This window comes from Jejuia pallidilutea, from assembly GCF_002973595.1.
Lineage (GTDB): Bacteria > Bacteroidota > Bacteroidia > Flavobacteriales > Flavobacteriaceae > Jejuia > Jejuia pallidilutea.
The window spans coordinates 692057-749727 of sequence record NZ_PVEO01000001.1 but is presented as its reverse complement, the minus strand read 5'-3'; the positions used below and the strand labels follow the sequence as shown (position 1 = coordinate 749727).

At 34.7% G+C, this 57671-nt stretch carries 49 protein-coding genes (2 of these 49 running past the window's edge); 22 read left to right on the top strand and 27 right to left on the bottom strand.

Annotated elements, in window-relative coordinates; all coding sequences use genetic code 11:
* From CLV33_RS03330 to CLV33_RS03320, 3 genes are all read right to left on the bottom strand, one after another.
* A protein-coding gene (locus tag CLV33_RS03330) for a succinylglutamate desuccinylase/aspartoacylase family protein (RefSeq protein ID WP_042242244.1) crosses the window boundary here: on the bottom strand, positions 1-537 show its 5' portion. Its footprint begins 435 nt before the window's first position; only the first 537 of its 972 coding nucleotides appear in the window; it begins with the start codon at positions 535-537; the stop codon falls past the left edge of the window.
* Positions 538-631: 94 nt separating this feature from the next.
* A complete protein-coding gene (gene rimK / locus CLV33_RS03325) occupies positions 632-1507 on the bottom strand; it encodes a 30S ribosomal protein S6--L-glutamate ligase (RefSeq protein ID WP_105472688.1) in 876 nt (291 codons plus the stop codon).
* On the bottom strand, positions 1485-1904 hold the full coding sequence (locus CLV33_RS03320) for an ATP-dependent zinc protease family protein (RefSeq protein WP_105472687.1): 420 nt from the start codon (positions 1902-1904) through the stop codon (positions 1485-1487). Before CLV33_RS03320 ends, rimK begins: the two co-directional genes overlap by 23 nt.
* 301 nt (positions 1905-2205) lie before the next feature.
* Here CLV33_RS03320 and uvrC point away from each other — a divergent pair, with 301 nt between their 5' ends.
* The 5 genes from uvrC (at position 2206) to hppD (ending at position 9464) form a co-directional block, all read left to right on the top strand.
* On the top strand, positions 2206-3999 hold the full coding sequence (gene uvrC / locus CLV33_RS03315; protein ID WP_105472686.1) for an excinuclease ABC subunit UvrC: 1794 nt from the start codon (positions 2206-2208) through the stop codon (positions 3997-3999).
* A complete protein-coding gene (locus CLV33_RS03310; RefSeq protein ID WP_105472685.1) occupies positions 4000-6240 on the top strand; it encodes a patatin-like phospholipase family protein in 2241 nt (746 codons plus the stop codon).
* Positions 6241-6704: 464 nt separating this feature from the next.
* Positions 6705-7862 (top strand): homogentisate 1,2-dioxygenase, encoded by a 1158-nt coding sequence (locus CLV33_RS03305; protein ID WP_105472684.1) that lies wholly within the window; start codon positions 6705-6707, stop codon positions 7860-7862.
* 38 nt (positions 7863-7900) lie between these two features.
* A complete protein-coding gene (locus CLV33_RS03300; RefSeq protein ID WP_105472683.1) occupies positions 7901-8260 on the top strand; it encodes a four helix bundle protein in 360 nt (119 codons plus the stop codon).
* A gap of 43 nt (positions 8261-8303) precedes the next feature.
* Positions 8304-9464, top strand: coding sequence for a 4-hydroxyphenylpyruvate dioxygenase (gene hppD / locus CLV33_RS03295; RefSeq protein ID WP_105472682.1), 1161 nt, complete (start codon positions 8304-8306; stop codon positions 9462-9464).
* Positions 9465-9678: 214 nt separating this feature from the next.
* Here hppD and CLV33_RS03290 read toward each other — a convergent pair whose 3' ends face one another.
* Positions 9679-10200, bottom strand: a complete 522-nt coding sequence (locus CLV33_RS03290) for a hypothetical protein (RefSeq protein ID WP_105472681.1) — start codon at positions 10198-10200, stop codon at positions 9679-9681.
* 340 nt (positions 10201-10540) lie between these two features.
* Between CLV33_RS03290 and CLV33_RS03285 the strand changes: the two genes are divergently transcribed.
* The 8 genes from CLV33_RS03285 to CLV33_RS03250 all read left to right on the top strand — a co-directional run bounded on the left by CLV33_RS03285 (position 10541) and on the right by CLV33_RS03250 (position 21745).
* Positions 10541-11323: a DUF3108 domain-containing protein gene (locus CLV33_RS03285; RefSeq protein WP_042242224.1), complete on the top strand. Its 783-nt coding sequence runs from the start codon at positions 10541-10543 to the stop codon at positions 11321-11323.
* On the top strand, positions 11323-12243 hold the full coding sequence (locus tag CLV33_RS03280; RefSeq protein ID WP_105472680.1) for a tryptophan 2,3-dioxygenase family protein: 921 nt from the start codon (positions 11323-11325) through the stop codon (positions 12241-12243). The genes CLV33_RS03285 and CLV33_RS03280 overlap by 1 nt, the downstream gene beginning before the upstream one ends.
* A complete protein-coding gene (locus tag CLV33_RS03275) occupies positions 12201-13517 on the top strand; it encodes a peptidoglycan DD-metalloendopeptidase family protein (protein WP_105472679.1) in 1317 nt (438 codons plus the stop codon). Before CLV33_RS03280 ends, CLV33_RS03275 begins: the two co-directional genes overlap by 43 nt.
* 1 nt (position 13518) lies before the next feature.
* Positions 13519-15138: a glucose-6-phosphate isomerase gene (gene pgi, locus CLV33_RS03270; RefSeq protein ID WP_105472678.1), complete on the top strand. Its 1620-nt coding sequence runs from the start codon at positions 13519-13521 to the stop codon at positions 15136-15138.
* 163 nt (positions 15139-15301) lie between these two features.
* Complete coding sequence (locus tag CLV33_RS03265; RefSeq protein ID WP_105472746.1) at positions 15302-17851, top strand: TonB-dependent receptor; 2550 nt, start codon at positions 15302-15304, stop codon at positions 17849-17851.
* A 12-nt stretch (positions 17852-17863) separates the two neighbouring features.
* The gene (locus CLV33_RS03260; protein WP_105472677.1) at positions 17864-19531 is read left to right on the top strand and encodes a hypothetical protein; all 1668 of its coding nucleotides are present in this window, start codon (positions 17864-17866) and stop codon (positions 19529-19531) included.
* A gap of 71 nt (positions 19532-19602) precedes the next feature.
* Positions 19603-21204, top strand: coding sequence for an Ig-like domain-containing protein (locus CLV33_RS03255; protein WP_105472676.1), 1602 nt, complete (start codon positions 19603-19605; stop codon positions 21202-21204).
* Positions 21205-21304: 100 nt separating this feature from the next.
* A complete protein-coding gene (locus tag CLV33_RS03250; RefSeq protein WP_105472675.1) occupies positions 21305-21745 on the top strand; it encodes a hypothetical protein in 441 nt (146 codons plus the stop codon).
* Between the two features lie 96 nt (positions 21746-21841).
* Here the strand turns inward: CLV33_RS03250 and CLV33_RS03245 are convergent, their stop codons facing one another.
* Positions 21842-22891 (bottom strand): endonuclease/exonuclease/phosphatase family protein, encoded by a 1050-nt coding sequence (locus CLV33_RS03245; protein WP_105472674.1) that lies wholly within the window; start codon positions 22889-22891, stop codon positions 21842-21844.
* 124 nt (positions 22892-23015) lie between these two features.
* Here CLV33_RS03245 and CLV33_RS03240 point away from each other — a divergent pair, with 124 nt between their 5' ends.
* The gene (locus CLV33_RS03240; RefSeq protein ID WP_105472673.1) at positions 23016-25817 is read left to right on the top strand and encodes a TonB-dependent receptor; all 2802 of its coding nucleotides are present in this window, start codon (positions 23016-23018) and stop codon (positions 25815-25817) included.
* A 175-nt stretch (positions 25818-25992) separates the two neighbouring features.
* The gene (locus CLV33_RS03235; protein ID WP_105472672.1) at positions 25993-27420 is read left to right on the top strand and encodes a DUF5689 domain-containing protein; all 1428 of its coding nucleotides are present in this window, start codon (positions 25993-25995) and stop codon (positions 27418-27420) included.
* A 446-nt stretch (positions 27421-27866) separates the two neighbouring features.
* Here CLV33_RS03235 and rlmF read toward each other — a convergent pair whose 3' ends face one another.
* On the bottom strand, positions 27867-28829 hold the full coding sequence (rlmF, locus tag CLV33_RS03225) for a 23S rRNA (adenine(1618)-N(6))-methyltransferase RlmF (protein WP_105472670.1): 963 nt from the start codon (positions 28827-28829) through the stop codon (positions 27867-27869).
* A gap of 12 nt (positions 28830-28841) precedes the next feature.
* Positions 28842-29810 carry an endonuclease/exonuclease/phosphatase family protein gene (locus tag CLV33_RS03220; RefSeq protein ID WP_105472669.1) on the bottom strand — a complete coding sequence of 323 codons (969 nt, stop codon included), beginning with the start codon at positions 29808-29810 and terminating at the stop codon, positions 28842-28844.
* Between the two features lie 62 nt (positions 29811-29872).
* On the opposite strand from CLV33_RS03220, the gene hflX reads away from it, so the two are divergent.
* Positions 29873-31084, top strand: coding sequence for a GTPase HflX (hflX, locus tag CLV33_RS03215; protein ID WP_105472668.1), 1212 nt, complete (start codon positions 29873-29875; stop codon positions 31082-31084).
* A gap of 3 nt (positions 31085-31087) precedes the next feature.
* Positions 31088-33394, top strand: a complete 2307-nt coding sequence (locus tag CLV33_RS03210) for a transglycosylase domain-containing protein (RefSeq protein ID WP_105472667.1) — start codon at positions 31088-31090, stop codon at positions 33392-33394.
* A 161-nt stretch (positions 33395-33555) separates the two neighbouring features.
* Here the strand turns inward: CLV33_RS03210 and CLV33_RS03205 are convergent, their stop codons facing one another.
* The 16 genes from CLV33_RS03205 to CLV33_RS03130 all read right to left on the bottom strand — a co-directional run bounded on the left by CLV33_RS03205 (position 33556) and on the right by CLV33_RS03130 (position 47949).
* Complete coding sequence (locus tag CLV33_RS03205) at positions 33556-34482, bottom strand: DUF3078 domain-containing protein (protein WP_042242195.1); 927 nt, start codon at positions 34480-34482, stop codon at positions 33556-33558.
* A gap of 168 nt (positions 34483-34650) precedes the next feature.
* Complete coding sequence (locus CLV33_RS03200) at positions 34651-35157, bottom strand: DUF2480 family protein (protein ID WP_105472666.1); 507 nt, start codon at positions 35155-35157, stop codon at positions 34651-34653.
* A gap of 50 nt (positions 35158-35207) precedes the next feature.
* The gene (locus CLV33_RS03195; protein ID WP_042242190.1) at positions 35208-35531 is read right to left on the bottom strand and encodes an SUF system Fe-S cluster assembly protein; all 324 of its coding nucleotides are present in this window, start codon (positions 35529-35531) and stop codon (positions 35208-35210) included.
* 66 nt (positions 35532-35597) lie between these two features.
* Positions 35598-36020 carry a SufE family protein gene (locus tag CLV33_RS03190; RefSeq protein WP_042242188.1) on the bottom strand — a complete coding sequence of 141 codons (423 nt, stop codon included), beginning with the start codon at positions 36018-36020 and terminating at the stop codon, positions 35598-35600.
* Positions 36021-36075: 55 nt separating this feature from the next.
* Positions 36076-36870, bottom strand: a complete 795-nt coding sequence (locus tag CLV33_RS03185; protein WP_105472665.1) for an META domain-containing protein — start codon at positions 36868-36870, stop codon at positions 36076-36078.
* A 46-nt stretch (positions 36871-36916) separates the two neighbouring features.
* Complete coding sequence (locus CLV33_RS03180) at positions 36917-38131, bottom strand: aminotransferase class V-fold PLP-dependent enzyme (RefSeq protein WP_105472664.1); 1215 nt, start codon at positions 38129-38131, stop codon at positions 36917-36919.
* 122 nt (positions 38132-38253) lie between these two features.
* Positions 38254-39567, bottom strand: coding sequence for a Fe-S cluster assembly protein SufD (sufD, locus tag CLV33_RS03175; protein WP_105472663.1), 1314 nt, complete (start codon positions 39565-39567; stop codon positions 38254-38256).
* An 81-nt stretch (positions 39568-39648) separates the two neighbouring features.
* Positions 39649-40401, bottom strand: a complete 753-nt coding sequence (sufC, locus tag CLV33_RS03170; RefSeq protein WP_042242179.1) for a Fe-S cluster assembly ATPase SufC — start codon at positions 40399-40401, stop codon at positions 39649-39651.
* A 74-nt stretch (positions 40402-40475) separates the two neighbouring features.
* The gene (locus CLV33_RS03165) at positions 40476-40892 is read right to left on the bottom strand and encodes a hypothetical protein (RefSeq protein WP_105472662.1); all 417 of its coding nucleotides are present in this window, start codon (positions 40890-40892) and stop codon (positions 40476-40478) included.
* Between the two features lie 59 nt (positions 40893-40951).
* The gene (sufB, locus tag CLV33_RS03160; protein WP_105472661.1) at positions 40952-42400 is read right to left on the bottom strand and encodes a Fe-S cluster assembly protein SufB; all 1449 of its coding nucleotides are present in this window, start codon (positions 42398-42400) and stop codon (positions 40952-40954) included.
* 14 nt (positions 42401-42414) lie between these two features.
* Entirely contained in the window at positions 42415-42744 is a 330-nt protein-coding gene (locus tag CLV33_RS03155; protein WP_045370917.1) for a HesB/IscA family protein, read from the bottom strand.
* Between the two features lie 272 nt (positions 42745-43016).
* Complete coding sequence (locus CLV33_RS03150) at positions 43017-43256, bottom strand: hypothetical protein (protein WP_042242172.1); 240 nt, start codon at positions 43254-43256, stop codon at positions 43017-43019.
* Between the two features lie 128 nt (positions 43257-43384).
* Positions 43385-44452: a cytochrome-c peroxidase gene (locus tag CLV33_RS03145; protein WP_211297528.1), complete on the bottom strand. Its 1068-nt coding sequence runs from the start codon at positions 44450-44452 to the stop codon at positions 43385-43387.
* A 4-nt stretch (positions 44453-44456) separates the two neighbouring features.
* A complete protein-coding gene (locus tag CLV33_RS03140) occupies positions 44457-45230 on the bottom strand; it encodes an MbnP family protein (RefSeq protein WP_105472659.1) in 774 nt (257 codons plus the stop codon).
* The gene (locus CLV33_RS03135; RefSeq protein ID WP_105472658.1) at positions 45227-46570 is read right to left on the bottom strand and encodes a hypothetical protein; all 1344 of its coding nucleotides are present in this window, start codon (positions 46568-46570) and stop codon (positions 45227-45229) included. The genes CLV33_RS03140 and CLV33_RS03135 overlap by 4 nt, the downstream gene beginning before the upstream one ends.
* A 20-nt stretch (positions 46571-46590) precedes the next feature.
* Entirely contained in the window at positions 46591-47949 is a 1359-nt protein-coding gene (locus CLV33_RS03130) for a choice-of-anchor B family protein (RefSeq protein WP_105472745.1), read from the bottom strand.
* Between the two features lie 151 nt (positions 47950-48100).
* Between CLV33_RS03130 and thiL the strand changes: the two genes are divergently transcribed.
* Positions 48101-49147 carry a thiamine-phosphate kinase gene (gene thiL / locus CLV33_RS03125; protein ID WP_105472657.1) on the top strand — a complete coding sequence of 349 codons (1047 nt, stop codon included), beginning with the start codon at positions 48101-48103 and terminating at the stop codon, positions 49145-49147.
* Here thiL and CLV33_RS03120 read toward each other — a convergent pair.
* Both CLV33_RS03120 and CLV33_RS03110 read right to left on the bottom strand, forming a co-directional pair.
* Complete coding sequence (locus CLV33_RS03120) at positions 49137-49388, bottom strand: hypothetical protein (protein ID WP_042242167.1); 252 nt, start codon at positions 49386-49388, stop codon at positions 49137-49139. The genes thiL and CLV33_RS03120 overlap by 11 nt on opposite strands.
* 417 nt (positions 49389-49805) lie before the next feature.
* Complete coding sequence (locus CLV33_RS03110; protein WP_105472655.1) at positions 49806-50579, bottom strand: alpha/beta fold hydrolase; 774 nt, start codon at positions 50577-50579, stop codon at positions 49806-49808.
* 37 nt (positions 50580-50616) lie between these two features.
* On the opposite strand from CLV33_RS03110, the gene brnQ reads away from it, so the two are divergent.
* Positions 50617-51912 (top strand): branched-chain amino acid transport system II carrier protein, encoded by a 1296-nt coding sequence (gene brnQ / locus CLV33_RS03105; RefSeq protein ID WP_105472654.1) that lies wholly within the window; start codon positions 50617-50619, stop codon positions 51910-51912.
* On the opposite strand, the gene CLV33_RS03100 is transcribed toward brnQ, so the two are convergent.
* Positions 51909-52565 carry a hypothetical protein gene (locus CLV33_RS03100; RefSeq protein ID WP_042242160.1) on the bottom strand — a complete coding sequence of 219 codons (657 nt, stop codon included), beginning with the start codon at positions 52563-52565 and terminating at the stop codon, positions 51909-51911. The two genes, brnQ and CLV33_RS03100, sit on opposite strands and share 4 nt — an antisense overlap.
* A gap of 161 nt (positions 52566-52726) precedes the next feature.
* Between CLV33_RS03100 and CLV33_RS03095 the strand changes: the two genes are divergently transcribed.
* Positions 52727-54049 carry an aspartate kinase gene (locus CLV33_RS03095; protein ID WP_105472744.1) on the top strand — a complete coding sequence of 441 codons (1323 nt, stop codon included), beginning with the start codon at positions 52727-52729 and terminating at the stop codon, positions 54047-54049.
* 133 nt (positions 54050-54182) lie between these two features.
* Here CLV33_RS03095 and CLV33_RS03090 read toward each other — a convergent pair whose 3' ends face one another.
* Positions 54183-55475, bottom strand: coding sequence for an aminopeptidase P family protein (locus tag CLV33_RS03090; protein WP_105472653.1), 1293 nt, complete (start codon positions 55473-55475; stop codon positions 54183-54185).
* Between the two features lie 116 nt (positions 55476-55591).
* Here CLV33_RS03090 and CLV33_RS03085 point away from each other — a divergent pair, with 116 nt between their 5' ends.
* Complete coding sequence (locus CLV33_RS03085) at positions 55592-57448, top strand: T9SS type A sorting domain-containing protein (RefSeq protein ID WP_105472652.1); 1857 nt, start codon at positions 55592-55594, stop codon at positions 57446-57448.
* 192 nt (positions 57449-57640) lie between these two features.
* A protein-coding gene (locus CLV33_RS03080) for a succinate dehydrogenase cytochrome b subunit (protein ID WP_105472651.1) crosses the window boundary here: on the top strand, positions 57641-57671 show its 5' end (the start). It continues 656 nt past the right edge of the window; 31 of the gene's 687 nt are visible here — the first part of the coding sequence; the start codon lies at positions 57641-57643; its stop codon lies off the right edge, out of view.

Below are 57671 nucleotides of genomic sequence, written 5' to 3'. Positions count from 1 at the left end.
GTATAGAACGAATGGCGCACCAAAAACTTCGGCAAGTTCATTTAGTTTTTTTTGCGATTTGGCATAACGTAATTGCGGTGCATTATATCTACCAGAGCCACCCGTATGAAAATCAATAATTAAATCGGCATGCGGTACCACTTCTTTTATTAATTTATTGGCAACACGACTAGCAAGAGAACCTCCTGTGCTTCCTGGGAATACACGGTTTAAATCCCTGCCATCTGGAAATTCGCGTTTTAAATTTATAAATCCAAAAATATTAATAACAGGCATACAGATAATGGTGCCACATTTGGGTTGGTTGATACCTTTGGCTATTAATTGTCTTATAATTTCAACGCCATTAACCTCGTCTCCATGAATACCCGCAGTAAACAATACGGTAGGGCCTGCCTTTTTAGAACGACTAATTATTACAGGTACATCAATAGGCGATGCGGTATGCAAATTAGCAACATCAAAATTTGCTTCTTTGGTTTCTCCTGGCTTAACCAAAGTGCCCAATATGGTTATCGGTTTTTTTTCTACTGTCATTAATTTTTACTAATTATATGTCGGTCTTTAAACATCAAATATACCAAGTTTGCATTATTTAATTTTATTGTTTTTATGGCTTGTAATTTTAATGCTAGCGCCTGTTGCGTTCTATGTAGGTAATAATACTTCTGGCAATATTTTTTCCCGTAGCACCTTCTATACCCTCTAACCCTGGAGTAGAATTTACCTCTAAAAGCAAGGGGCCTCTACTAGATTGTAACATGTCTACACCACAAACAGGTAGTTTTAAGGCGCGAGAAGCTTTCATGGCTACTTTTATTTCTGCCTCGGTAAGTTTAATAATTTCGGCAGAACCACCTCGATGTAGGTTAGATCTAAATTCCCCTTCCTTACCTTGGCGTTTCATAGCGCCTACTACATGCCCATCAACCACCAATGCTCTTAAATCGGCACCTTTAGCTTCTCCAATATACTCTTGAATTAAAGCTCTGGCTTGTAATCCATTAAACGCTTCAAGAACAGACTCTGCTGCGTTTTTTGTTTCTGCTAAAACTACGCCCAACCCCTGTGTGCCCTCTAAAAGCTTAATAATTACAGGTGTACCACCAACATGAGCTAATACTTTTTCTATATCGCGAGAATAGTTGGTAAATACGGTTTTGGGCATACCTATACCCGCTTTAGATAAACGTTGAAAACTACGCAGTTTATCGCGGGAGCGAATAATAGCATCTGATGTTACCGATGTAAATACATTCATCATTTCAAATTGCCTCACCACAGCACAACCAAAAAATGTTACCGAGGTACCAATTCTAGGTATAATAGCATCAACATAATCCAAATAGCGGTCTTTATAAAAAATGGTAGGCTTTTCTTTCTCAATAATTATATCGCATTTTAAAGGATCAATAACTTCCATATGGTGCCCGCGGCTTTCCCCTTCTTCAACAAGGCGATCGGTAGAATACAAATTAGCGTTTCTAGAAAGTATTACTATATTCATTACATTTTTGTTTAAAAGAAACGTGTTCCATATCTACATCCACCAAAAATTTATGTTTAAGGAACTGCCTGCCAATAAGCACAGGAAACCTCATATCGTCTCTAGTGCTTAAAGTTAAGTTAATTCTGTAAGACTTACCAAACACAACCACTTCACTTTTTATTTTGTACCTGTTTTCCTTGTGGCCGTTACTACTTTTTACATCGGTTCTAGAAAAGGCACTAAAAGTTATAGCTTCTCCATTAAAATCGCAATGCAGCACACCGTTTTGCTCTACAATTTTAGAGCAATGAATCGCCGAGGTATATGCCCCGGTATCTATTTTTACTGCAATATCAAATAAATTAAGTTTCGGGAAGTCTACCTTATCAACTCTCCCTATTATTTTTTTTGTCATTAATAAATTCTATAAAATTATTTTTTTTGGGCGTTACCCCTTCCCTTCGAGAACCTCAGGGCAAGTGGTCGGGCTTTTCACTTCAATCCCTAACGCATTTATTTGCCAACTTAAGTACTACATTCAAACAATTATATTACTTGCTTTGGCACTTTTAAAAAGTGGCGCAATGTAGAAAAATAATCCGTTCAAAAAACATCTATTTTTTAAAAAAAATAACAGCGGCAAAAGTGTGGTTATGTGAATAAAAAAGCATTTGTACTAAGTTTTTAGAAACATTAAAATAATTACCTTTACACTAATGGACACCCCCGATTTACAGATACAATTAAAAACCCTTCCTAGCCAACCAGGAGTTTATCAATACTATGATAAAAACGATACGCTTATATATGTAGGTAAGGCTAAAAACTTAAAGAAACGCGTTAGCTCTTACTTTACCAAAAACCACGAATACGGAAAAACGCGTGTTTTGGTTAAAAAAATAAAAAAGATAAAGCACATTGTTGTAGAAACCGAGACCGATGCACTGCTTCTTGAAAACAATCTTATAAAAAAGTACCAGCCTAAGTATAACGTAATGTTGAAGGACGATAAATCTTATCCATGGATTTGCGTAAAAAACGAACGTTTCCCCCGAGTATTTCCCACACGGCGAGTTTTTAAAGATGGCAGCGAATATTTTGGCCCATACACAAGCATGAAAACCGTGCGCACCCTTTTAGATTTAATTAAGGGTTTGTACAGTTTGCGAACCTGTAATTATAATCTTAGTGAAGATAAAATAGAGGCTGGTAAATATAAAGTATGTTTAGAATACCACTTGGGCAATTGCAAAGGCCCATGCGAGGGTTTAGAAACCGAAGACGAATATCATGCTAATATTAAAGCCATAAAAGAAATTATTAAAGGCAATTTTAAAGACTCTTTATCGCAGTTTAAAACACAAATGAAACGTTGTGCAGAAAACATGCAGTTTGAAGAAGCCCAAAAAATAAAAGAAAAAATAGAAGTTTTAGAAAATTACCAAGCAAAATCTACCGTGGTAAACCCTAAAATTAGCAATGTAGATGTGTTTTCGATAACTAGCGACGAAAGTTATGGTTATATTAATTTTTTACAATTATCCTATGGTTCAATTATTAGGTCGCATACCTTAGAAATAAAGAAGAAATTAGACGAATCTGATAAAACACTTCTAGAACTGGCCATTACCGAAATTAGGCAGCGTTTTAGTTCAAATTCAAAAGAAATATATGTACCTTTTAAGGTAGATTTGGGTGAAAATGTAAAGGTTACAATTCCAAAACTAGGCGATAAAAAACATATTCTGGATTTATCCCTTAGAAACGCAAAATATTATAGAATGGAGCGTTTTAAGCAAATGAAAATTGTAGATCCAGACAGGCATGCCAATAGAATTATGGCGCAGATGAAAGCCGATTTACGCCTTAATGAAGAGCCGCGACATATTGAGTGTTTTGATAATTCAAACATACAAGGCACAAACCCAGTAGCAGCTTGCGTGGTGTTTAAAAATGGTAAGCCTAGTAAAAAAGACTACCGCCATTTTAATATAAAAACGGTTGAGGGGCCAGACGATTTTGCATCTATGGAAGAAGTGGTATACAGGCGTTACAAACGCTTATTAGAAGAAGAAGAGCCTTTGCCCCAGCTCATTATCATTGATGGCGGAAAAGGACAGCTGTCTTCAGCATTAAAAAGTTTAGATATTTTAGGTTTGCGAGGTAAAATTGCCATCATCGGAATTGCAAAACGCTTAGAAGAATTATTTTACCCAAACGATCCAATTCCACTATATTTAGATAAAAAAAGCGAAACGCTTAAAATTATACAGCAATTGCGTAACGAAGCGCATCGTTTTGGTATAGAGCACCACAGAAATAGGAGAAGTAAAAATGCATTAAATACAGAACTAGAAACCATTGCGGGAGTTGGAGAAAAAACCGTGGTAGATCTATTAAAACACTTTAAGTCTGCAAAACGTGTGGCGCATGCAAAGTTAGACGAATTAGAAGCTGTGGTTGGTGTATCTAGAGCAGAAAAAGTTTATAATTATTATCACAAAAAGTAATTGAGAACAAAAATCTTAATATTAACCTTATTGCTTTTTGCTTTGTTTTCTACCAAAGCGCAGAACAACTTAGAAGCTACCCAAAAGCCAAAAGTTGGTTTGGTGCTAAGTGGCGGTGGTGCCAAAGGATTGGCGCATATTGGAGTTTTAAAGGTGTTAGACAGTTTAGGTGTTAAGATAGATTATGTGGCAGGTACAAGTATGGGCGCTATTGTAGGGGCGCTTTACGCCTCTGGCTATTCTGGTGAGGCTCTCGATTCTATTTTTAATAATTTAGATTTTACAAAAATTATAAACGACGATTTACCAAGAGCTTCTAAAGCATTTTACGAACGACATAATGCTGAACGTTATGCCTTAACCTTACCGTTCGATAATTTTAAGTTAAAACTACCATCGGCCTTATCTAGAGGTCAGAACACTTATAATTTATTGTCAAAATTAATGCTACACGTTAGTAATGTGCAGCAATTTAAAAATTTACCAATTCCATTTTTTTGTATTGCCACCAACGTAGAAACAGGAACACAAGTGTTGCTAGACGAAGGTAATTTGGCCCAAGCAGTTATGGCAAGTGGTGCCTTACCTACGCTTTTTCAGCCTGTAACAATTAATGGGCAAGTATTAATCGATGGCGGTGTGGTAAATAATTATCCTATTAACGAGTTGCGAAATAAAGGAATGGATGTTATTATTGGTGTAGATGTGCAAGATGGGTTGTTGAATATTAAGGAACTTACCTCGGCACCTGATGTATTAATTCAAATTAATAATTTCAGAACCATCAACGATATGAAGGTAAAAGCCAAAAAAACAGATATTTATATTAAACCAGATATCAAGAATTTTAACGTTGTATCTTTTGATGAAGGCAATAAAATTATTGCTAACGGAGAAAAAGCAGCATTAAAAAATCTGGAATCCTTACAAGAATTGCCTAAATTAAATATCTTGAAATCTAGTGTCTTACCAAATAAAATAAGAAACGACAGCTTAACCATAAGAGGTATAAAAGTTGAAGGCAACGAAAAATATTCGCGATCTTATATTTTAGGAAAGCTAAAATTAAAAGGAGGCGAAAAAGTATCTTACTCTAATTTTATAAGAGGCTTAAACAGTTTAATAGCTACTAATAATTTCGATTCGTTTTATTACGATTTAGAGCCCACAGAAGATGGTGCATACAATTTAGTTACCCAAGTTAAAGAAACCCAAACAACTACATTTTTAAAGTTAGGTGTGCATTACGACGATTTATATAAAAGTGGTTTGTTGGTTAATCTCACTAAAAAGCGATTACTGTTTGGCAACGATATAGCATCTTTAGATGTTGTTTTTGGTGATAACGTACGCTATAATTTCAATTATTTAATAGATAAAGGGTTTTATTGGAGTATAGGTTTACGTTCCAGATATAATGCGTTTAAAAAAGACGTGAATGCAGAATTACTGCTAGACGATAGTCAAATTTCAAGTACAGGGCTTAATAAAATAAATGCAGCATTACACGATCAAACTAATCAGTTTTACGTACAAACACTATTTAGAAAAGATTTTGCCCTAAGCCTTGGTGCAGAACATAAAAGGTTAAAAGTAACATCTGAAACTATTGTAAATAGAAGTAGTGAGGAGGAATTTGTTTTTGAAAGTACCGATTATTTCAGTGCCTTTGGGAACTTAAGATTAGACACATACGATAACAAATACTTTCCTAAAAAAGGTGTTTATTTTGATAGTGATTTGCATATGTATCTTTTTGCATCGCATTTTAATGAAGATTTCGAGAGTTTTTCAATAGCAAGGGCAGAAGCAGGTTACGCCTTTAGCGTATCGCCAAAGCTGTCGTTTAATTTGCAAACAGGCGGAGGCCTAAAGTTTGGAGATAAATCTACTACAACCTTAGACTTTGCATTAGGGGGTTATGGTAATAACCTTATAAATAATTTTATTCCATTTTATGGATACGACTTTTTTTCGTTAACAGGTAATAGTTATGTAAAAGCATACTTTAGTATGGATTACGAGGTGTTTAAAAAACATCATATTACCTTAGAGGGCAATTGGGCAAATATAGACGATGATATTTTTGAAACAGGAGAATGGTTTACCTTACCCAACTACAGAGGATATGCCTTAGGTTATGCGGTAGATAGTTTTATAGGACCAATACAAATTAAATATAGTTATTCACCAGAAGAAAAAAATAGCGTATGGTATTTTAACGTAGGTTTTTGGTTTTAATGTTTTTGGCGTTACCACGCTCGTTCGCTTAGGCTCTCAAAGCGCGGTCGGGCTTTCCGCTATATCTTTTTAAAAAACGCATCTTTCCGAGGAGTGTGCGACGTGGCAATCCCATACACACAAGTTCCTTATCAAATTAATACATTTAAGTTTTTAAAAAGGATGCCGCTGCAATCCCTAACGCAAACCAATCCGCCAAAATCAATACCTCTCTTTGTGTCTTTGCTAGTTTGTAAAAGTAACATCTTTTATAGTATCCCAAATTTTCACGATATTTGTGTAGTTATGAAGCTTTTATTTAAAGATTTACTACAGTTTCTTCATTACCTTATCAAGAGAAATCCTGAATAAGTAAGTATTCTTGTTATTTCTACGTTTATAGGAATAAGGTGGAATATATAAATTCACTATCTTTATTATCAATCAATTAGCCTTTTTAGGTTTAACCATTAAACTTCAAAAACATGCCAATTTATCATAAATTAGGGAGAATACCTCCTAAACGACATACACAGTTTAGAAAACCCGACGGGTCATTGTACTACGAGCAGTTATTTGGCACTATTGGTTTCGACGGAATGTCTACAAACAGCTATCACGAGCAACGACCAACACAGGTAAAAGCTATAAAAAACCAATATAATGTTGCACCAAAAATTGCAAAAGCTAATAACATAAAATCCTATCGCTTTAAAGGGTTTCAAGTAAAACCAGAAAACGATTTTTTAGAGAGTAGAAAAACAGTTTTGGTCAATAGCGACTGTGCAATAATTTTGGCAGCTCCAAAACAATCTACAAACAGTTATTTTTACAAAAATACTGATGCAGATGAATTAATTTTTATTCATAAAGGTACTGGGAAGTTAAGAACTATGCTAGGTAACCTCGATTTTAAATACGGCGATTATCTGTTAATTCCTCGTGGAATTATCTATAAAATAGATTTTGATACAGAAGATAACCGTTTGTTTATCGTGGAATCCCGAAGGCCAATTTATACGCCAAAACGTTATCGTAATTGGTTCGGACAATTATTAGAGCATGCGCCATTTTGTGAACGCGATATCCGTAGGCCAGAAGAATTGGAAACCAATAACGAGTCTGGAGAATTTCTAATTAAAGTAAAAAAACAAGACGATATTATAGAAATGGTGTACGCTTCCCATCCATTTGATGTTGTGGGTTACGATGGTTACAACTATCCGTATGCATTTTCAATTCATGATTTTGAACCTATAACGGGTCGTATTCATCAACCGCCACCAGTACATCAAACTTTTGAAACCGATGCCTTTGTGGTGTGTAGTTTTGTGCCTAGGTTGTATGATTACCATCCGCAATCCATTCCAGCGCCTTATAACCATAGTAATATTGATAGTGATGAGGTGCTGTATTATGTAGATGGTGATTTTATGAGCAGAAATGATGTTGAGGCAGGCCATATCTCATTGCATCCAGCAGGCATTCCGCACGGGCCGCATCCTGGGGCAACAGAGCGCAGTATAGGTAAAACCGAAACCGAAGAATTAGCGGTAATGGTAGATACGTTTAAACCATTAATGGTTACAGAAGAAGCTATGAAAATAGCAGATGATAGTTATCATACTTCTTGGTTGGATTAATTTAAGATAAGAGAATAAAGAAATAAGAAAAGAGATAAATGTGTGCAAAAAGAAGACACAACTACAAAAACTTAAAAATTTGGAGTTTGGGAATTGAAATTGTTGATGATGTTTATAAATTAATAGATAGTTTTCCAAAAGAAGAAAGATTTGGATTAGTTTCTCAAATCAGTAGGTGTTCAGTATCAATTCCTAGTAATATTGCTGAAGGTTGTTCTAGAACAGATAAGTCTTTTTCTCATTTTCTTGATATTTCTTTAGGCTCATCGTTTGAGCTAGAAACACAATTAATAATTGCACAAAAAAGGAATTATATAACAAAAGAACAATTAAATAAACTTGAAGATAAAATAGCAGAGTTTCAAAAAATGACTATGGGTTTTCAAAATAAGCTATAACAAGTCTCAACTCTCTTTTCTAACTTCTCTATTCTATAAAACAATGAGTAAAGACATAAAATCAGTAAACTACGGTTTAGAAAAAATATTTGAAGGGGCACAAGATTTCTTGCCACTTTTAGGAACAGACTACGTGGAGTTTTACGTGGGTAATGCCAAACAATCTGCGCATTTTTATAAAACAGCTTTCGGGTTTCAATCTCATGCTTACAGAGGTTTGGAAACTGGCGCAAAAGACTCGGTGAGTTATGTGCTAAAGCAGGACAAAATTAGATTGGTGTTAACTACACCGCTTAATAGTAAATCGCCCATTAACGACCATATTGTAAAGCACGGAGACGGTGTAAAAGTAATTGCGCTTTGGGTGGAAGATGCGCGAAAGGCTTATAAAGAAACTACGAGTAGAGGTGCAAAACCATATATGGAACCAATTGTGGAGAAGGACGAACATGGCGAGGTAGTACGCGCAGGAATTTATACCTATGGCGAAACGGTACATATGTTTGTAGAGCGTAAAAACTACAATGGTGCGTTTTTACCAGGCTTTGAAGTTTGGGAAAGTGATTATAATCCAACGCCTGTGGGCTTAAAATATATAGACCATATGGTAGGTAATGTAGGTTGGGGGCAGATGAACAAATGGGTAAAATGGTATGAAGATGTAATGGGATTCGAGAACTTTTTATCTTTTGACGACAAGCAAATCCATACTGAATATTCAGCTTTAATGAGTAAAGTGATGAGTAATGGCAACGGGCGTATTAAATTCCCGATTAATGAACCTGCCGAGGGTAAAAAGAAATCTCAAATTGAAGAATATTTAGATTTTTATGAAGGCGCAGGCGTGCAACATATTGCCGTTGCTACCGATGACGTTATTTCAACAGTATCGCAACTAAGAAGTCGAGGCGTGGAGTTTTTATCTATTCCGCCAGATGAGTATTACAAAGCAGTACCAGGGCGTTTGGAAGAATTTAGCCATGAATTACGAGAAGATATTGAAACTCTAAAACGCTTAGGCATTATGATTGATGCAGATGAAGAAGGTTATTTGCTTCAAATTTTTACTAAACCTGTTGAAGACAGACCAACGTTGTTTTTCGAAATTATTCAACGCATGGGAGCCAAAGGTTTTGGCGCAGGAAACTTTAAGGCGCTTTTTGAATCTATTGAGCGAGAACAGGCTAAACGGGGAACATTGTAGCCTTAATTTTTGTAGATAGAGCTAATTTTATTGTGTTATAAGCCACATTATTTGTCCTGCAAGGTCTTTTTGACTTTGTAGGTTTACAGCCGACTTTTAAAATGCCTACAAGGTTTTCAAAACCTTGCAGGAACTGTTTAAAACATAAAATAACGGCACGATTTACGACTAATTTTATCGTGCCGTTATTAACTAAACTAACTCAAACTAATTGTTATAAAACTCTAAATCCTATGCCTACCATTAGGAAGTTTACTTTAGAACTTACGCCTCCTGTACCATTGTAATAATCATTTAACTGAACATTGTACTTGGCTTGTGCATATATTTTTTTGGTTATATCGTAATCGCCTCCAAAACCAAGAAAGATTCCTAATGTTTGATAACCGTTAGCGACGTCTTCTAAAATAACGTTTAGTGTTGGTCCTAAAAGCACACTAAAGTCTTCAGTAGCTTGGTAACTACCAAATGCACCAAAATAAAGCGCATCGCCTTCAGCATTAAGTGCTAGAGCTATTTCGGGGTGTAAATCGATTTTTTCGGCGAGCGATATTTCACTTTGTGCGCCAAAATAAAAGCCACTGCTTTTAAAATCTAAATCGCGTTTTTCGCCATCTACCTTAAAAATAGAATTAATATTTAGGTAACCTGCGATTGCCGATAAGTTAAAATCTTGAGCAAATGTTGTTGTAGAGATTAGTAGTAAAATACAAAAGGTGAATGTGTGTCGTTTCATAAGTTTGGTTTTTAATTAATTATACTAGTACATCGCACCACTATAAAAATGTGAGCATATTTTTTTGAGAAAATGACTTTGGCGGATGAGCGCGCTAGGGATTGCAGTGGATAGCTTTTTGTCCCGCCAATGCGGGGAGCCAAAACTAGTAACGTAAAGCCCGACCCTTGTGGTAGCGCCCTAAAAAACAATCGACAAGATGTTTTCTAACACAACTATAACACTTGTAAGACGTGGGTTTTAGATAAAATTTCTATTTTTGGAATAGTAATTGTAATTTCTTAACTAAAAACAATAAAATGTAATAGTAGAAGTTACATTATAATTACCAAAAAAAAGGATGAAAAAGTTACTGCTTATAATAATAGTGTTTAGTGTTGTGCAAGCTTCGGTAGCGCAACAAGAATCGGCTTTTGGAGATGGTGAATGGTTTAAATTTAAGATGAGCTATAGCGGTTTTTTAAAAGCAGGAAACGCAACACTTACGGTTAAAGATTCTAAATTAGGAGATAAGGACGTGTACCACGTGGTTGGCAAAGGGTGGACTACGGGAATGATTAAATGGTTTTTTAAAGTGAAAGACAGGTACGAAAGCTATTTTGATAAAAACACCATAATGCCCTATAAGTTTGTACGTAATATTGATGAGGGTGGGCATACCAAGGATATTGAAATTGATTTTGACCATAAAAACCAAAAAGCCCATGTAAATAATAAAAAACATAAAACCCAAAAGGTAATTGATACTAAACCTAATATTCAGGATATGGTATCTACGTATTACTATCTTCGGAATAGTATCGATATAGATGCACTTAAAATCGGTGATGAATTTAAGGTAGATATGTTTTTTGATGAGGAAAATTATGGCTTTAAATTACAGTATTTAGGTGAAGAAACCATAGAGACTGATTTTGGCGATATTAGAGCCTTAAAATTCAGACCTTATGTAATGGCAGGACGTGTTTTTAAAGAGGAAGAAAGTTTAACACTATGGGTGTCGAAAGACAAAAATAAATTACCTTTGCGCATTAAAGCAGATTTGGCTGTTGGGTCGTTAAGAGCAGACCTCGAAGCCTTTAAGGGGTTGAAGCACCCGTTTCAAATAGTTGTTAATAATTAATGAAATTAGACTCAAACATAACCAGTGAGCTTAAAGCAAAATACGAGTCTATAGACCAAGATTTAGAGGTTCATTTAGAGGGGTTGCTTCATAGTAAGCCCATAAATTATTGGGATTACATTCAAACGGATGTATTATTAAATCTGCAAAAACCTAGAACTGATTTTCCTGATGAAATGGTGTTTATTATGTATCATCAAATTAGCGAACTGCTTTTTAAGATGATACTTACTGAGATTAAACAAGTAGCAGAAAACAATTTTGGTGTAGCAGAGTTTGCTGAAAAAATAATGCGTGTAAGTCGCTATTTTGATGTACTAACATCGTCCTTCAGTATAATGAAAGACGGCATGAGTATAGAGCAATACAATCAGTTTAGAACAGCATTAACACCTGCAAGCGGGTTTCAAAGCGCGCAATACAGAATGGTAGAGTTTGCCTCTACAGAATTAATAAACTTAATTGATAAGCGTTTTAGGGATAAAGTAAGTAAAGACATTTGTTGCAATAACGCCTTTGAACAACTCTATTGGCAAGCTGCCGGTAAAGATTATAAAACAGGTAAAAAAACATACACCTTGTCTGCCTTTGAGGAGCGCTATAAAGAAGAATTTATAAGGTTTTCTAAATATTATGAAGATAAAAACTTATGGTCTAAATACAAGGCACTACCAAAAAAAGATAGAGCACACAAGCTATTAGTTAAAGCAATGCGGCATTACGATTTTACAGTAAATGTAAAATGGGTAATGGCGCATTACAATACAGCAAATCATTATTTAAACATAGGAGGCAAAACTGCCGAGGCTACAGGAGGTAGCGAATGGGTAAAGTATATGCATCCAAAATACCAAAAAAGAATATTTTTTCCAGATTTATGGACAACACAAGAGATACAAGCGTGGGGAACAAATATTTAATACTTTTATTTTTAGGATTAATTGTTTTGGGTTGTAAAGACAATCCTAAACCCCAAATAGAGCAAGAAGAAGTTGCAATTTTAGAAGATCCAGAGCCACTAACAGAGTTTGGGTTTAAATTAGACAACTACATTGTTAAGCGAGATACTATTAGAAAAGGTGATACTTTTGGTGTGATTTTAGAACGTAACAACGTAGGTTACCCCAAGATTTTTAACATTGCAGAAAAGGCAAAAGACACCTTTGATATTGCAAGAAGTTTGCAAGTTGGAAAGCCCTATACGCTTTTATGTGAAAAAGATTCTTTAGAAACAGCAAAGTGTTTTATATATCAGCCCAATTTAGAAGATTATGTAGTTATTAATTTTCAGGACTCTATTCAGGCCTACAGGAGCACAAAACCTATTAAATACGTTGAAAAAGAAGCTACTGGCATTATAGAAGATAATATTTCTTTAACTTTAGAAGAACAAGGGCTTAGTCCGCGTTTAGCCTATAAAATGGCAGACGAAATTTTTGCATGGACTATAGATTTTAGAAGATTGCAAAAAGGCGACAGGTTTAAAGTGATTTATACCGATAAATATATTGATGATACCATATACACGGGCGTTCATAATGTAAAAGCAGCCTATTTTGAGCATAATAATGAGCCTTTTTATGCTTTTGAGTTTATGACCGATACCACTAAAGGCATTATAGATTATTTTAATGAAGAGGCAAAAAACTTAAGACGTGCTTTTCTAAAAGCACCTGTAAAATTTAGTAGAATATCGTCTCGCTACAATCTAAAACGCCGTATTGCAGTTTATGGTTACAGGGTTAGGGCGCATAGAGGCACCGATTTTGCTGCCCCAATAGGCACACCTATTATGGCTACGGCCAATGGTACAGTTACAGAGTCTAGGCGACGGGGCGGTAACGGCAATTATGTAAAAATTCGTCATAACGCTACCTACGAAACGCAGTATTTGCATATGAGTAAGCGCCTAGTAAAAGTAGGAGATTTTGTGAAACAAGGGGATATAATTGGGAAAGTTGGAATGACAGGGAATACTGGTGGTCCGCACGTGTGCTATCGTTTTTGGAAAAATGGAAAACAAGTAGACCCTTTTAAACAAAAATTACCAGAAGCTAAACCAATTTCAGATTCTTTAAAAGTAAAATACTTAGAGTTTATTCAACCTATAAAGCACCAATTAGATAATATTAATTTTAAACCTCAAATTACAGAAGAAGAACCTCAAACTGTAATTTACCAATCAAATTCATAATATGGCATTACCTAGTGTAAACCCAACCAAAACGGCATCTTGGAAAAAATTACAAGAGCATTATAAAACAGCAAAAGATTTAAAAATGAAAGATTTGTTTGCTAAGGACAGTCAGCGAGCAAATAAATTCACTATAACATGGGACGACTTTTATGTAGATGTTTCTAAAAATAGAATTACCGATGAAACCTTTAAGTACCTCCTAGAATTGGCAGAGGAGGTTAAGCTAAAGGCAGCTATTAAAAGTCAGTTTTCAGGAGACATAATAAATAAAACCGAAGGAAGAGCAGTACTGCATACAGCATTAAGAGCTCCAGAATCTGCCGTTGTAAATGTTGATGGCGAGAATGTAATACCCGAAGTATACAATGTAAAGCGCAGTATTGAAACGTTTACCAATGAAGTGATTAATGGCGACAGAAAAGGGTATACAGGAAAACCGTTTACAGATATTGTAAATATTGGTATTGGTGGTTCAGATCTAGGGCCTGCCATGGTTGTAGATGCGTTGCAATATTATAAAAATCATTTAACTACTCATTTTGTAAGCAATGTAGATGGCGACCATGTTAACGAGGTTATTAAAAAACTAAATCCAGAAACCACCCTTTTTGTAATAGTTTCAAAAACATTTACTACACAAGAAACCATATCAAACGCCAATACTATAAAGTCTTGGTTTTTAGAATCGGCATCACAAGAAGATATAGCAAAGCATTTTGTGGCAGTATCTACTAATTTAGATGCGGTTAAAGGCTTTGGCATTAATCCAAAAAATATTTTCCCAATGTGGGATTGGGTTGGAGGCCGCTTTTCTCTATGGAGTGCAGTAGGTTTATCTATAAGTTTAGCCGTTGGCTTTAATAATTACGATAGCTTGCTAAAAGGCGCCAACAAAATGGATGAGCATTTTAAAAACGAAGATTTTAGCAGTAACATTCCAGTGGTTTTAGGGCTTATAAGCGTTTGGTATAACAACTTCTTTAAAGCAGAAAGTGAAGCTGTAATTGCCTATTCCCAATATCTCAATCAGTTTGCAACGTATTTGCAACAAGGTATTATGGAAAGTAATGGTAAAAGTGTAGATAGAAATGGTAATGCTATAGATTATGAAACAGGAACCTTAATTTGGGGGGAACCAGGAACCAATTCCCAACATGCATTTTTTCAATTGATACACCAGGGCACAAAATTAATACCTGCCGATTTTATTGGGTTTACTAAGTCGCTTCATGGCAATAAGGACCACCAGGACAAACTAATTTCTAATTTCTTGGCTCAAACCGAGGCATTATTAAATGGTAAAACAAAAGCACAAGTAGAGGCCGAAGACACTCCAGAATCTATAGTTCCTTTTAAGGTATTTGAGGGTAATAAACCAACAAATACTATATTTATTAATAAACTAACACCCGAAAGTTTGGGTAAATTAATTGCTATGTACGAGCATAAAATATTTGTACAGGGCGTTATTTGGAATATTTTTAGTTACGACCAATTTGGAGTAGAGCTAGGTAAACAATTGGCAAGTAAAATTTTAAAAGAATTTAGCGGAGACGCAAAAAACGAACACGATTCTTCTACTGTTAATTTATTGAAACATTATAGGGAAAACTCATAAAACGTTGAAAAGTTTTTATAAAAAGCATCGATATTCACAATATCGATGCTTTTTTGTTGATAACAACTGTTAAAATTCTTAACATTTCGGTAATGTTTATCTTTTAATTATGAGTATTTTTGCCTCGACTAATTTCAAATTATTAAATAATTTTTCAAAAATTATGAAAAAAACGACTAATTTATTGTTTGTGGTAACAGTTTTACTGTTTAGTGCTGTTGCCATGGCTCAAAGTACAATTACAGGTACTGTTGTAGAAGCTGGTACTAATTTACCGCTTCCTGGTGCTAATGTTATTGAAAAAGGTACTTCAAATGGAGTTACAACAGATTTCGATGGAAACTTTTCTATTACTACAAAAGAAAGTTCTGGTGAGATTGTAATTACTTACATTGGGTACAATTCTAAAACAATCTCATTTTCTGGAAATGCAGCTTTAGGTAAAGTTGAAATGAAATCAAGCCAAGTAGGTCTTGAAGAGATTCAAATCATCGCATCAGTTGCTGTAGACAGAAAAACGCCTGTGGCAGTATCTACAGTAAAAGCTGCTGATATTGAATTGAAACTAGGGTCGCAGGAATTCCCTGAAATTCTAAAATCTACTCCAGGTGTTTATGTTACAAAAGCTGGTGGTGGTTTTGGAGATGGAGAAGTAAGAATGAGAGGCTTTGGTTCTGTAAACGTTGCGGTAATGATTAACGGTATTCCTGTAAACGATATGGAAAATGGTCGTGTATTCTGGAGTAACTGGGCTGGTCTTGGCGACGTAACAAGCACAATGCAAACCCAAAGAGGTCTAGGTGCTGCTAAAATCGCCGTACCTTCTATAGGTGGTACAATTAACATTATTACAAAAACTACTGATGTTGAAGAAGGTGGAAGCATAATGACTTCTGTTGGTAACGATGGATATAAAAAATATGGTATAACTTATTCTACAGGTTTGTTAGATAACGGTTTTGCTGCTACGGTTTCTGCTGCACATACACAAGGAGATGGATATGTAGATGGTACTCAGTTTTCAGGTGTATCTTATTTTGTTAATATTTCAAAAGAATTTAACGAGCAACATAAATTAGCGTTCTCTGCTTTTGGAGCTAAACAGCAACATGGACAACGACAAAACAGACAGTTAATTGAAACGTATAGAAATAGCGAAAGAGGTAGAAAGTTTAATGCAGATTGGGGATATTATAACGGGCAAGTAACGTTTCAGGAAGACAACTTTTATCACAAACCTCAAATATCTTTAAACCACTATTGGAATTTAAATGATAATACGTCTATTAACTCTTCTGCTTATGTATCCTTTGGTACTGGTGGTGGCGGTGGTATTAGAGGTGTAAACAAATTCACTTTTAATGCAGATGGCTCTAGTGAGTATAGAGATGGCCTTTACGGACCTATAAATTTCGATAAAATAGCTGATGAGAATGAAGCGCTTGGTGCTTTAGGTTCAGAAACTATTTTAAGAGCATCTCGTAACGACCACAATTGGTACGGGTTACTATCAAACTTAAAAACCAATTTAAATGAAGATATGGTACTGCAAGTTGGTTTAGATTTTAGATCTTACAAAGGCTTACACTTTCAAGAGGTTACAAACTTATTAGGAGGGCAGTATTTTCTAGATAATAATGATGCTAACAATCCAAACAATCTTGCTAGAGTAGGAGATGTTATTAATTATAACAACGATGGTATTGTGGGATGGATTGGTGCTTTTGGCCAACTAGAATACGACGTTAATGATAGCTTTAACACCTTTGTTGCTGTAGCTTTATCTAATACATCTTATAAAAGAATTGACTATTTTAATTATTTAGATTCAGATCCTTTACAAGAAACAGATCGTTACAACTTTTTAGGAGGAAGTATAAAAGGTGGTGGAAACTATAGAATAGATGGAAACCACAATGTTTTTGCTAATATTGGTTATTTTGAAAGAGCAGCTGAGTTTGATGCTGTGTTCTTAAACTTTAGTAACGATAATATTAATGCAGATGCACCAAACCAAAAAATTACTAGTTTTGAGTTAGGTTATGGTTACAGAAGCGAAAAATTAGCCGCTAATGTTAACCTGTACAGAACACTATGGAATGATAGAACAGAAACGGTTTCTTTCCAACAACCAGATGGTACTAGAGCTTCTGCTAATGTTTTAGGTGTTAATGCCGTTCACCAAGGTATAGAACTAGATTTTGTTTATAAAGCTACCGATAGATTAGAAATAAATGGTATGGCTTCTATAGGAGATTGGAGATGGGCAAATAACGTACTTGATGTTCAGGTATTTGATGAAGAACAAAACCTTATAGAAACTGTTGATTTATATATTGAAGATGTACATGTATCAGATGCAGCCCAAACATCATTTGGTTTAGGTACTAATTATAAGTTTGGTACCGATACTAGACTTGTTGTAGATTATGTATATAATGCTGATATCTATGCACGTTTTGATCCTAGTGACAGAAACGAACCAGGACCAGATGCTTGGAAAATGCCTGCATTTGGATTGTTTGATGTAGCCATGACACATGGTTTCGATTTTGGTCCTTTCGATGCTACGCTTACAGCTAGAATGAATAACGTATTTGATACTGAGTACATTCCAGATGCACAAGATGGAGCAGGTTCTACTGCCGATACAGCCTTGGTTTGGATGGGATTTGGTAGAACTTTCAGCATTGGCGCAAAACTTAACTTCTAAAAAACTTTGAAAATGAAAAAAATAATTTATTTAATTACGCTAACTCTTGCGGTTACCTTTGTAGGGTGTAATCCGCTAGAAGATCTTTATGATGATATAGACGCCAGAGAAACTCCAGGTGTAGATTTTATTCAAGCCGACGAACAGTACACCTTTACTGCTGAGGATTATGAATTATACGAAGATGAATTAGGTGGCGAAGAGTTTTTCGAGTCTCAAGATCAAGCAGATTTAATCCTTCCAGATTTCTTAGCAGAGAAATACCCTGTTTGGGGAGAAGGTTCTTTAGTAAATGTTACTTATAACCTTTTTGATGAAACTGTTTTAGAGCCAATTTCAACATCGCAAACACTTTCAAACTTAAACGATATTGATAGTTTTTTATCTACTACTATTGAAAGTGCTGAGAACGGAACTTTTGTAGAATTAACTTATAATGCAGAGGTTTTAGCATACACACTTTCAGATAGTGATTTTGAAACCATTGAAGATGCATTAGGATCTAAATACCCAGAAGCTACAAGTAGTGCTGCAAGATTTGGAAATTTTGAAAGAAGATCAGGTAGAGATTCTTATTGGTCTGATAACATGATAGTTGAAGCTATTACAGCATTGTTGGCAGCCGATTATAACACAGGTCAAGTTCTAGTAGTAAATTTTGCTATTTTTGATGGCAGTCCAGGTTCAGAATCTTTCACACTACAACACAACGGATATAACTTTTTAAAGTTAGATGTTGAAGCAAGTGGTTCAGATGCTACCGAATATACTTTAACAGGAGATGATTATGATGCAATTGCTGCTGCTTTAACAGCTACCTATCCAGGTCCAGGCGGTAACCTAGCGCAATTTGGCAGTTTTGATGTTAGAGTTGGTTCTAGTGATAATGCATGGACAGATGAAATGCTTGTTGAAGGTTTTAACCTTGTGTTACCATCTGCTACAGAAGGTGATGTTTATGTAGTTTCATATGAGATTTTTAATGGCTCAAGGGGTACAGATACAATGACTTTATTATATACTGGTGGAGCATATATTCAAAGTGCTACAGTTGTAGAAGTAGCTGCAGTGGTTGCTAAAAATGATGGCGATTGGGAATTCCCTTATACATTTACCAGAGCAGATTACGACTCTTTTGGATTTAGATTTCCAAACTTTAGTAGTAGTAATATTTACATTTTAGATATCTTTTTAGAAGGTTTATTCCCATTTGCTCAGGCAGGCGATGTGGCTATGGTACAGTACGACTTTTTCGCAGGAGGAACTTCTACAAAGTACGGGCATAGTGTTTTTGATGGGGATAAGTGGAAATTAACTCCTGATGTTATTGAAACATCTTTCCAATATGGATTCGAAGATGGGGTTTGGGTACCAGATAACACAATTAATTATGTTTTATTAGGTGCTGATGTAGACTTAATATCTAATGCTTTAATTGATGTTTATCCTGGTCCTGCAGATAACGTAGGTTTCTTTGGAAGTTTTGATAGACGTACAGGAAGTAGTAACTATTGGAGCGACGAGATGTTATTGGAAGCATTCAATATATTGCTAGATGCAAGAAATCCTGGAGCTGCTGAAGGACAGAAGTATGCTTTAACCTTTGTTGTTTTCACCGGTTCTACAGGTAACGAAACAAAAAGTGTTATAAAGACCGATGGTGTTTGGGTTTACCAATAACCATTATACATTTTAATAAAAACCTCTTACTAAATGTAAGAGGTTTTTTTATCTTTAAATAAATTCTAGTTATGAAAAAGTATATTTACGTATCATTTATTGTAATGCTTTTTGCATGTGGTGGAAGTGAAGACAACCCTATTATAGAACCGCCAGTTGCTGTAAACGATACGGCCACAACTGTTGAAAATACACCAGTTACTATTGATGTTTTAAGTAACGATACTCTTAAAAATAATGCTACTTTAAACGATTTTTCCAGTGCATCTGCCAATAATGGTTTAGTAAGGGAAATTTCCAATAAGCTTATTTATACGCCTGCCGATAACTTTATTGGTACAGATACATTTACCTATACCATTTGTGATGGATTGAGTACACCTAATTGTGCAACAGCTACAGTAACTGTTACCGTAACTGATGTTGGAAATCCCGTAGCTGTAGATGATGCGTTTGATATTGTAGAGAATACTACAAATACTTTCGAAATATTAATAAATGATACTCTTGTTGATGGCGCTCTATTGTCATCAATTAATAATGCATTAACCAATGGTACGGTTATTCTAAACAACGACAATACTATAACGTACACTGCGCCAAATGGTTTTTCAGGAGAAGATACTTTTACGTACACCATATGTGATACAGATGCCACACCATCATGTGCAACAGCAACAGTAACCTTCAATGTAACCGATGAAGGTAATCCAACTGCTGTAGATGATGCCATTACAGTGGTAAAAAACCAAGTAACTTCAATTAACGAGATTTTAGATAACGATACCTTAATAGACGATACTGTACTATCATCAATTAATGATAGTGCTTCTTCAGGTACTCTTATTTTAAACAACAACGGAACATTAACATATGAACCTGCTACAGATTTTGTAGGTGAAGATACTTTCACATATACCATATGCGATGATGATGCGCCTACTAACACCTGTGCTACTGCTACTGTAACTATTTCAGTAATAACTCCTGTTAGCTTTAATATTCCTGCATCTTTAACAGATTATTACAGTGGTGTTGTTTTTACAGAAGATTCAAACCTAATGAAAAATGAAATAGAGTTGGTTACAAAATCAAAACACACTACCATTTTAACTTATGCACAAAGACATCAATATTTATACAATGCTGATGAAGATTTAAATAACGCAGATAATGTTATTTTGATGTATTCTAGTGACAGTCGCTATTGGGAAGAGTATACCTCTGGAACAAATTCGTATTCACCACAAACATTCAATACAGAGCATGTATATCCTCAATCTCGCTTAGTTGCTGCTGATGCGGTTACAGACCTACATCATCTTAGGTCTTGCGATGCTACGGTAAATAGCGACAGATTAAACTACCCGTTTACAGATGGAAGCGGAATATATAAACTTGTTGGGGAATCTTGGTTTCCTGGTGATGAGTGGAAAGGCGATGTAGCGAGAATGATATTATACTTAAACATAAGATATGGTGAAACTTTTTCTAAAGTTGGTAGTTTAGAGTTGTTTTTAAAATGGAACAGAGAAGATCCTGTTTCTGCATTTGAAGAGCAACGTAATACCGTTATTTTTTCTGCTCAAGGTAATCGAAACCCGTTTATAGACAATCCTTATTTAGCAACCTTAATTTGGGGCGGAGAGGCTGCAGAAAATAAATGGCAATAAATACTATTTTTATAAATAATTTTAAACCGCTTAGTTAATTAAGCGGTTTTTTTATGAATTAAAATCACTATTTTTGATGTTGAAATAAAATAAATACATCATGTACGAAACCATACAAGTATTACATTCTTATTGGGCATATGTTGTGCTCCTCATTTTAATTATTGCAACTGTTAATGCCATTGCAAAAACTGTTGGAGGTAAGGAGTATAGCGCTAAAGATTTTAGAATTTCCCTGTTCACTTTAATTGTGTCTCATATTCAATTATTAATTGGCCTTATTTTATATGTTGTATCTCCAAGATTGGCACTTTTTAGTGAATTAGGTATGGGTGGCGTTATGAAAGATGCTGTAAACAGATTGTATTTAGTAGAGCATCCTTTAATTAATATTATTGCTGTAGCCTTAATAACAATAGGATACTCAAAGCATAAAAAGAAATTAACTTCAGGTCCAAAATTGAAAACCATCGCTATTTTTTATACCATTGCTTTGGTGTTGTTCTTGTCTAGAATTCCTTGGAGTGCTTGGTTAAACTAAAATAGTTAAAGAATATACTTCAGACCTGTCAGGTTTTTTAAAACCAGACAGGTCTTTTTGTTAACGATAACCTATTTATTGTTTGGATTAAAGGGATTACTCTACCTCTTTAATCAAATACAAATACACCGGAAAATGATCGCTAAAACCATTGCTAAATCCGCCATCACTCCAACTTCTAAAAGGATAGCCTTTATATTTTCCCGTTGAAGTAATTATATAGTTCTTATTAAACACACCAACTTTATAGTACCTAAAAGACGAATAATCTCTGTCCAGTAAAGGTTTAGAAACAATAATCTGGTCAAATAAACTCCAGCTATCTCTGTAGGCAGTGGTACCTAATCCATCTCTAAAAAAATTTTCAAACGGATTGTAAAGTCCTTTGTTTCCAACTTTTTTTCGTTTCCGTTTAGTTTTTAATACATCCTTTAAACTTGTGTTATTAGGATTGTCATTCAAATCACCCATAATAACTATTTTTGCATACGGATCTTCGGCTTGTAACGAATCTATAATACGCTTATTTAATTTTGCAGCAGCTACACGTTTTGGTCTACTTCTGGCTTCACCGCCGCGTCTAGATGGCCAATGGTTTACTATTATATAAATTAAGTCATCTTCAAGTTTACCGCTCACCAATAACTGGTCGCGAGTTGTAATGCGCTCTCGGGTTTGGTCATCATAAATCTTCAATTCGTAGGTCTTGGAATGAATTGGTGTAAACAAACTTTTTTGATATAGTAAAGCTACGTCTATCCCTCTAGCATCCGGAGAATTGTAATGTACAATGCCATAATCTTTTTTTATTAGTGTAGTATCGTTTACAAGGTCTTCTAGAACAGTTCTATTTTCAACCTCACAAACTCCAATAATGGCAGGTGTATTTTTTGTAGCATCTTTACCAATTTCAGAAAGAACCCTGGCCATGTTTTTTATTTTGTGTTGATAAACTGAAGTACGATTGGTTTTTAGTTCCATTATTGGGCTATACTCATCAAACTTCAAAGGATCGTTTATGGTATCAAATAAGTTCTCTAGGTTATAAAATGCTATAGTATGGATTTTAAATTTTTTATCTTGAGCATTACAAGTTGAAATGATACTAAGAAAAAACAGTGATAAAAAAAGCTTAAAAACATTCATATTTTAAAAAAAAGTAGTTTACGTAGCGTAAAACTTAAGTCAAAGTTACGTATTTATAATAAATGTTGTAATTTTTCGGTTTTAATCGTTACTTTTTCATACAAAACGGGTCTTAAAGATAATCATGAATAAAATAACCCTCATTTTTTTATTCGCATTTTTTTCATTTTCACTCTACGCGCAGCAAACCATTGTTAAAGGTAGTGTAAAAGATGCGGTATCATTTCAGCCTATTTTAAATGTTACAGTAGTTCTTGAGGGTACAGATCTATCTTCTTTAACAGATGTTCAGGGGGAATTCCTTTTTTCTTCAAATATACCTTTGGGCGAGCAGGTACTTAAAATTTCTAAAGCAGGTTATACTACCAAGCGTTTTCCAATTATAGTATATAAAGGGCAAACTGTAGATATTAGCGATATGACTTTAGAGCGCGATATCTCTCAAAGTCAGGACCTGTTCACCATAACATTGTCTGATGATGAATTAGATAACGATACAAGTGGAGCAGATAACATTACGGGATTATTGTCCTCGTCGTTAGATGTGTTTCAGCGTACCGCAGCTTTTGAGTTTAGCCAATCTTTCTTCAGGCTAAGAGGCTTAGATTCCGAAAACGGTAGTGTATTAATTAATGGAATATCCATGAATAAGCTATTTAATGGCAGGCCACAATGGAGTAATTGGGGTGGATTAAACGATGTAATGCGAAATCAAGAATTAACAACAGGTTTAGCGCCATCAGATTATAATTTTGGAGGTATTCTAGGAACTACAAATATAAATGTTAGAGCGTCTAAAGCTAGAGCGGGCGCACGTATTACCTATTCTTCTTCTAACAGAAGTTATACCAATCGTTTAATGGCAACTTATGCTTCAGGACTATTAGAAAATAATTGGGCCTATACAATTTCTTTAGGAAGGCGTTGGGGGAACGAAGGTTACCAAGATGCTACGGTGTATAATGCCAATTCATTTTTTCTTTCAATCGAAAAAAAATTAAGCGAAAACCATAGTTTGAATTTTACAGGCATTTATGCACCAAACCGACGTGGGAAATCGTCTCCGAATACTCAAGAAGTTTTCGATTTAAAAGATATTCGCTATAACGAATATTGGGGATTCCAAAATGGAGAGAAACGCAATTCTAGAATAAAGGAAGTAGAAGAGCCTATTTTAATGCTAAATCACTATTGGAACATATCTACAAAAACCAGATTAAACACAAACCTTGCATATCAATTTGGGAGATTAGGAAACAGTAGGTTAGATAACAATGGTACCGATTTGGTAAATGGCATACCAGAAGGTGGTGGCGCAAACCCAAGCCCAACGTATTACCAAAAACTTCCAAGTTATTTTGAACGTAACTTTCCAAACAATTTACAGTTTGCTTATTTGGCACTGCAAGAGTTTAAAGATAACGGGCAAATGGATTGGAATTCGTTATATGAAGCAAATATTTTAAATACACAAAATGGAGGAAATGCTGTTTATGCCTTATATGAAGACCGTGTAGATGACACCCAATTTACCTTTAATTCTATTGTAAATAACGAATGGAACGATAATGTTGTAGTTAATGCAGGTATAAATATTCAAACCCTGAAATCTGAAAACTTTGCTGAGGTTTTAGATTTATTAGGAGCAGAGACTTATTTGGATATAGACCAATTTGCTGAAGCTATAGACGAAGCTCAAAACGATTTACAAAATCCAAACCGGTTGGTTGGTGAGGGCGATACCTTTAAATATAACTACAACCTGTTTGCTAATGTAGTAAATGGATTTGCCCAGGCTCAATTTAGTTATAATAAACTCGACTTTTTTATTTCTGGAAGTGTAACAAGCACGCAATACCAACGTGAAGGTTTATACCAAAACGGAGCATTTCCTAATAATTCTCTAGGTAAGGGAGAAACACTAAACTTTATGGGGTTTGGAGCTAAGGGCGGACTAACCTATAAAATTTCTGGAAAACATTTGTTGAATATTAATGGTGGCTACATTACCAGAGCACCATCACTAAGAAACACCTATTCCAACTCTAGGGAAAACCATAATGTTGTACCAAATATTACAGAAGAGAAAATAATGACGACTGATATAAGTTATGTTTTTCGTTCTCCTATTGTAAAAGCAAAACTTACAGGATATTACACAAAAATTACAGATGCAAACGAAATCTCATTTTTCTTTGCAGATGGTATTGGGGGCGATAATGTAGCTTTTATTCAAGAGATTTTACAAGGCATAGATAAACAACATATTGGAGGTGAATTAGGAATAGAAGCTCAGGTTACACCAACCATTAAGTTAAAAGGAGTGGCATCTGTAGGGCAGTTTACGTATGCTAACAATCCAAATTTGTACTTAACTACCGAAGCAGATGATGAATCTGTAGCAGCTGGTTTTGTAGATGGTTTTAAAGATTTTGGGGCATCTAATCTTAAAAACTATAAAATTGCTGCAGGACCACACAGAGCGTATTCTTTTGGTTTTGAATATAGAGACCCCGATTTTTGGTGGTTTGGTGCTACAGCAAATTTTTTCACAAATACTTATATTGATATTAGTCCGTTAACGCGATCTGCAAACTTTACAACAGATTTTGATGGTAATGTTTTTAATGACTACGATGAGGATTTAGCTAGGGAATTATTGCAACAAGAACGGTTTGATGACTATATGGTAGTAAATTTAGTAGGAGGAAAATCTTGGAAAATAGGCAGTAAATACATTAGTGTTTTTGCAAGTGTAAACAACCTTTTAGATGAAGTTTTTAAAACTGGTGGTTTTGAGCAAGGTAGAAATGCCAATTTTAGGCAGTTGCGCGATGATAAAGCTTTAAAAACACCTGTATTTGGCTCTAAATATTGGTATGGTCGCGGAACGACTTATTTTTTAAATGTGAATTACAGATTCTAGAAGCCCTACTAACCTTCCAGAAGGAGAAGGAATGTGTTGCAGATGCTTGTGAAAAGAGATAAATGTAAGACCTCCCAGATTTCAAAAACCTGAGAGGTCTGGACAAATAAACGGTTGAATAAGCGTGTTCCTCCTTTGGAGAGATTAAGGGAAGCTTTTTATAAAAAGATACATTATGAAAAAAACAAATAACTTTTTAATTACTATGCTTGTGGCATTCGTGCTTTCTTGTGTTGGAGACGACGATTTTGGTGTACCTAATATTACAAACGAAAATCCAGATATTCCAGTTGAAAAAATCACTACGTTTAAAGCCATAAAATCACTTTACGAACAGGCCGTAAATGGTGGTAATACAACAGTGGTTGTTCGAGACGATATTTATATTGAAGGTTATGTGATATCATCAGACAAAGCAGGTAATTTTTTTGAAGAGCTTATTATACAAAACAAAATAGATGATAGTAATCCCGATAACGATCCAAGGTTGGGTTTTAAAATAGACATAAATCAAAGTAGCTTGTCAGACACTTATCAACTTGGGCAAAAAGTATTTATAAAATTACAAGGGCTAACACTAGGGGAAACTAGTGGCGTAGTAACTATTGGTAAAGGCGATGCGGTAAACGTACAACAAATTCAAGCTACAGAATATCGCGATATAATACTGAGAACTAATGATATAGTTGAAATTAAACCAAAAGTAGTTGCTTTAGAAAATTTAACAGAAGCTGATGAGAATACGCTAATACAACTACAAAATATGCAATTAAACAGGTTTGAACTAGGCGCCTCTTTTGCAAGTGAATCTTTTGATGAGTTTGATGGTTTGCGCTTGTTGGAAAGTTGCGAATCTGGTATTCAAATTATTATGCAAACTAGTACATTTTCAGATTTTAAGTCTTTAATAGTACCACAAGGCAGTGGTACTATTACAGGTGTTTTTAGTCGAGATTTTAGAGACAATTTTAATGTTTTGGTGATTAATAGTTCTGCCGATATAAATTTTGATAGTACTGAACGTTGCGACCCTATAGAATTTTCCTGTGGTCTTGCTACTACCATAGGCACAGGCAATTTGTTATACGAAGATTTTGAACCTCAAAGAAATAACCGTCCCATAGAAATTGATGGGTGGACCAACTATATAGAGGCGGGAACACAAGCTTGGGAGGGGTATTCCTCAACATCATCAAATGCCTCATTAGGGCGTTCTGCTAGATTTCAGTCTGCCAGTTCTGGTGATATAAGTAATATAGGGTGGTTAATTACACCTGCTATAGATTTAGATGCACAAGATGGCGAATCGCTACGCTTTAAAACCTCTAACAGTTTAGCAGATAGTAGTTATATGGAAGTGTTTTATGCCGATGATTGGGATGGGACCGAAGCAGGCGTTACAGCTGCCACTTGGCGAATATTAACCGATGCTTATGTTGTAAAAGACACCGATTCTTTTGCAGAATGGTTTAGTTCTGGAAATGTAGATTTATCGTGTATTTCGGGCTCTATACATATCGCATTTAAATATACAGGAAGTGGGCAATCTACTTTTGATGGTGTTTATGAGTTAGATGACATTAGTGTAGATTTTGTGGAATAGTTATACCTTTAGCACAATACATGCTTTATGACCATATTCGACATATTTTTCTTTAACCTAGTACAGCACTATAAAACTAAAAAAAGGAAAAATGCTATTAAAATCGCTACCTTTTATGTTTCGTTCCTACAGTGCTGTTTGTTATTACTTTTAGGGGTGTTTTTTGCTGGATTTTTTAAGCAAATGCAAGTAGATGTTATGTCAGCTTCCAAAGGTTGGATTTTATTTATTCTATCAGTATTAGTTGTTTTTTTTAAAAATTGGATGCAGTATAGTGGCAGAAAACGAAATTTACTTCATGTAAAAATGCTGAAAAGGAAAAAACAAACTTATAATATTTGGGTGCTTTGGTTACTGCCTTTTATTATTTTAGGGTTAATATACACACTATTTCAGGCCATTTAAGTTTAATAACTTTAAAAAAGAGGATTAATCTAGAAGTGCATTCAATTTCTTGTAAAACCCCATTCGTCTTGTTGTGCTTTGTTTAAAAACGTCCAAGCTACTATGCGGCTTATTTTGTTGCCTTGACCCATTGTGAGTATTTTAACTTCTGTAGCGTTTACTTTTTCTAAAAGCTTAGAAACACCTTTAAGATTTGATTCTTTTGAAATTAGGGTTGTAAACCAAAAGCATGAAGTCCCAAACCTTCTGCTTTCATATATCATATTTTTTACAAAAGTTGCTTCGCCACCTTCACACCACAGTTCATTTGGTTTTCCGGCAAAATTTAATACGGGTTTTAGAGGTGTCTTTTTTGTTAAATTTTTTAGTTTTCTAACTGTGCTGGCTTCAGCTTCATGTAAAGACGCGTGAAAAGGGGGATTGCAAACAGTAATATCAAACCGTTCATCATTACGAATAATACCTTTAAAAAAATTACGAGGTGTGGGTTGTAACCGCAATTCAACATTGGTTTTTAAATTTTTGTTTCGCTGTACTATTTTTGTGGCAGATGTAATAGCTGTAGCATCAATATCTGAACCAACAAAAGACCAATTGTATGTTGTGGCACCTATAATAGGATACACACAATTTGCCCCTACACCAATATCTAAGCATTTAATATGTTTCCCTGTTGGAATTTTATTGTTGTTTTTTGAGGCTAATAAATCTGCTATGTTATGAATATAATCGGCTCTTCCAGGAATTGGTGGACACAAATAATGCTTAGGAATATCCCAATATTCTATATTATAATGATGTTGCAGTAGCGCTTTATTCAACGTTTTTACTGCCTCGGGATCAAAAAAATTAATTGAAGCATCTCCATACTTATTGGGCTTCACAAACAATGAAAGCTCAGGGCAAGTTGTTATTAAACTTTTAAAATTATAGCGGTCTCGATGTTTACTCCTTATATGTAACTGTGTTTTTTCTACAGCGTGTTTTTTGTTTTTATACTGCATTTAGTGCATCATTTATTTTTTTAAAATAGTATAAACAGGAAAGTGATCGCTGTAGCCGCCTTTGTACTTTTTTCCAACATAAGTTCTAAAAGGAGCTCCTTTAAAGGGGCCTCTAAATAGCTTTAAAAAATCTACATCAAAAATATTAGCTTTAAAAAATTCGAATTCATTTTTAGAGCTTTTAAAAAAGTTAGTAGAGACTAAAATTTGATCAAACACATACCATTGTCTTCTATGTTTAACAGTGCCACGGGTGAATGATCGTAGGGTTTCAAAAGGATTAAACAAACTATGGTCTTCCGTTAAGCGTTTTAGGCTTTCGTTTTGTGGCGTATCATTAAAATCGCCCAAAACCATAATTTTAGCATGTTTGTCTTCTTGTGTTAACCATGAAATAATCTCACTCACTTTCTCAGAGGCTGCTAAACGTTTAAATTCGGTTTCTTCAACACCTTCACGTCTAGAAGACCAATGGTTTAATATAAAATAAACGTTTTCGCCATCTAATTTTCCACCAACAAGCAAAATATCTCTGGTATAATCAGGTGTACCATCGTTATCTACTAAGCTAACCGAAAAAGTTTCAGTATGAAAAACTTTAAACGCTTTGGTGTTGTATAATAATGCAACATCAATACCGCGTTCGTCTAGAGAATCAAAATGCACATAGTTGTAATCGCAATCCTCTAAGTGTTTCGATGCTATAAGATCCTTTAAAACTTTAGCGTTTTCAACTTCTGCTAAACCAACAATTGCTGGGTGTTTACCAGTTTCTTGCCGACCAATATTAGAAATAGCATATCCAATTTTCTGCAATTTGTTTTGGTAGCGTTTGGGTGTCCATCGTTTTACAGATTCGGGTAAAAAATCGTTGTCGTTAGTAAATCTGCTATCTCTTAAATCAAATAAATTTTCAATATTGTAAAATGCCACAGTCTGCATGTTATGGCGTATGGAAATGTCTTCTAAATCGTCTGTCATGTGTCAAAAATAGGGTATAAAAAATTAAAATTAAAATGCCTGTAATTATGTAACTTTGTAATATGATTGAAAAGAAAGATGTAGATTTAGAAAAGGCGGTTTTGGTAGGTATTGTTACTAAAGACCAAGACGAAGAAAAACTAAAAGAATATTTAGACGAGCTAGAGTTTTTAACCTTTACAGCTGGTGGGTATGCCATTAAGCGGTTTACCCAGAAAATGGATATGCCCAATCCTAAAACCTTTATAGGGTCTGGTAAGATGGAGGAAGTAAAACATTTTGTTGATGAGAACGATATTAGTACCGCAATTTTTGATGACGAACTCTCTGCAACACAAGAACGTAATATAAGCAAAATTTTAGGATGTAAAGTTCTAGATAGAACTAATTTAATTCTTGATATTTTTGCACAACGTGCTCAAACTAGTTATGCCCGAACTCAGGTAGAACTAGCGCAATACGAGTATTTGTTACCACGATTACGAGGAATGTGGACACACTTAGAGCGCCAACGGGGTGGTATTGGCATGCGTGGTCCTGGTGAAACCGAGATAGAGACAGATAGACGTATAGTACGCGATAAAATTGCGCTTTTAAAAGACCGTATAAAAACCATAGATAAGCAAATGGCTGTACAGCGGGGTAACCGCGGTAAATTAGTGCGTGTAGCGCTTGTGGGCTACACCAATGTTGGTAAATCTACGTTAATGAACGTAATTAGCAAAAGCGATGTATTTGCCGAAAATAAACTATTTGCTACCCTAGACACTACGGTTAGAAAAGTGGTAATTCAAAATTTGCCATTTTTATTAAGTGATACCGTTGGATTTATAAGAAAGTTACCTACGCAGTTGGTAGAAAGTTTTAAAAGTACTCTAGATGAAGTAAGAGAAGCCGATTTGTTGTTGCATGTGGTAGATATATCCCATCCTAATTTTGAAGAACACATAGCATCTGTTAATAAAATATTAGGGGAGATTGAAAGCAGCGATAAACCAACCATTATGGTGTTTAATAAAATTGATGCTTACGAACCAGAACCCTTTGAAGAGGATGAACTAGATGAAGAAAGAACAAAAAAACATTACACCTTAGAAGAATGGAAAAGTACTTGGATGAGCAAAATAGGTAACAATGCTTTATTCATTTCCGCAATAAACAAAAGCAATATAGACGATTTTAAAAAACGTGTGTATGATGAGGTAAGGGAAATTCATGTAACACGTTTTCCTTATAACAGTTTCCTATATCCCGACTACGAAGAAACCCAATAGGTTATGAGCAATAGCCCACAAAAAAGCAATTTCATTAAAAGTAAAGCTTTTTTACTTTTTGTTTGGAGTAGAAATATACTAGGGAAAAAATGGGTGAAATGGAGTTTAATTGGGTTAGTAACTGTGGTTTTTCTGCTAGTGAGCCTATTTGTAAGTGTGTATTGTGGTGCTTTTGGAAATATACCTTCTAAAAAAGATTTAACGTTTATACGGCAAGAGGCTGCTACGCAAGTTTTAGATAAAAACGGTCGCTTAATTGGTAAATACTTTATTTACGATAGGCAACCTTTAACCTACAAAGATTTCCCCCAACATTTAATAGATGCCTTAATAGCTACCGAGGATATTCGTTTTTATCAACATGATGGCATAGACAATAAAAGCTTAGTTAGGGTATTTTTAAAAACTATTTTAATGCAGGATGAGTCGGCTGGCGGCGGCAGTACAATTACGCTTCAGTTAGCAAAAAATCTGTTTGGAAGAAAGCAATATATTTTTGCAAGTATTGTTATAAACAAGCTAAGGGAATCCATAATCGCTAAGCGTATTGAGGATATCTATTCTAAAAAAGAAATTCTAGAACTTTATTTAAACACGGTACCATTTCCAGACAATACGTATGGTATTGAGAGTGCTGCACGAAAATTTTTCAATAAGTCAACTACATCATTAAATAAACAAGAATCGGCTGTTTTGGTAGGTACATTAAAGGCAAATAATTATTATAACCCAAGATTGTACCCCAAACGCAGTAAGGCAAGACGAAATGTAGTTTTAAACCAAATGGTTAAATATGGATATTTATCAAAAGATACAGCCGATATACTTATTGCAGATACTCTTAAACTAGAGTACCGTTCATTTAATCATGATGTTGGTATAGCGCCTTATTTTAGGGAGCAGGTAAAAAAAGAATTAACCCTAATTTTAGATTCATTAAAGAAACCAGATGGCCAACCATACGATATGTATAGAGATGGATTGCAGGTGCACACCACACTAGACTATGCTATGCAAGAACTTGCAGAAGAAGCTATGAAAGAACATATGGCTGTTTTACAGAAAGATTTTGAAAGCGCATATGGTAATAACGCTCCTTGGAAACAAAATGGAACATTTATTAAAAACATAATTAAGCAATTACCTCTTTATAAGAAGTTTAAAGAAAAGGGTTTGAGTGATAAGCAAATAGAAGACACTCTTAACACTAAACGAAATGTAGAAGTATTTAGTTGGGATGGCGATACGATAGCGCGTATAACGGTTAGGGATAGTTTACAGCATTTTGTGAAATTTTTAAATACAGGAATGTTGTCAATAGACCCTTCCTCAGGAGCCGTGAGAACTTATATAGGTGGTATTGATTACAGGTTTTTTAAGTACGATCATGTATCGCAAAGTGAACGACAAGTAGGGTCAACCTTTAAGCCTTTTGTTTATACAGCAGCGATAGAAAACGGTATGAAACCATGTACTTATTTTCCGTTAAAAGCTGTGAGTTATGTTAATTATGATGATTGGACTCCAACAAATTCTGGAAGTGAAGAAGAAGCCCCTCACTTAAATTATAGTTTAGAAAAAGCGCTAAGTAATTCTGTAAATACTATAGCTGTTAAGGTTTTAAATGAGGTAGGGATACCAAAAGTTGTTGATTTAGTTGAAAAATTGGGAATTGTAAAAACAATACCTAATGAACCATCAATAGCACTAGGTGTAGCAGAAATTAACTTAAAGGCACTAACTGGTGCTTTTGCAAGTTACGTTAATGCCGGAAAAGCAGTAAAACCCTATTGTATAAAAGAAGTAAGGGATAGATACGGAAAGGTGTTAGTATCTTTTAAGCCTGAAGTTAAAAAAGTGCCTGCATTTAATGATTATACCCAGCAAGTAGTATTGGAAATGATGAAAACTACAGTAAATAGCGGAACTGCATCAAGACTAAGAAATGAATATAAGTTAAGAAATGAAATAGCAGGAAAAACTGGTACTACCCAAAATAATAAGGATGGATGGTTTGTGGGTATTACACCTAAATTAGTGAGTGTTACATGGGTTGGAAACGATAACCATAGCATTGGTTTTAGTTCCACAGGTATAGGGCAAGGGGCAAACTCAGCGTTACCAATTTTTGCAAAGTTTTATAAAAAACTGAATGAAGATGAGTACTTTAATGCAATTACGAAAGCAGAATTTAAAACTACATCCTACCAAGCCTTAGAGGATTTAAAATGTGAACCTGAAAAACGGGACGGATTTCTTAAACGGCTTTTTGGTTTAGGTGGAAATAAAAAACGGTTTAAGGGCGAGTAGGCCTTTTTGTAGTTTCGGTTTTGTGTGAATGATAAGTATTAAGCTTTGAATAAAGTATGGTATTTGGGGTTAAAAAAAAGGCTCTTCGTTTGTGAAGAACCTTTTTTTACTCAAATTATTTGGCTTTTAATTTAGCCTTAGTGAGTTTATATAACTAGCTATTAAAACTTATAGCTTAAACCAATAGTGTAATAGCTTTGTAAGTCGTTATCTACAGTATCAAAAGTTTCACCAGCATTACCTAGGGTATTAATAGAATAGTTTAGGGCTTCTTGTTTGTTACTTCTCAAACCAAAATCAAAACCAACACCAATCATTTTCCAAAGGGTATAGCTAAAAGAGTTGGTCCACGTCCAGTTAGATAAGTCTCCAGACTCATAACTTTGAAACGCAGATAGATTAGTTTTAAAAGCTATAGCGCCAATTTGTCTGGTATAGTCTGCAACAATTTTAGCACCTAAAGAGGAGTTAAAAACAGTGTCTTCATCAGCAAATACAAAGTTGTAGTTTAATGGGTGTACAACCACAACTAGGTTTTCTATAGGAGTCCAAGTAGCACCAATACCAATATCTAAATAACCAGGGTCGTTAAAGTTATCTAATATGGTGGTTCTGTATTCTGCTAGAGCAGATGCTGCTAGGTTTTTGGCGATGTTTCTACCGTATAATGATGAGATATTAAATACATCAGTAGCTGTTCTAAAGCTATCATCGTCTGTAGCAATATCTTTGTCATCAAACTTTACCCAGTTTAAATTGGTTGTTAAGCTATTTCTCCAGAAAAAATCCTCTTCAATTAAATTAGCAAATGCATTTAAAGTAAAACCAATATTACCAGAGGCATTGTTAGGAACACCTTGTGCATACCAGTTGTTAAAATTAGACAAGCTACCACCAATTGTACCAAAAGCACCTTTTCTCCAACCCGGTAGTGCATCTATTTTAGCCTGTAGAGCTTTAACTTCAGCTTGTGCTGCATCTACTTCAGCTTGTTTTTCAGCTTTTTGTTGTTCTAACTCTTCTTTTGTTTGAGCGCTAATAGCTGAAACGCTTAAACATAATACTGCGAAAAATAATAGTTTTTTCATTCTCATTAGTTTTTAAAATGTGGGCAAATATATATTAATTTTTAACAAATGTTAAGATATTTCTTTTGAAAAAGAACTCCTAATCCTAGGTTTTATTTAAAGAAAACATTGTGATTTTTGATTTCCCAATTGTTTGACCCACATAATATTATGAGGTCACTAATGGTGCTATTTCTTTTTGTAAAGTGGCACAGAAGAGCAAGCTTCTCCATACATAATAGATTTGGCAAAGGGCTTTAACTTATTGCTAAGCATAATGTAGGCATTTTGGGGAACAGGTTTATTAGCACAGCCTTTTACTATTATTGGCTTGTCTTGGTACCCAGAAACATCCAAGTTGTTTATTATATCTTGGTAGATAGATGTTTCTAATTGTTCTAAATCGCCAATAATAATTTTTTTAGCGTAAGGCTCTAAGTTTATGCTAAGCAACATATACGCCCAACCGGGAATAATGGCATCTGTACTACAGGTTAAAGCTATATATTGGTTTTTGTAATCGCTCCAATTACAATCGGCTACCTGTTGTCTAAAATCCTTCTCGCGAAGTACAAAACCTTCAAAAAGCCAATCTTTAATATCAAACAACACACGCTTACCTTCAGGATAATAATCCTCTAGGTCTATGGTAACCAATTTACTATTCGCTACGCGATTTATAATCTCGTCTTTCAAAATTGTATAAGGTAAATTTACTAAAAACTGTTACTGAAACTGCAGACTTATTAAAGCATTCCTAGTTCTAACTTTGCTTCTTCGCTCATTAGTTCTTGAGTCCAAGGCGGATCAAAAGTAATTTCAACCTCTGCATCGTTTACATCGTTTAACGATTTTACCTTTTCTTCAACCTCTAGCGGTAAAGTTTCTGCTACCGGACAATTTGGTGTTGTTAAGGTCATTAAAATTTTTACGTCGTAGTCCTCATTTACAAACACATCATAAATTAGTCCTAATTCGTAAATATCTACTGGAATTTCTGGATCATAAATCGTTTTTAAAACGTTTACTATTTTTTCGCCTAATTCGGTTGTATCTATTGGTTCACTCATTTTTTTAATTGTTTAAAGGTTTATTTGTTGATGCGTTTAAACGAATAAAAACGCCAACGTTTAAACTTAGTTCAATTGTGTTTGGTATGCAATGGCATACATTTTTAATTGCTTCACCATGCTTACTAAGCCATTGGCACGTGTTGGTGATAAATGTTCTTTTAATCCAATTTTATCAATAAAATCAGTATCGGCGTCAATAATGTCTTTAGGATGCTGATTTGAAAATACACGAATAAGAATAGCAATAATACCTTTTGTAATAATGGCATCGCTATCGGCGGTAAATTCCACTTTATCGTTGTTCATTTCAGCGTGTACCCAAACCTTACTTTGGCAGCCTTTTATAATATTGCTGTCGGTTTTGTATTGGTCGTCAATTAAGGGTAAATCTTTCCCTAAATCAATCATATATTGGTAACGTTCTTCCCAATCTTCAAACATTGAAAATTCGTCTATTATTTCGTTTTGAATCTCTTCTATACTCATGAATTTATTTTTTCAAACCTAAATTTATATAACAAAAATACAACAAGAAATGTTGCTATTCAATGTTTTCAGCTATTGATAAGATTTCTTTAACTAATTCTGCAATATCTTCTGGTGGGTTTCCATGATCGAAAGGTGCAGATGTATAGGTTTGCCCGTTTAAAGTTATTTTAAGATGTGCTAAAGGCGCACCATCAAACTGAAATTTTTTGCTTGGAGCTTCTAAATTATTAATACTTTTAATTTCAATAGCTTCTGAGAGTTTTACTAGTGTTTCCCAATGTTTAGAATCTATGGAGCGCTTTAATGATTTCCCTGCTCTTTTCTTTGAGAGTTCAATATGTGTCTTATCAATTTTAATACGTTTGTAATTGCCTCTTGAGGATGCAGAATACTCAAAACTTAGATGGTTTTCTTCTATTACTTTTGAAGCAGATAATAGCAAGGTTTTATTATTGAAAAGCGAAAATCCATTTTCTGAAAAGTAAATAGTATTGGCTTTTTCTAAAGTTTTAAGAAACTTCCTTTCTGTTTTATTTTTATCTTCAGAACATAACATCTTTGTTGATGCTAATTGATTGAAGGTTAGGATGTTTTCTTCTAATCTATATGAGCCAAAAAACCGATTACACTCCGAAAATCCAGATACTTGTTTCGTACTGTCGTTAAATGAAATGGTAATGTTGTGCACTGATACTTCTTCTAGTTTTAAGGTGTTTATCTTATAAGTTCCATAAAGCGTTTTCAAAATATTAGCATCGTTTTGTAAGACTTGCATTATTTGATATTCTGTTGGTCCCCAACAACACCGTAACACAAATAGGCAGATACACATTAGTAGTGCTTTCATTTTAATTAAAGTTTACAATGGAATTTACAAAAAAGACGCCAAATTTTTAAGATAGCATCATTTTAGCTTTTTTAACACCTTCAACTAAAGCATCAATTTCAGCTTTGGTATTGTAAAATGCGAAAGATGCACGAACAGTTCCTGGAATTTTATAGAAATCCATAATAGGTTGTGCGCAATGGTGGCCTGTTCTCACTGCAATTCCAAGTTTGTCTAAAATGGTGCCCACATCGTAAGGATGTATGCCTTCTAGATTAAAAGAAATTACAGAGGTTTTATGTTTAGAAACCCCATAGATTTTTAAACCTTCAATTTGTAAAAGTTTTTCTGTGCCGTACTCTAGCAGTTCGTTTTCGTAAGCCGCAATATTATCAAAACCAATATTGTTCATGTAATCTACAGCGGCACCAAAAGCTATACCGCCACAAATATTGGGTGTTCCTGCTTCAAACTTATGAGGTAATTCTGCGTATGTAGTTTTTTCAAAAGTTACTTCAGCAATCATTTCACCACCACCTTGATAGGGTGGTAATTTTTTTAACCATTCTTCTTTTCCGTAAAGCATACCAATGCCTGTAGGCCCACAAATTTTATGGGCGGAGGTAACATAAAAATCTACATCTAAGGCTTGAAGGTCTGGTTTTATGTGTGGTGTAGACTGTGCACCATCAATCAAAACAGCAGCTCCAACCTCGTGTGCTTTTCCAATAATATATTCTATAGGGTTTATTGTGCCTAAAGCGTTTGAGATATGGTTAACAAACACCAATTTGGTAGTTTTAGAAAGCAGCGCATCGAATTCCGATATAATAAGTTCGCCCTCATCATTCATTGGAATAACTTTTAAAATTGCACCAGTACGCTCACACAACATCTGCCATGGTACAATATTACTATGATGTTCTAATGCAGAAACTATAATTTCATCGCCTTTTTTTAGAATGGATGAAAATCCGTTTGCTACTAGGTTGATGCCATGTGTAGTGCCCGAGGTGAAAATTATTTCATGTGAAAATTTTGCATTAAAATGCGCTTGTATTTTTTGGCGAGATGCCTCGTATAAATCTGTAGCTTCTTGACTTAATGTATGAACACCACGATGAATGTTAGCATTGTAATTAGAGTAATAGTCTACAATAACATCTATAACCTGTTGTGGTGTTTGCGATGTTGCAGCATTATCTAAATATACTAAAGGTTTGCCATTTACTTTGCGAGAAAGAATGGGGAAGTCTTTTCGAATGTTTTCTACATTAAGCATGGCATATATGGTTTAGCCCCGATTGAGGCATTTGTTGAAGCTACTCGCATAGAGCGACTGCCGAAAGCGGGATTAGCTTCAAATTAATTAAACATTTATGGCTACCGAAAGCGTATTCAGTACTAAAGATCGAATCCAATATTTACGCCCAACTTATTGGCGATTATTTTGGTAATACGTTGTTTTAACTCTGGAATTTTAACCGACTCTAAAACATTATTACTAAATGCAAACATTAACAATGCGCGTGCTTCCTTTTCTGGAATACCACGAGACCGCATGTAAAACATAGCATTTTCATCTAACTGCCCAATAGTACAACCATGGGAACATTTTACATCATCGGCAAAAATTTCTAGTTGAGGTTTGGTATTTATAGATGCTTTATCGCTTATTAAAATATTGTTGTTGGCTTGAAACGCATTAGTTTTTTGAGCCTCTTTTTCAACAACAACTTTCCCGTTAAACACACCTGTAGAGCGGTCGGCAAAAATACCTTTATAATCTTGATGACTTTCGCAATTAGGCTCTATATGGTGTACCAACGTGTTGTGGTCTACATGTTGTTTGTTGCCAATAATAGTGATGCCTTTTAAGGTAGAATCTATACGTTCGCCGTTTTGATAAAAGTTTAAATTATTACGCGTTAATTTGCCACCAAAAGCAAAAGTATGAACGGAAGCTAAACTTTCCCTTTTTTGTTTAATAAAGGTATTATCTATAAGAGAAGCGTTTTCTTTATCATTTTGAATTTTATAATAATCTACAATGGCGCGCTTGTTTGCAAAAATTTCGGTAACACTATTGGTGAGCACAGGATTATCTGTTAAACTTTGATGGCGCTCTATAATTTGAACATGCGAATTTTCGCCTACCACCACTAAATTTCGTGGTTGTAACATGGTTGCCGATTCGTTTCCTGTTGAAAAATGTAAAATCTGAATTGGTTTTTCTACAATTTTATTCTTTGGAATATGAATGTAGGCACCTTCGCATGAAAATGCAGTGTTTAAGGATGTTAGACTGTCTTTTCCTGCTGCTTTGTTAAAGTAATTCTCTATAACCAATTGATATTTTGGTTTGTTTAAAGCGGCCGACATTAAACATACATCTATACCATCATGAGTGGTTTGTGATAAATGTGATGAGTATTTGCCGTCAATAAAAATAATTTTATAACTATCAATGTCGTGAATAAAATACTGTTTTACTTGGCTGTATTCCAGAGCATTTTCTTGCTTTGGGAATACGCTATAATCTTCCTTTAAAATACTGTTTAAAGAGGTGTATTTCCAAGCCTCTTCCTTTTTAGAAGGAAAGCCTTTTTCTTCAAATATCTTAATAGCATCAGATCGAAGATTGTGCGCATAGGCATCTACATCTACTCTGTTTTCAAACGCTAAAAATGATGATACTAATTTTTCTTTTAAATCCATGTTTTTTCAGTATTCAGTACCTCAGTATTCAGTATTCAGTACTTGTAACTGCTTACTGCGACTGTGTACTGGTTACTGGCGCTAAGCGCCAACTTCTTCTTTTATCCAATCGTAGCCTTTAGCTTCTAGCTCGTGGGCTAGTTCTTTTGTTCCAGATTTTACAATTTTACCGTTATGTAAAACGTGCACAAAATCTGGCACAATATAATCTAACAAACGTTGGTAATGCGTAATAACAACAACAGCATTGTCTTTGCTTTTTAATTTGTTTACACCATTGGCAACAATACGTAGTGCGTCTATGTCTAGTCCAGAATCAGTTTCGTCAAGAATGGCTAATTTTGGTTCCAACATAGCCATTTGAAAAATTTCGTTACGTTTTTTTTCACCTCCAGAAAAGCCTTCGTTTATAGATCGCGACAGGAACTTTCTATCGATTTCAAGTAACTCAGATTTTTCACGAATCAACTTCAACATATCTTTCGCAGGCATTTCTTCTAAACCTCTAGCTTTACGAGATTCGTTAATAGCAGTTTTCATAAAATTGGTTACAGAAACTCCTGGAATTTCAATAGGATATTGAAATGATAAAAATACACCTTTGTGAGCGCGCTCTTCGGCAGCCAATTCTTCAATGTCTTCACCTTCAAAAATTATATTGCCTTCGGTAACTTCGTAATCTTCCCTTCCTGCTACAACCGATGCCAATGTACTTTTACCCGAACCGTTAGGCCCCATAATTGCATGTACTTCACCTGGTTTTACTTCTAGGTTTATACCTTTTAAGATACTTTTACCTTCAACGCTTGCATGTAAATTATTTATTTTTAACATATCTTTTTTAATATTTCAATACAAAAACATAAAATTGTAATTGCTGTTTTATAATTTTTGGTTTTTTATATGGATTAACTTCCTAGTTTTACAATAGTATTACTTTCTTCAGAACTTGGTTTTACACTCAATATTTCAACTACTTCAACCTTATTTGCCCAAAGTATTTTTTCGTGTGCTTCGTTTGTTATTCTACCCCGTATTTCAATTACAACATAGTCTGTAGGATTGGTTTTAAAACGTTCTGCACGATCATTCAACTCCTTAAATTTATTTGTTAGCAAAACACCATAAATTTCGGTATTAGTTTGCAAAACTGCCGCACCATCATAATATACAAACTCACCTTTTAAAAGCGTTAACTCATCACTGTTATTAGCTGTTTTTTCATCAGATTGAGCCGTAGGGGTCTCATAGTTTTCTGTTTTTTTATCGCTTTTACAGCTTGTAAACGCTACAACTATTAGAGTAATAAAAAGTAATTTCTTCATTTTTATGTATGTTAATATTGTATTTAGCTATTGCTTAATATAACATGCTCTAAATTTATTTATCCAACAGAGCCTTCTAAACTAATCTCCAATAATTTTTGTGCTTCAACAGCAAACTCCATAGGCAGTTTGTTCAATACATCTTTACTAAATCCATTAACAATTAAGGCAATAGCTTTTTCAGTATCTATACCTCGCTGGTTGCAATAGAAAATTTGATCTTCACCAATTTTACTAGTAGTAGCTTCGTGTTCTATTTTTGCAGATTGATTTTTAGCTTCAATATAAGGGAAGGTATGTGCACCGCACTCATTTCCCATTAATAAACTATCGCATTGCGAAAAGTTGCGTGCATTTTCTGCTCTAGAGTTTACTTGTACCAAACCGCGGTATGAGTTTTGAGACTTACCTGCTGAAATACCTTTTGAAATGATGGTTGATTTGGTGTTTTTACCTAAATGAATCATTTTTGTTCCAGTATCTGCTTGTTGGTAGTTGTTGGTAACTGCAATAGAGTAAAACTCACCAACTGAATTGTCGCCTTTAAGAACACAACTCGGGTATTTCCAAGTTACAGCACTACCAGTTTCTACTTGAGTCCATGAAATTTTAGCATTTGTTTCACAAAGGCCACGTTTGGTTACAAAGTTGTATACACCACCTTTACCTTCGGCATTCCCTGGAAACCAGTTTTGTACAGTTGAGTATTTTATTTCCGCATCGTCTAATGCAATAAGTTCTACCACAGCGGCGTGGAGTTGATTTTCATCACGACTAGGAGCAGTACAACCTTCTAAGTAACTTACATAACTGCCTTCGTCTGCAATTACAAGTGTTCTCTCAAATTGTCCGGTTCCTGCTTGGTTAATTCTAAAGTATGTTGATAGTTCCATAGGGCATTTTACACCTTTTGGTATGTAACAAAACGAACCATCGCTAAAAACAGCGGAGTTTAAAGCGGCATAAAAGTTGTCTTTTTGGGGGACAACGGTGCCAAGGTATTTTTTTACGAGTTCTGGATGCTCTTTAATGGCTTCAGAAATACTCATGAATATAATACCTTTTTCACCAAGTGTTTTCTTAAAAGTAGTAGCTACTGAGACAGAATCTACAACTACATCCATGGCAACGCCAGCTAATTTTTTCTGCTCGTCTAAAGAAATACCAAGTTTCTCGAAAGTAGCCAATAGTTCGGGGTCTACCTCATCTAAACTATCGTATTTAGGTTTGCTGTTTGGCGCGGAGTAGTATGAAATAGCTTGGAAATCTGGCTTTTTATATTTTACATTTGCCCATTCTGGCTCTTCCATTTCCTTCCAAATTCTAAATGCCTCTAAACGCCATTCAGTCATCCATTCTGGTTCTTCTTTCTTTTTAGAAATAGCACGAACAATATCCTCGTTTAGTCCATTAGGAAATGTGTCCGACTCTATATCTGTATAAAAACCGTATTCGTATTCTTTGGTCTTTAATTCTTCACGTAAATCATCCTCTGTATACTTTGACATAGTGCTTTATTTTTTTAAAGTGAAAATGATTCGCCACAACCACACGTTCGGTTGGCGTTAGGGTTGTTAAAAACGAAGCCTGTGCCGTTTAATCCACCTGAATATTCTAAAGTTGTGCCAATTAGATATAAAAAGCTTTTTTTGTCAACTATGATTTTAACACCATTATCCTCAAAAACTTTGTCGCCATCTTGTTGTTCTTTATCAAACTTTAAATCGTAAGATAATCCAGAACAGCCGCCACTTTTTACGCCTACCCGCACATAATCAGTAGCTGCATTATAGCCATCGTCTGCCATAAGTTCAACCACTTTCTTTTTTGCTGTTTCAGATACTTTTATCATATCACCTTTAAGTTAAATTTAGTTTTGAATTAATAATTTTTATTAAGACAGTTTCTAAATAAAGAACAAATATACAATATAAGTAGCGCAATAAGATATATCCTAACATTATATTAGCATATAGTTTTATAGGTTTTTGTTATGGTAATTACGGGTTGCTCCAGGGTGTTTCTAGAGGTTTAAAAATCAGTGGTGTAGCGTGCTTCTTAAGTTTGTATATGTTAGTTAACAAAAAAACAAACAAGTGTGGGAAAGACGGTTTGGTTTGAAATTTATTCGAAGCCAATAAATTTACTTAAGCGAGATACTCTTTTCTTTTTAAAATAATTTGAAAAAGATTTCATGTCTCCGTACACTGAGAGGTTCATAATATTACCGCCATTTGTGGAAATAAAATGGTTGTGGCAACATTTGCAAACAAGTTCGGAAGTATCTTCGTCTATTTTGGATACTAACTTAAAATTGTGCCCAAACATGGCACAGAATCTATTTATAGGTTTTTCAAACATCATTATCATACTAAATTTGGGGACTACAAATATCGTAAATAAGATATAAATATCCGATAATATGTATTTTTTTTCGATGAAATGAGTGTTTTTTTAAGAAGTGTAGGTGTAATCTCTTTATTTACAGTGAATTAATTATTTAAAAAATCAGGGTTGTTTATAAATTCGAAATCAGACAATGTTAAGAGAAAAGCCTTTAAATCTGCTTTGTCTTTTTCCGACAGCCCTACACCTCCTTGTGATACTTTTTTCATAAGAGGATCGATAGTTGAAGAGTTTTTCAATCCTTCACTATAATGGTTAATCACTTCTTCAAGTGTTGTAAATCTACCGTCGTGCATGTATGGTGCTGTAAACTCTACATTGCGAAGTGATGGCGATTTAAATTTGCCATTGTCGGCAGGATCGCCTGTAACAGCGCCCAGTCCCAAATCTGTAAATGTTTCGTCTAAGCCATTATTGTGAAATGCATTATCCGTCCAAAGTGGATTTTTATCACTGCCATGGCAATGAAAACAGTCGCCCTTAGTTTCATCCATAAATACATTAAAACCGTTTAATTCTTCTCCCGATAGTTCGGTTTCGCCTAAAAGATACTGGTCAAATTTCGAATTAGCAGAAATTAAGGTGCGTTCAAATTGGGCCATGGCCTTAGTTACAAGCGTAGAATCTATTTGAGATGTCCCAAAAGCTTCTTGAAATAATGTTGGATACTCAGGATGTTGTTGCAATTTTTCTGTTACATCGGCCCATGTGCTTTTCATTTCTAAAGGGTCTGTAACAGGAATAAAAGCCTGATGCTCTAAACTAAACGATTTTCCATCCCAAAAGAACCGTTCATTGTAATTCCATGCTAAATTAAATAATGGCATAGCATTTCTTAGGCCCAAACGGCCATCGATACCATTGCTAAACCTTGAGGTATCTGTAAATGCATTTTTTGGGGAGTGGCAACTGGCACAAGCTTGGGTATTATTTCCAGATAATATAGGGTCGAAAAACAATTTTTTTCCTAGCCTAACGCCTTCAACCGTTTGTGGGTTATTACTTGGAATTACCGGCGCGATAATGTTTTCACTAAAAAGCTTTGGTATTTTTAGGGCCGATGGCGTAGGTGCGTATTGTTCTACAGGCTCGTTTGTACAAGAAAAGCAAATAAACATTATAAATAGCAAGGTATGTAGGCTGTAATAATTCATAAATTTATTGTGCTATTGATTTTAAACTGAATACATTCTGCCCGTTTTGAAACATTAAAATTTGTGCATTAAAATTTGGCATGAGCATGTTATTAAGCATATTCAAGTCCCATGTATTTGGATTTTTAAACCATTCAGCAACATTCATTTCTATATTAAATTTGGCGTTGTCTGTAATATTTGCTTCCCCTAAATTAACCTCAAAAAAAGTATCTTCAAAACTTAAACTAGCTCCAGAATTATCTACAGCCCTAATAGCATGGTAAGCGTAGCCTGTTTCTGTACTTGTGTTATCTATAAACTTACCTTCTAGTTGCATGTAGTGGTAGCCGCCACCTAGTAAATCTGGAACATTCCAGGAAGCTGAATTTAGGTCTTGGTAATTATTGTTGTAATTGTCTTCGTTATTTAATCCAAAAATAAAGGACACATTAGTGTATTTACCGTACGGTAGCGCTTCAAAAACAGAGAAATCTAGACTTGTTGTATTGGTAAGATCTATAAGGTGGTATCCTTCAAAAATAAAATCCTCTCCGGTAGATTTTGTAAATATTATTTTGGAAACGATGTACCTTAATTTAGTAATGCTTAAATCTTCTCCATTAGCGTTGGTGAATTTTATGGTGTTAAAATCTGAATTTGTTATTGGTGTTCCATCCCAAGAGTGGCTGAAGCTAAAGGTAATATTGCTACTTTGTGGAGCGGTATCGTCATTACTACAAGAAAAAACTGCAGCAACTATAATTAGAAGTATTGGGATGATTTTCTTCAGTATCATTTTATTTTGAAAATTAAAAGGTCTGAGAATCCTTTGTTTTCTGTAATATCACCACTAGAACTGCTGGATTCTCCAACCGCTATAACAGAATTATCATGAAGTGCAACTGCGCCAAAAGCCAAATCTATATTTGAGCCACCAATGGTTTTTTGCCATTCTAAATTGCCATTACTGCTAATTTTGAATACCCAAGCATCGTTTTGCCCGTTATTTTTTAAAACATCTCCATTTGAACTTCTTGAACTTCCCGAAATTATAAAACCGCCATCGTTACTTTTTGAAATGGAACGTGCCGAATCAAAACTGGTGCCTCCAAACGATTTTTTCCAGATTAAATCACCATTGGGAGTCATTTTAATAATAAAAGCATCAGCTGCACCATTGTTTTTTTCAACATCTATATCGTTGCTCCTTGTGTCTCCTGCAACAATAAAATTACCATCATTGGATGCTACGATGCCCCAAGCTTCATCAATTTCAGAGCCGCCAAAAGAAGTTTCCCAAAGTAAGCTTCCGGTTTCAGATATTTTAATGACCCAAAAATCGTAGGTGCCTTTGTTGCCCTTTATGTCTACATCATCACTGTCTGAAGACCCAACTATTAAGTACCCGTTGTCTTCAGTTTGAACCACATCGTAAGGAGTATCGGTAAATGTCCCTCCAAAAAATTGACTCCATTCTTTTTCACCATTTGAATTTAGTTTTATGGCCCAATAATCGCCGCCAGCATGAAGTGTTCCCATTGTTTTGCTATTTCCTTGCCCACCGGAAGCTGAAACATCTAAAACGCCTGTTACTAAGTAGCCATTATCCTTTGTTTCTATTATGGCGTAACCAATATCTGCGCCTAAAAAACCAAAAGATTTTTGCCAAATAATGCCACCCAAAGTGTTAAGTTTTGCAATCCAAAAATCGTTGGCTCCAAAACTTTCTGTTACATTACCATCTCTACTTTTGCTATACCCCAAAATGGCATATCCTCCTTCTTGGGTTTGTATTATGTCTAAGCCTCTATCGTCATCGCTTCCACCATATGTTTTTTGCCATTGTAATTGGTTATTGCTGTTAAATTTTAACAGCCAATAGTCGAAAGAATCATTTGTTTTATTTTCAATGTCGCCATCTATACTTTGCGTATGCCCTAAAATAGCATAACCACCATCTGTGGTTTTAACAACAGATTGTGCACTTTCGTTTAAGCTGCCTCCAAGGGTTTTTATAAAATCTATATTTTTTTCAATTTGTAAATTTTCTAGATCATTAGTACTGTTGGTGCAGTTTAAAATTATAAGGCATACCGTTAAAATTGAAATAACTCTATGGAAATGTTGTATAGCCATTTGGTGATTTGTAAGAGTAATTAGTTGTTTTTTCTAACAACAAAAAGTCCTCGGTTAATATCGCTTATTACAATGTTGCCACTTTCAAAATAAGGATACACATTCCAAGCGCCATCAAAAGCTGTGGCGTTATCTTCAGGATAGGTGTCAAAAAAACCAATTTCTGTATAAGATTTACTGTTAATATTACTAATGTCTAACACGCGTAAACCGGCTCTATAGCTAGCTTGAAAATATGTGTTGCCTTTAACGTAGCCATTATGGTCTATAGAAGTGTTGTTGGCTAAATAATCAAAATGGTATAGTGGGTTGTCTAAATCTGAAAAATCAAAAGTTATAATTCTTGTATTGTTTCCAATGCGTATTTCATCTAGTTCGTCTCCTAAAATAAAGTACCTCATATCTTCGGTAAACCAACCTTGGTGCGCGTATCTTACGTTTGGATATGAAATTGTTGAGATTTTAACAGGGTTGTTTTTATCCGTAACATCGGCAATAACCACTTCGTTCTCATTGCTTCCTATTAAAATTTCTCTCCCTAAATAATCAGTATCTGGTCCGCTATAGGTAACAACTTGGGCGTCGTGAGAGTAACCGCCTTCAGAAAAGCCGCCTTCAATTATAGGCAATTTAGGGTTTTGAATATTTACAAAAATGGGGCCTCCCGTAAACGTACTATTTCTATTGCCACCAACAATGTAAGCGTATCCACTTCCTTCGTTTATAACCACGTTGTGTGCTCTACCAATCTCTTCAAGACGGGCATCGGGCACAAATATTTCTGGAGGGTTGGTTACATTTCTCAATCTGGTTAAATCAAAAACCTGAAGCCCATGACTATCCTCCCCTTCATTATTATCGGCAACTATAAACGCGTGGTTTTTGTAAACTTTAACGTCTCGCCAAGGGCTTGCTGTGGTAGCTGTGGGTACGTGCCCTAAATAAACGGGGTTGTTGGTGTCTGAAATGTCTACAAAACAAGTGTTGCGGTCTGTGGCTAAAAGTGCATATTCTTTTCCTGTTTCAGGGTCGGTCCATCCCCAGGAATCGTTACCGGACTCAGCACTAAATGTTACTAGTGGTATATGGAATATTAAATCGTAACCGTTACATGGGTAAATATCTGCAAACCCACCGTTACAGGCTGCAAATGGGTTAATTATAGAGGTGTCGCAGATGTCCCCAATACCATCATTATCATTATCTTCTTGGTTTGGGTTGGGCGTATCAACGCAATTGTCTAAATTATCCGTAATGCCATCATTATCCGTATCGGCAGTAACTATAAGCTCCACGGGTTCGGTATTGCAAGAAGCTATTGTTATGGTAATAAGAGCCAACAGTAAGCCTCTCTTTAAAAGGTTAAAAACAATAATCATAAGTAACATTTTTCTTTTTCGTTGCTTAAACAAAACGTAACATATGTTTTTAATATTGCAAGATTTTATTTTAAGCTAAACAAATTTAATCTATTAAAATTTAATGGTTTAATAAGTAAGGTAAATTAAAAAGCCTTCTTATTTTTGCAGTATGATAGAAGATAAAAACCAACAAAGAACAGATTTAGGGGATTTAGGCGAATTTGGACTCATAAACCATTTAACCAAAAATTTTAAAATACAGCAAAAATCTACAATAAAAGGAATTGGAGATGATGCCGCGGTTTTAGAATTTAAGAATAAGAGGGTAGTGGTAACTACCGATTTATTGGTTGAAGGTGTGCATTTTGATCTAAGCTATATGCCACTAAAACATTTGGGGTACAAAGCAGTTATGGTAAATTTATCTGATGTTTATGCTATGAATGCCAAAGCAACACAAATTACCATTTCTATAGCGGTGTCAAATAGGTTTCCTTTAGAAGCATTAGAGGAACTTTATGCAGGAATTGAAACAGCGGCAAAACTTTATGGTGTTGATGTTGTTGGTGGAGATACTACATCTTCTAAAACGGGTTTACTTATTTCGGTTACGGCAATAGGCGAAGTTTCTAATGATGAAGTTGTATACAGAAATGGGGCAAAACCAAATGACTTGTTGGTCGTTTCTGGAGATTTAGGAGGTGCTTACATGGGCTTACAGGTTTTAGAGCGTGAGAAAGAAGTGTATAAGGTAAACCCAAATAATCAACCCGATTTAGAACCCTACACTTACATAGTAGAACGCCAATTAAAGCCAGAAGCACGTAAGGACATAGTTAAATTGCTGAAAGAATTAAAAGTAAAGCCTACAGCGATGATTGATATAAGCGATGGCTTGTCTTCTGAAATTATTCATTTATGCACAAGCAGTAAAGTAGGTTGCGATTTGTATGAAAATAAAATTCCTCTAGATCCTCAGGTGATTTCTACCTGTGAGGAGTTTAATATAGATAGTACTACGGTAGCCTTAAATGGAGGAGAGGATTATGAGTTATTGTTTACCATTAAGCAAGAAGATTTTCCTAAAATAAAAGCCAACCCTAATTTGTCGGTTATTGGCTATATAACAGAAGAATCTGCAGGATTGCATTTGGTAACAAGAGCCGATACCAAAATAGAGTTAAAAGCGCAAGGGTGGAAAAACTTTAATGACTAAACAAAAGCAAATCCTTGTTCACTTTATCAGTTTTTAATCTAATTCTGTTTTTCTTTTGGTGTATACGTTCTAAAACGTCGTTAATTTCTTTAAACTTAGGTGTAAGTTCTGTTAAATTGCCCTTGCCGTTTGTAGTAAGTTGCTTTTTGCAATTGTAGCAAGTGTATTCTTTCACATGGTACGTTACGTGTCGGGACACTCTGTAATTGTGCCCAAATACTTTACAATGTAGGTGCTTCATTTTGTTCGCATATTAATAATTTTAGTGAGAGAGTCGTGAAAATATTAAAAACGAAACAAAAATGTTAATAAACAGTTAACAAATCGACGAAGCGAATGTTTTCTCCTTTAAACGATTCATTCGCGACTGGTGTATACGCTCTAGAATAGCATTTATCTCTTTAAACTTAGGTGTAAGCTCTACTAAATTTCCATTGCTACTAGTGGTTAATTGCTTTTTGCAATGTGAGCAGGTATACTCTTTTACGTGTCGGGTTACTTTTTTGGTAACGTAGTAGTCATGTCCAAAAATGTTGCAGTACATCTTGGGGATGAAGGCTGTGTTAGTACTTTTGTTTTGCATAGGTTAAGTTTTATTGTATTAGCTAAGGGGCTTAAAACTAATAAATTTATGCAAATAATCCGTCATAAAGCATAATTATTCGATGAAATACACAATATTTTGTAGTAATTCTACTCTATTTTCAATAAAGCTCATGTGACCATCAGGAAACTCTACTACTTTTACAGTTGTGCCTTCTGCCTGTTTAATTAATGTATTATAATCTAATACAGGGTCGTGTTTGCCTATAACCATCATTTTCTTATATGGTCCAAAGTGCAGTAAGGCTTCTCTATCTACCCTTGTTTTCATACCTTCTAATGCTGCCACTATGCCTTGCAGTGGTGTTTTTAGTGCTTCTTTTTTTAAATTTTTAATTTCATGAGAAAAAATAGTTCTGTTTTTTGGTCTGAATAAATTAGAAATGGCTATTCGAATAAATGATTTGTGATTTTCTTTTAGGGCAGAAATGGCTCTATCTCTATTTTGCTTTTTTTCTTCACTATCTGCTATAGTAGTAGAATTTATTAAACACAGTCCTTTTACAGCATCTGGTTTTTTATCGGCAAAAGCAAGAGCGACGTAGCCTCCCATGGAATGTCCGAAGAAAATAGATCGTTTTATTTTTAATTTGCGTAATACAGCATTTACCGCTTCGGCCATAAGTTCCATAGAATGTATGTAGCCTAAGCAACCTGTTTTGCCATGTCCTAATAAATCGATGCAAATTACACGATTCTTTTTAGATAGCGTTGGTATAAAAGAGGCCCAAATACTGCTATTTTCTAAAAAACCATGCAAAAACACAAGTGCTTGTCCTTTTCCTGTATCCGTATAAAAAATAGATATTCCCTTATGTTCTAAAACCATAATTAATTTATCTTGGCCAAAGATAAAAAATCATAGAATGAAAAAAACAAAAGCACTACTGGTTACTAGTTTTGCGCTCTTTTCACTTTTTTTTGGTGCAGGTAATTTGTTGTTGCCGCCTTTTTTGGGATATAATGCTGGTGCCAATTGGTTTTTGGTGAGTATTGGTTTTATGCTTACAGCGGTTTTTGTGCCTATTCTGGGTATTTATGCACATTCTAAATTACAAGGTACGTTGTATGATTTTGGAAAAAAAGTATCGCCAAGGTTTAGTATCCTGTATTGTGTTATTATTTATGTTATAGCAGTAACTATTCCTTCACCAAGAACTGCTGCGGCTACTCATGAAATTGCTATAGCACCCAATTTTCAATTAACATCGTTATATACTAGCATTATGTATTTTGCTTTGGTATTAGTTTTTGTGTTAAACCGTTCTAAAATTTTGCAGTTTGTAGGGAAGTATTTAACACCAATAATAGTGGTTATTTTATTAACCGTAATCGCTGTTAGTTTGTTTACTTCAGAGTTTAGTACAACAGCTTCTAATTTTCAAAATCCTTTTCTAGGAGGAATTCTAGAAGGGTATCAAACTTTTGATGCTATTGGCTCTGTGGTTGTTGGTGCGGTAATTATTATTTCTGTTAACGATAAATTTAAGTTTACTTTTGAAGAAAAAAAGCAGCTTATTAAATCTTCAGGGTTTATTGCAGGATTATGTTTGTTTATTATTTATGTAGGTCTTATTGCAACAGGCGCTTTTTTTAGTTCAGAGATTAATATAGATGCTACCTTGAGCAATGATATGCAAAGGGCCAACTTATTAAGAAATATTAGCATAACAGCACTGGGGAATTTAGGCAATTCTATATTAAGTGTTTTAATAGCATTGGCCTGTTTTACAACTGCAGTTGGTATAGTTGCTGGAACATCCGATTACTTTAAAGGACTTTTTAAAAATTCGCAAAAGGCATATGTAATAACTGCTATTTTTTCGTGTGTGTTTGGTGTTGTGGTAGGTCAATTAAACTTTAATGCCATTGTAGTTATAGCCATTCCGTTTTTGTTGTTTGTTTATCCCATAACTATAGTTTTAATTCTATTAAATTCAATCCCAGAACGGTTTGCTTCAGCAATGGTATTTCGGTATGTAGTTTTAGTAACCTTTATATTCAGCATTCCAGATATTGTTGGTTTTGTGTGGCCTTCAGAAACCTTAAAATCTATTGTTAAATTCATCCCACTAAGTGCCCACAGTTTTGGATGGGTGTTGCCCGCTTTTGTGGTTTTTATTCTGGTAAACATAGTTTCAAAAAATAAAGCTACAGTTTAAGACTTTACTTTTTTAATGGCTGTAAATGCCTTATCCACAAATTCATCTTCAACTAAAATGGTAAATTCGTTTGTTGTAGAAAGTACTTCGTACAAAACCACGCCCTCCCAAGCCAAACGTTTAAAGAAGTGATAGTATAATCCTGCAATTTTAGAATTATCTTGAGGTAAATTAATACTAATGGCAGAAAGATTCTCTTGTACAGCTATAAAGTGTTCGTGTTTTAAATGATTTTTTACAAAATCGCTCACACTGCTGGAAACGATAATGTTGCTTTCGTGTATCCCTCTGGTAAACGTGTAAAACAACTTATCTTCTTGGTTAATGCGCTCTAATATTTTAGCATGATTATCAATAAGTGTTGAAGAGTTTTTTACTGTAAAGTCGGTTAAGTTAGAGCGCACTGTAATATCACCAAGATTTTGTATAACTTTTTTCATTTTTATGGTGTTGCCCAATGTTGGTGGAGGGTTGTAACGCCTTAAGGCCATCATTATAGCCCCTGGTTTCACCTCTTTTTTAAGCATTTTGCTTATAGGCTCCGTGAGTTCAACAGCTAAAGCGCTATAGTTAATTATGTTTCTGGCCAACGCCTCTTCAAGATAAGGTTGGGAGATGAGAATGTCTTCTACGCAGTTAGATATGGTTTTCATGTTAATTATTTAACAACTTGTGCAAAAATAAACATTTTTTAATAAAAATATGCACTGTTTGTAGATGTGTTCTACTTTTGCATTTCAAAAAAAATGAGCGTAGTACAATCACGCCAATGTTTATAACGCTCATTATTTATAATCAAAAAAAACAAAAACTAGTGAAAGTATTAAAATTTGGTGGTACATCGGTAGGTTCAGTAGAGAATATGGCCAACGTTAAGGATATTATTAACGATGGAACACAAAAGATAGTGGTGCTTTCGGCTATGTCTGGCACAACAAACACCTTAGTGGAAATTGCTAAAAATATTAAAGCATTAAATCCAAATGCAGCGCTACAAAGCATTAATACGCTTCATGGTAAATATACTAATGTTATTAGTAAACTAATATCTGAAGAGGCTTTAAAAAACGAGGTTGAAAATTATGTTTCAGAGCGTTTTAATTTTTTAAAAGTATCTGCCAAAAAACCATTCACACAAATAGTAGAAAATGAGATTTTAGCTCAGGGCGAGTTAATGTCTACATTTATGTTTAATGCATATTTAAAGCAAGAGGGTATAAGTTCTACATTGCTGCCAGCCTTAGATTTTATGAAGATAGATGCCCACAAGGAGCCATCGTTTCATGAGATAGAAGAAAAGCTAAGTGCTGTTTTGGATGCAGCAGATACTGCTGAAATTTACATTACCCAAGGTTTTATTTGTTTAGATGCTAAAGGTGAGATTTCTAATTTACAACGAGGAGGAAGCGATTATACAGCAACTATAATTGGTGCTGCCATAAAAGCAGAAGAGGTGCAAATTTGGACAGATATAGATGGCATGCACAATAACGATCCAAGATTTGTGGAAGGCACAAAACCTATTTCAGATTTATCTTTTGACGAAGCAGCGGAGTTGGCTTATTTTGGCGCCAAAATTTTACACCCACAAACTGTGCTTCCTGTAAGAGAATACGGTATTCCTGTTAGGTTAAAAAATACTATGGATCCTGCGGCAAGAGGTACTTCTATAACAAGCAATTATTTTGAAACTGGTATAAAAGCTATTGCCGCAAAAGATGATATTACGGCCATAAAAATTAAATCTGGTAGAATGCTTCAGGCTCATGGGTTCTTAAAAAAAGTTTTTGAAATCTTTGAGACCTACGAAACATCTATAGATATGATTACAACTTCTGAGGTTGCCGTTTCGTTAACCATTGATGATGATAAAAATCTAGATAAGATTGTTTCAGAATTAGAAACCTTCGCGTCTATAGAAATAGATAAAAACCAAAGCATTATTTGTTTGGTTGGGCATGCCATTGTAGATCATGAAAGCACACACAAGCTATTTAAAATTTTAAAAGACGTAAAAATTAGAATGATTTCTTACGGTGGAAGTAAAAATAATATTTCATTGCTTGTAGATACCAAGAACAAAATAAAAACGCTAAAAAAGCTAAATAATTATTTATTTGACTTAGTGGCTGTTTAATAGAAGAAATACACAATTAAAAAAATTATAGTAAGAAAGTGTAGAGTATAAATTAATAAAAAAAGCACCTTGTTGAAATTTAACATTTAAACCAACAAGGTGCTTTTTTTAGGATTTTTTAGCGAGCCAATGTTTATGAGTGCATTAAGCTTTCAATCTCATCTATTTCAATAGGTATATTTTTCATAAGATTTACTGGGGCTCCATTTTCTTGAATAACCATATCGTCTTCTAAACGAATGCCAAATCCTTCATCTGGAATATAAATTCCTGGTTCTACGGTAAATACCATGTTAGCTACCATGGGCTCGGTTAAAATACCATAGTCGTGTGTGTCTAGTCCCATATGGTGGCTTGTGCCATGCATAAAGTATTTTTTGTAAGCAGGCCAATCGGGATTTTCATTCTGTACATCAGCCTTGTCTAGCAATCCTAGGCTAATTAGTTCCGAAGTCATTAGCTTACCAACTTCAATATGGTAGTCTTCCCACATAGTTCCGGGAACTAGCATTTTTGTTGCTTCTTTTTTTACTCGTAAAACAGCATTATAAACAGTTTTTTGTCTTTCAGAAAATCTACCAGAAACAGGAATAGTACGCGTCATGTCACTAGCATAATTTGCATATTCTGCACCAACATCCATTAAAATTAAATCGCCAGTTTTACATTGTTGATTGTTTTCTATGTAGTGTAATACATTCGCGTTGTTTCCAGATGCAATAATAGGCGTGTAAGCAAACCCTTTAGAGCGGTTTCTTAAAAATTCATGCATAAATTCTGCCTCAATTTCGTATTCCATCACACCTGGTTTTACAAAGTTTAAAACGCGTTTAAAACCCTTTTCTGTGATATTACATGCGTTTTGTATCAGTTCAATTTCAATAGTTTCCTTCACAGAACGTAAACGTTGCAAAATAGGATTGCTTTTTGCAACAGCATGTGCAGGATATTTTTCTTTCAACCATTTTGTAAATCGGTCTTCGCGCGTTTCAACTTCAACATTTGCCCTGTAGTGTTCATTGGTATTTATGTAGACGGTATCGCATTGCGTCATAATTTCAAATAGTATCTTTTCCATGTCTTGCAGCCAATACACTGTTTTAATGCCGCTGGTCTCAAAGGCTTTTTCTTTGGTTAGTTTTTCGCCTTCCCAAACAGCTATATGTGCATTGGTTTCCTTTAGAAAAAGAATTTCTCTATGCTTTTCTTTAGGGCAATCGGGAAAAATTACCAAAATGCTTTCTTCTTGATCTACACCGCTTAAATAAAAAATATCTCTATGTTGTTGAAACGGTAAAGTGCTATCGGCACTAATAGGATATATGTCGTTAGAATTAAAAATAGCTAAGCTATTTGGCTTCATTTGCGAAGCAAATTTTTTTCTGTTTTTTGTAAAAAGTTTATTGTTTATTGGCGTATATTTCATGTTATATATTGGTTAAATTTACAACTGATGTAAAAGTATAAATAAAAAAGTAGATTATTATTTTATATATTTGAATTATCCCCTCAAAAAGAATTAACTAGAAAAATAAAAAAAGAATGAGAAAAATTACACGTTTTAGCGTTTTGTGCTTTATGTTTTTGAGCTTTTTTGCTCATAATGGTTTGCAAGCGCAAGCTTTAATGAAAAGAGTATCCCTGCAAACACAAATTGAGAATTCTGATTTAGTGGTAGAAGGAAAAGTTATTGCAAAAAAATCAACATGGGATGATGCGGGAAAACTTATTTATACCATTAATACTGTAGAGGTTTACAAGGTTTTTAAAGGCAATGCGTTATCTACTGTAGAGGTAATTACAGTTGGAGGGACTGTTGGTTTAAACGCGCTTATTGCACATCCAAGTTTAAAACTAAGAAAAGGCGATGTAGGTGTCTTTACATTGGAAAATGATAATACCTCGTTTTCTAAAACGGCCTATTCTAAAATAAAAAAGTTTAAGCCATATGGGTTGTCTCAAGGGTTCTATAAGTACAATATATCAGAAAATTTAGCGGTTACACCATTTGTTAAGAAACAAAACATTACTAGCGATTTTTACGATGAGATTAAGCGGCTTACAAAGACTAATTTTACAGAACTTAAAGCTTACAGTCCAGTGGCTAAATCAGCTACATCCAAAGTGTTCATGCCACCAGGAGCTATAACATTAAATAAAACTACAGTAACAGCGGGTACAAAAGACTTACTTACAATAACAGGAACAGATTTTGGTGCTACCCAAGGTAAGGTAGAATTTAGAGATGCAGACGATGGAGGTTCATCTTTTATTGAAGCTTTAGATAGTCAGGTGATTGATTGGACAGACACTCAAATTATAGTAGAGGTGCCCTCTGGCGCTGGAACTGGAACTATAAGAGTAAAAGATAGCAACGGAATTGCATCTCCTCTTTCTTCAGTTTTAACTGTGTTGTATTCTGAAATTAATGTTGAGACAGATCCAGATGACAGACCAGATGATGAGCCGCCTACAAATGGGCCCATTCCAGAAACTGCTTATCAGTTACAGCATGTTGGACAGAATGCTGGTGGAGGAATGACTTGGAGAATGCAAACCGATTTTTTTAACGACACAGAGTTTCCTGGAGCAAAAGATGCATTTATGAGGTCGTTCAATAAATGGGTATGCGAAACAGGTATAAACTGGACGGTAGGAGCAACGCCTACTACTAAAGATTCTGCAGGAGATAATACGGATGCTACTAACATTATAAGATTTGATAATGGAGCAGAATTAAATGCTAATACTTTGGGTATATGTTATTCTTGGTTTTCAGGGTGTTTCTCAGGGCGGTCAGACGTAGATTGGTTTGTAACAGAATTGGATATTGTTTTTAATGACGATGTTAATTGGTATACTGGAACAGGCACACCTGCTAGTAATCAATATGATTTAGAAAGTGTGATGTTACATGAATTAGGGCATGCCCATCAGTTAGGACACATAATAGATCCTAATAATAATAATGTTGGAAACGATGCAGAAGATGTAATGCATTATGCTTTTACCAACGGTGAAACACAAAGAGCCATAACAGTAAATAACAGTACAGCAGCGAATGGTATTCAAGATAGAAGTACAAGTAATAATGTTTGTAGCACATTTCCAATGGTAGACTTAGCATGCCCTTTAAGTGATAACGATGCGGTTTTAGAAAGTGGTATAAACATCTATCCAAATCCGGCTAAAGAAGAATTTTTTATTAAAAATAATTCTTATTTAACCTTAAAAACAGCCACTTTATTTGACTTGAGCGGACGAAATATTATAGAATATGATATTTCTGAAGGCTCTAAACTTAAAACCATAAACCTATCTAAAATTTCCAGTGGTGTTTATTTTATAAAAATAGCTTCAGATGAAGCGGCAATTACTAGAAAATTAGTGATAGAATAACATAATAGCCTAATTTTTAACAAGCATTCCTTAATAAGTGGGATGCTTTTTTTAAAGAAAATGTTAATACCGTATTTTTAAAACAGTATTAACTTAAAATCATTCTAAATAACGAAAACATGACATATGTTAGTTGTCTAACATTGCTCGCATGACTACCTTTGTGTCACTTTAAAATTAATACTAGAACTAATGAGTGGATTTTTTAAATCTTCAATTGGAA

Excerpts from the sequence above, each read along its gene's own strand:
- CLV33_RS03190 (WP_042242188.1), bottom strand. The coding sequence starts at position 36,020 with ATGAGTATAGAAGAGATTCAAAACGAAATAATAGACGAATTTTCAATG.
- CLV33_RS03260 (WP_105472677.1), top strand. The coding sequence starts at position 17,864 with ATGAAAAAAATAATTTATTTAATTACGCTAACTCTTGCGGTTACCTTT.
- CLV33_RS03135 (WP_105472658.1), bottom strand. The coding sequence starts at position 46,570 with ATGGCTATACAACATTTCCATAGAGTTATTTCAATTTTAACGGTATGC.
- CLV33_RS03255 (WP_105472676.1), top strand. The coding sequence starts at position 19,603 with ATGAAAAAGTATATTTACGTATCATTTATTGTAATGCTTTTTGCATGT.
- CLV33_RS03180 (WP_105472664.1), bottom strand. The coding sequence starts at position 38,131 with ATGCTTAATGTAGAAAACATTCGAAAAGACTTCCCCATTCTTTCTCGC.
- CLV33_RS03235 (WP_105472672.1), top strand. The coding sequence starts at position 25,993 with ATGAAAAAAACAAATAACTTTTTAATTACTATGCTTGTGGCATTCGTG.
- rlmF (WP_105472670.1), bottom strand. The coding sequence starts at position 28,829 with ATGCAGTATAAAAACAAAAAACACGCTGTAGAAAAAACACAGTTACAT.
- sufD (WP_105472663.1), bottom strand. The coding sequence starts at position 39,567 with ATGGATTTAAAAGAAAAATTAGTATCATCATTTTTAGCGTTTGAAAAC.
- CLV33_RS03240 (WP_105472673.1), top strand. The coding sequence starts at position 23,016 with ATGAATAAAATAACCCTCATTTTTTTATTCGCATTTTTTTCATTTTCA.
- CLV33_RS03220 (WP_105472669.1), bottom strand. The coding sequence starts at position 29,810 with ATGACAGACGATTTAGAAGACATTTCCATACGCCATAACATGCAGACT.
- CLV33_RS03285 (WP_042242224.1), top strand. The coding sequence starts at position 10,541 with ATGAAAAAGTTACTGCTTATAATAATAGTGTTTAGTGTTGTGCAAGCT.
- CLV33_RS03250 (WP_105472675.1), top strand. The coding sequence starts at position 21,305 with ATGTACGAAACCATACAAGTATTACATTCTTATTGGGCATATGTTGTG.
- hppD (WP_105472682.1), top strand. The coding sequence starts at position 8,304 with ATGAGTAAAGACATAAAATCAGTAAACTACGGTTTAGAAAAAATATTT.
- CLV33_RS03140 (WP_105472659.1), bottom strand. The coding sequence starts at position 45,230 with ATGATACTGAAGAAAATCATCCCAATACTTCTAATTATAGTTGCTGCA.
- CLV33_RS03185 (WP_105472665.1), bottom strand. The coding sequence starts at position 36,870 with ATGAAAGCACTACTAATGTGTATCTGCCTATTTGTGTTACGGTGTTGT.
- CLV33_RS03205 (WP_042242195.1), bottom strand. The coding sequence starts at position 34,482 with ATGAAAAAACTATTATTTTTCGCAGTATTATGTTTAAGCGTTTCAGCT.
- CLV33_RS03155 (WP_045370917.1), bottom strand. The coding sequence starts at position 42,744 with ATGATAAAAGTATCTGAAACAGCAAAAAAGAAAGTGGTTGAACTTATG.
- CLV33_RS03305 (WP_105472684.1), top strand. The coding sequence starts at position 6,705 with ATGCCAATTTATCATAAATTAGGGAGAATACCTCCTAAACGACATACA.
- sufC (WP_042242179.1), bottom strand. The coding sequence starts at position 40,401 with ATGTTAAAAATAAATAATTTACATGCAAGCGTTGAAGGTAAAAGTATC.
- thiL (WP_105472657.1), top strand. The coding sequence starts at position 48,101 with ATGATAGAAGATAAAAACCAACAAAGAACAGATTTAGGGGATTTAGGC.
- pgi (WP_105472678.1), top strand. The coding sequence starts at position 13,519 with ATGGCATTACCTAGTGTAAACCCAACCAAAACGGCATCTTGGAAAAAA.
- CLV33_RS03265 (WP_105472746.1), top strand. The coding sequence starts at position 15,302 with ATGAAAAAAACGACTAATTTATTGTTTGTGGTAACAGTTTTACTGTTT.
- CLV33_RS03145 (WP_211297528.1), bottom strand. The coding sequence starts at position 44,452 with ATGAATTATTACAGCCTACATACCTTGCTATTTATAATGTTTATTTGC.
- CLV33_RS03110 (WP_105472655.1), bottom strand. The coding sequence starts at position 50,579 with ATGGTTTTAGAACATAAGGGAATATCTATTTTTTATACGGATACAGGA.
- CLV33_RS03130 (WP_105472745.1), bottom strand. The coding sequence starts at position 47,949 with ATGATTATTGTTTTTAACCTTTTAAAGAGAGGCTTACTGTTGGCTCTT.
- CLV33_RS03290 (WP_105472681.1), bottom strand. The coding sequence starts at position 10,200 with ATGAAACGACACACATTCACCTTTTGTATTTTACTACTAATCTCTACA.
- CLV33_RS03085 (WP_105472652.1), top strand. The coding sequence starts at position 55,592 with ATGAGAAAAATTACACGTTTTAGCGTTTTGTGCTTTATGTTTTTGAGC.
- uvrC (WP_105472686.1), top strand. The coding sequence starts at position 2,206 with ATGGACACCCCCGATTTACAGATACAATTAAAAACCCTTCCTAGCCAA.
- CLV33_RS03120 (WP_042242167.1), bottom strand. The coding sequence starts at position 49,388 with ATGAAGCACCTACATTGTAAAGTATTTGGGCACAATTACAGAGTGTCC.
- brnQ (WP_105472654.1), top strand. The coding sequence starts at position 50,617 with ATGAAAAAAACAAAAGCACTACTGGTTACTAGTTTTGCGCTCTTTTCA.
- CLV33_RS03210 (WP_105472667.1), top strand. The coding sequence starts at position 31,088 with ATGAGCAATAGCCCACAAAAAAGCAATTTCATTAAAAGTAAAGCTTTT.
- CLV33_RS03320 (WP_105472687.1), bottom strand. The coding sequence starts at position 1,904 with ATGACAAAAAAAATAATAGGGAGAGTTGATAAGGTAGACTTCCCGAAA.
- CLV33_RS03100 (WP_042242160.1), bottom strand. The coding sequence starts at position 52,565 with ATGAAAACCATATCTAACTGCGTAGAAGACATTCTCATCTCCCAACCT.
- CLV33_RS03245 (WP_105472674.1), bottom strand. The coding sequence starts at position 22,891 with ATGAATGTTTTTAAGCTTTTTTTATCACTGTTTTTTCTTAGTATCATT.
- hflX (WP_105472668.1), top strand. The coding sequence starts at position 29,873 with ATGATTGAAAAGAAAGATGTAGATTTAGAAAAGGCGGTTTTGGTAGGT.
- CLV33_RS03195 (WP_042242190.1), bottom strand. The coding sequence starts at position 35,531 with ATGAGTGAACCAATAGATACAACCGAATTAGGCGAAAAAATAGTAAAC.
- CLV33_RS03150 (WP_042242172.1), bottom strand. The coding sequence starts at position 43,256 with ATGATGTTTGAAAAACCTATAAATAGATTCTGTGCCATGTTTGGGCAC.
- CLV33_RS03090 (WP_105472653.1), bottom strand. The coding sequence starts at position 55,475 with ATGAAATATACGCCAATAAACAATAAACTTTTTACAAAAAACAGAAAA.
- rimK (WP_105472688.1), bottom strand. The coding sequence starts at position 1,507 with ATGAATATAGTAATACTTTCTAGAAACGCTAATTTGTATTCTACCGAT.
- CLV33_RS03280 (WP_105472680.1), top strand. The coding sequence starts at position 11,323 with ATGAAATTAGACTCAAACATAACCAGTGAGCTTAAAGCAAAATACGAG.
- sufB (WP_105472661.1), bottom strand. The coding sequence starts at position 42,400 with ATGTCAAAGTATACAGAGGATGATTTACGTGAAGAATTAAAGACCAAA.
- CLV33_RS03300 (WP_105472683.1), top strand. The coding sequence starts at position 7,901 with ATGTGTGCAAAAAGAAGACACAACTACAAAAACTTAAAAATTTGGAGT.
- CLV33_RS03165 (WP_105472662.1), bottom strand. The coding sequence starts at position 40,892 with ATGAAGAAATTACTTTTTATTACTCTAATAGTTGTAGCGTTTACAAGC.
- CLV33_RS03275 (WP_105472679.1), top strand. The coding sequence starts at position 12,201 with ATGGACAACACAAGAGATACAAGCGTGGGGAACAAATATTTAATACTT.